Annotated in this window: 53 protein-coding genes, 1 other RNA gene and 1 pseudogene (1 of these 55 only partly in view); 27 read left to right on the forward strand and 28 right to left on the reverse strand. The window is 62.1% G+C overall.

What is annotated here, in order from left to right:
* Positions 1–233 precede the first annotated feature (233 nt).
* An RNA gene (gene ffs, locus GNZ13_RS31365) (signal recognition particle sRNA small type) lies at positions 234–332 on the reverse strand.
* A 444-nt stretch (positions 333–776) separates the two neighbouring features.
* On the opposite strand from ffs, the gene trxA reads away from it, so the two are divergent.
* Entirely contained in the window at positions 777–1,103 is a 327-nt protein-coding gene (trxA, locus tag GNZ13_RS31370) for a thioredoxin TrxA (RefSeq protein WP_054039468.1), read from the forward strand.
* 235 nt (positions 1,104–1,338) lie between these two features.
* Entirely contained in the window at positions 1,339–2,607 is a 1,269-nt protein-coding gene (gene rho, locus GNZ13_RS31375) for a transcription termination factor Rho (RefSeq protein WP_006048863.1), read from the forward strand.
* Between the two features lie 141 nt (positions 2,608–2,748).
* Here the strand turns inward: rho and GNZ13_RS31380 are convergent, their stop codons facing one another.
* Both GNZ13_RS31380 and GNZ13_RS54670 read right to left on the reverse strand, forming a co-directional pair.
* Positions 2,749–4,065: a hypothetical protein gene (locus GNZ13_RS31380; RefSeq protein ID WP_172162126.1), complete on the reverse strand. Its 1,317-nt coding sequence runs from the start codon at positions 4,063–4,065 to the stop codon at positions 2,749–2,751.
* A 63-nt stretch (positions 4,066–4,128) separates the two neighbouring features.
* A pseudogene (locus GNZ13_RS54670) lies at positions 4,129–4,503 on the reverse strand (hypothetical protein); the annotation flags it as partial.
* A gap of 364 nt (positions 4,504–4,867) precedes the next feature.
* Here GNZ13_RS54670 and GNZ13_RS31385 point away from each other — a divergent pair.
* The 6 genes from GNZ13_RS31385 to GNZ13_RS31410 all read left to right on the forward strand — a co-directional run bounded on the left by GNZ13_RS31385 (position 4,868) and on the right by GNZ13_RS31410 (position 11,754).
* On the forward strand, positions 4,868–5,389 hold the full coding sequence (locus tag GNZ13_RS31385) for a MerR family transcriptional regulator (protein ID WP_172171836.1): 522 nt from the start codon (positions 4,868–4,870) through the stop codon (positions 5,387–5,389).
* Complete coding sequence (locus tag GNZ13_RS31390; RefSeq protein WP_172171838.1) at positions 5,386–6,942, forward strand: MFS transporter; 1,557 nt, start codon at positions 5,386–5,388, stop codon at positions 6,940–6,942. The genes GNZ13_RS31385 and GNZ13_RS31390 overlap by 4 nt, the downstream gene beginning before the upstream one ends.
* A 15-nt stretch (positions 6,943–6,957) precedes the next feature.
* Complete coding sequence (locus GNZ13_RS31395) at positions 6,958–7,791, forward strand: M90 family metallopeptidase (RefSeq protein ID WP_172171840.1); 834 nt, start codon at positions 6,958–6,960, stop codon at positions 7,789–7,791.
* A gap of 264 nt (positions 7,792–8,055) precedes the next feature.
* The gene (locus tag GNZ13_RS31400; protein WP_074763880.1) at positions 8,056–8,322 is read left to right on the forward strand and encodes a type B 50S ribosomal protein L31; all 267 of its coding nucleotides are present in this window, start codon (positions 8,056–8,058) and stop codon (positions 8,320–8,322) included.
* Between the two features lie 292 nt (positions 8,323–8,614).
* Positions 8,615–10,372, forward strand: coding sequence for an ArnT family glycosyltransferase (locus GNZ13_RS31405; protein ID WP_172171842.1), 1,758 nt, complete (start codon positions 8,615–8,617; stop codon positions 10,370–10,372).
* Between the two features lie 2 nt (positions 10,373–10,374).
* Positions 10,375–11,754, forward strand: a complete 1,380-nt coding sequence (locus tag GNZ13_RS31410) for an MATE family efflux transporter (protein ID WP_172171844.1) — start codon at positions 10,375–10,377, stop codon at positions 11,752–11,754.
* Positions 11,755–11,935: 181 nt separating this feature from the next.
* Here the strand turns inward: GNZ13_RS31410 and GNZ13_RS31415 are convergent, their stop codons facing one another.
* Positions 11,936–12,346: a carboxymuconolactone decarboxylase family protein gene (locus GNZ13_RS31415; protein WP_172171846.1), complete on the reverse strand. Its 411-nt coding sequence runs from the start codon at positions 12,344–12,346 to the stop codon at positions 11,936–11,938.
* The gene (locus GNZ13_RS31420) at positions 12,298–12,807 is read right to left on the reverse strand and encodes a MerR family transcriptional regulator (protein ID WP_172171848.1); all 510 of its coding nucleotides are present in this window, start codon (positions 12,805–12,807) and stop codon (positions 12,298–12,300) included. The genes GNZ13_RS31415 and GNZ13_RS31420 overlap by 49 nt, the downstream gene beginning before the upstream one ends.
* Positions 12,808–13,109: 302 nt before the next feature.
* Here GNZ13_RS31420 and GNZ13_RS31425 point away from each other — a divergent pair, with 302 nt between their 5' ends.
* Complete coding sequence (locus tag GNZ13_RS31425; protein ID WP_172171850.1) at positions 13,110–13,703, forward strand: ComEA family DNA-binding protein; 594 nt, start codon at positions 13,110–13,112, stop codon at positions 13,701–13,703.
* A gap of 27 nt (positions 13,704–13,730) precedes the next feature.
* Entirely contained in the window at positions 13,731–14,267 is a 537-nt protein-coding gene (locus tag GNZ13_RS31430) for a YidB family protein (RefSeq protein WP_407945677.1), read from the forward strand.
* A gap of 169 nt (positions 14,268–14,436) precedes the next feature.
* Here GNZ13_RS31430 and clpB read toward each other — a convergent pair whose 3' ends face one another.
* Entirely contained in the window at positions 14,437–17,034 is a 2,598-nt protein-coding gene (gene clpB / locus GNZ13_RS31435; RefSeq protein WP_172171854.1) for an ATP-dependent chaperone ClpB, read from the reverse strand.
* 119 nt (positions 17,035–17,153) lie between these two features.
* Positions 17,154–17,651, reverse strand: coding sequence for an Rrf2 family transcriptional regulator (locus tag GNZ13_RS31440; RefSeq protein ID WP_172171856.1), 498 nt, complete (start codon positions 17,649–17,651; stop codon positions 17,154–17,156).
* A 303-nt stretch (positions 17,652–17,954) separates the two neighbouring features.
* On the opposite strand from GNZ13_RS31440, the gene GNZ13_RS31445 reads away from it, so the two are divergent.
* Positions 17,955–18,503, forward strand: coding sequence for a group III truncated hemoglobin (locus tag GNZ13_RS31445; RefSeq protein WP_172171858.1), 549 nt, complete (start codon positions 17,955–17,957; stop codon positions 18,501–18,503).
* A 26-nt stretch (positions 18,504–18,529) separates the two neighbouring features.
* Here GNZ13_RS31445 and moaE read toward each other — a convergent pair whose 3' ends face one another.
* The 6 genes from moaE to GNZ13_RS31475 all read right to left on the reverse strand — a co-directional run bounded on the left by moaE (position 18,530) and on the right by GNZ13_RS31475 (position 25,162).
* A complete protein-coding gene (moaE, locus tag GNZ13_RS31450; protein WP_172171860.1) occupies positions 18,530–19,006 on the reverse strand; it encodes a molybdopterin synthase catalytic subunit MoaE in 477 nt (158 codons plus the stop codon).
* 57 nt (positions 19,007–19,063) lie between these two features.
* Positions 19,064–19,321 (reverse strand): molybdopterin converting factor subunit 1, encoded by a 258-nt coding sequence (moaD, locus tag GNZ13_RS31455; protein WP_172171862.1) that lies wholly within the window; start codon positions 19,319–19,321, stop codon positions 19,064–19,066.
* A gap of 26 nt (positions 19,322–19,347) precedes the next feature.
* Complete coding sequence (locus GNZ13_RS31460; protein WP_172172203.1) at positions 19,348–20,580, reverse strand: molybdopterin molybdotransferase MoeA; 1,233 nt, start codon at positions 20,578–20,580, stop codon at positions 19,348–19,350.
* Between the two features lie 457 nt (positions 20,581–21,037).
* Positions 21,038–22,489, reverse strand: coding sequence for a threonine synthase (gene thrC, locus GNZ13_RS31465; protein WP_172171864.1), 1,452 nt, complete (start codon positions 22,487–22,489; stop codon positions 21,038–21,040).
* An 8-nt stretch (positions 22,490–22,497) separates the two neighbouring features.
* Positions 22,498–23,829, reverse strand: coding sequence for a homoserine dehydrogenase (locus GNZ13_RS31470; protein ID WP_172171866.1), 1,332 nt, complete (start codon positions 23,827–23,829; stop codon positions 22,498–22,500).
* An 85-nt stretch (positions 23,830–23,914) separates the two neighbouring features.
* Positions 23,915–25,162, reverse strand: a complete 1,248-nt coding sequence (locus tag GNZ13_RS31475) for a pyridoxal phosphate-dependent aminotransferase (RefSeq protein WP_328807328.1) — start codon at positions 25,160–25,162, stop codon at positions 23,915–23,917.
* A gap of 532 nt (positions 25,163–25,694) precedes the next feature.
* On the opposite strand from GNZ13_RS31475, the gene GNZ13_RS31480 reads away from it, so the two are divergent.
* From GNZ13_RS31480 to GNZ13_RS31535, 12 genes are all read left to right on the forward strand, one after another.
* Positions 25,695–26,069 carry an Mth938-like domain-containing protein gene (locus GNZ13_RS31480; RefSeq protein WP_172171870.1) on the forward strand — a complete coding sequence of 125 codons (375 nt, stop codon included), beginning with the start codon at positions 25,695–25,697 and terminating at the stop codon, positions 26,067–26,069.
* A 309-nt stretch (positions 26,070–26,378) separates the two neighbouring features.
* Positions 26,379–28,136: a glycosyltransferase family 39 protein gene (locus tag GNZ13_RS31485; RefSeq protein WP_172171872.1), complete on the forward strand. Its 1,758-nt coding sequence runs from the start codon at positions 26,379–26,381 to the stop codon at positions 28,134–28,136.
* 25 nt (positions 28,137–28,161) lie between these two features.
* The gene (locus tag GNZ13_RS31490) at positions 28,162–28,533 is read left to right on the forward strand and encodes a DMT family transporter (protein ID WP_120291601.1); all 372 of its coding nucleotides are present in this window, start codon (positions 28,162–28,164) and stop codon (positions 28,531–28,533) included.
* 255 nt (positions 28,534–28,788) lie between these two features.
* Positions 28,789–29,940, forward strand: a complete 1,152-nt coding sequence (locus tag GNZ13_RS31495; protein WP_172171874.1) for a DegT/DnrJ/EryC1/StrS family aminotransferase — start codon at positions 28,789–28,791, stop codon at positions 29,938–29,940.
* 6 nt (positions 29,941–29,946) lie between these two features.
* Positions 29,947–30,990 carry a glycosyltransferase gene (locus GNZ13_RS31500; RefSeq protein WP_172171876.1) on the forward strand — a complete coding sequence of 348 codons (1,044 nt, stop codon included), beginning with the start codon at positions 29,947–29,949 and terminating at the stop codon, positions 30,988–30,990.
* The gene (locus tag GNZ13_RS31505; RefSeq protein WP_172171878.1) at positions 30,987–31,922 is read left to right on the forward strand and encodes a formyltransferase; all 936 of its coding nucleotides are present in this window, start codon (positions 30,987–30,989) and stop codon (positions 31,920–31,922) included. Before GNZ13_RS31500 ends, GNZ13_RS31505 begins: the two co-directional genes overlap by 4 nt.
* Positions 31,919–32,983 carry a bifunctional UDP-4-keto-pentose/UDP-xylose synthase gene (locus GNZ13_RS31510; protein WP_063495989.1) on the forward strand — a complete coding sequence of 355 codons (1,065 nt, stop codon included), beginning with the start codon at positions 31,919–31,921 and terminating at the stop codon, positions 32,981–32,983. Before GNZ13_RS31505 ends, GNZ13_RS31510 begins: the two co-directional genes overlap by 4 nt.
* A 10-nt stretch (positions 32,984–32,993) precedes the next feature.
* A complete protein-coding gene (locus GNZ13_RS31515) occupies positions 32,994–33,887 on the forward strand; it encodes a polysaccharide deacetylase family protein (RefSeq protein WP_172171880.1) in 894 nt (297 codons plus the stop codon).
* Between the two features lie 148 nt (positions 33,888–34,035).
* Positions 34,036–34,497 (forward strand): peroxiredoxin, encoded by a 462-nt coding sequence (locus GNZ13_RS31520; protein ID WP_172171882.1) that lies wholly within the window; start codon positions 34,036–34,038, stop codon positions 34,495–34,497.
* Between the two features lie 346 nt (positions 34,498–34,843).
* Positions 34,844–36,718, forward strand: a complete 1,875-nt coding sequence (locus GNZ13_RS31525; RefSeq protein WP_172171884.1) for a PhoH family protein — start codon at positions 34,844–34,846, stop codon at positions 36,716–36,718.
* A gap of 205 nt (positions 36,719–36,923) precedes the next feature.
* Positions 36,924–38,165, forward strand: a complete 1,242-nt coding sequence (locus GNZ13_RS31530; RefSeq protein ID WP_172171886.1) for an NlpC/P60 family protein — start codon at positions 36,924–36,926, stop codon at positions 38,163–38,165.
* A 174-nt stretch (positions 38,166–38,339) separates the two neighbouring features.
* Positions 38,340–39,146, forward strand: a complete 807-nt coding sequence (locus tag GNZ13_RS31535) for an SDR family oxidoreductase (protein ID WP_172172205.1) — start codon at positions 38,340–38,342, stop codon at positions 39,144–39,146.
* Positions 39,147–39,227: 81 nt separating this feature from the next.
* On the opposite strand, the gene GNZ13_RS31540 is transcribed toward GNZ13_RS31535, so the two are convergent.
* From GNZ13_RS31540 to GNZ13_RS31585, 10 genes are all read right to left on the reverse strand, one after another.
* The gene (locus tag GNZ13_RS31540) at positions 39,228–40,238 is read right to left on the reverse strand and encodes an inorganic phosphate transporter (protein WP_172171888.1); all 1,011 of its coding nucleotides are present in this window, start codon (positions 40,236–40,238) and stop codon (positions 39,228–39,230) included.
* Complete coding sequence (locus tag GNZ13_RS31545) at positions 40,238–40,864, reverse strand: DUF47 domain-containing protein (RefSeq protein WP_115782833.1); 627 nt, start codon at positions 40,862–40,864, stop codon at positions 40,238–40,240. The genes GNZ13_RS31540 and GNZ13_RS31545 overlap by 1 nt, the downstream gene beginning before the upstream one ends.
* 140 nt (positions 40,865–41,004) lie before the next feature.
* Complete coding sequence (locus tag GNZ13_RS31550; RefSeq protein ID WP_063495982.1) at positions 41,005–42,390, reverse strand: replicative DNA helicase; 1,386 nt, start codon at positions 42,388–42,390, stop codon at positions 41,005–41,007.
* A gap of 147 nt (positions 42,391–42,537) precedes the next feature.
* Positions 42,538–42,990, reverse strand: coding sequence for a 50S ribosomal protein L9 (gene rplI, locus GNZ13_RS31555; protein WP_172171890.1), 453 nt, complete (start codon positions 42,988–42,990; stop codon positions 42,538–42,540).
* 27 nt (positions 42,991–43,017) lie between these two features.
* The gene (gene rpsR, locus GNZ13_RS31560; protein ID WP_012432802.1) at positions 43,018–43,293 is read right to left on the reverse strand and encodes a 30S ribosomal protein S18; all 276 of its coding nucleotides are present in this window, start codon (positions 43,291–43,293) and stop codon (positions 43,018–43,020) included.
* Between the two features lie 2 nt (positions 43,294–43,295).
* The gene (gene priB, locus GNZ13_RS31565; RefSeq protein ID WP_028196682.1) at positions 43,296–43,595 is read right to left on the reverse strand and encodes a primosomal replication protein N; all 300 of its coding nucleotides are present in this window, start codon (positions 43,593–43,595) and stop codon (positions 43,296–43,298) included.
* A gap of 50 nt (positions 43,596–43,645) precedes the next feature.
* Positions 43,646–44,020, reverse strand: a complete 375-nt coding sequence (rpsF, locus tag GNZ13_RS31570) for a 30S ribosomal protein S6 (protein WP_064269883.1) — start codon at positions 44,018–44,020, stop codon at positions 43,646–43,648.
* A 294-nt stretch (positions 44,021–44,314) separates the two neighbouring features.
* Complete coding sequence (locus GNZ13_RS31575; protein WP_172171892.1) at positions 44,315–45,250, reverse strand: anti-sigma factor family protein; 936 nt, start codon at positions 45,248–45,250, stop codon at positions 44,315–44,317.
* The gene (locus GNZ13_RS31580; RefSeq protein ID WP_172171894.1) at positions 45,240–45,968 is read right to left on the reverse strand and encodes an RNA polymerase sigma factor; all 729 of its coding nucleotides are present in this window, start codon (positions 45,966–45,968) and stop codon (positions 45,240–45,242) included. The genes GNZ13_RS31575 and GNZ13_RS31580 overlap by 11 nt, the downstream gene beginning before the upstream one ends.
* 120 nt (positions 45,969–46,088) lie before the next feature.
* Positions 46,089–47,003: a LysR family transcriptional regulator gene (locus GNZ13_RS31585; protein ID WP_172171896.1), complete on the reverse strand. Its 915-nt coding sequence runs from the start codon at positions 47,001–47,003 to the stop codon at positions 46,089–46,091.
* Positions 47,004–47,215: 212 nt separating this feature from the next.
* Here GNZ13_RS31585 and gcl point away from each other — a divergent pair, with 212 nt between their 5' ends.
* The 4 genes from gcl (at position 47,216) to GNZ13_RS31605 (ending at position 51,842) form a co-directional block, all read left to right on the forward strand.
* A complete protein-coding gene (gcl, locus tag GNZ13_RS31590) occupies positions 47,216–48,991 on the forward strand; it encodes a glyoxylate carboligase (RefSeq protein WP_172171898.1) in 1,776 nt (591 codons plus the stop codon).
* A gap of 129 nt (positions 48,992–49,120) precedes the next feature.
* Positions 49,121–49,930 (forward strand): hydroxypyruvate isomerase, encoded by an 810-nt coding sequence (hyi, locus tag GNZ13_RS31595; RefSeq protein ID WP_172171900.1) that lies wholly within the window; start codon positions 49,121–49,123, stop codon positions 49,928–49,930.
* Positions 49,931–49,987: 57 nt separating this feature from the next.
* On the forward strand, positions 49,988–50,896 hold the full coding sequence (locus tag GNZ13_RS31600; protein WP_172171902.1) for a 2-hydroxy-3-oxopropionate reductase: 909 nt from the start codon (positions 49,988–49,990) through the stop codon (positions 50,894–50,896).
* Positions 50,897–51,440: 544 nt separating this feature from the next.
* Positions 51,441–51,842 (forward strand): DUF3597 domain-containing protein, encoded by a 402-nt coding sequence (locus GNZ13_RS31605; RefSeq protein ID WP_172171904.1) that lies wholly within the window; start codon positions 51,441–51,443, stop codon positions 51,840–51,842.
* 159 nt (positions 51,843–52,001) lie between these two features.
* On the opposite strand, the gene GNZ13_RS31610 is transcribed toward GNZ13_RS31605, so the two are convergent.
* The 5 genes from GNZ13_RS31610 to cysT all read right to left on the reverse strand — a co-directional run.
* Positions 52,002–53,045, reverse strand: coding sequence for an asparaginase (locus tag GNZ13_RS31610; protein ID WP_172171906.1), 1,044 nt, complete (start codon positions 53,043–53,045; stop codon positions 52,002–52,004).
* A gap of 117 nt (positions 53,046–53,162) precedes the next feature.
* On the reverse strand, positions 53,163–54,089 hold the full coding sequence (locus tag GNZ13_RS31615; RefSeq protein WP_074284329.1) for a CysB family HTH-type transcriptional regulator: 927 nt from the start codon (positions 54,087–54,089) through the stop codon (positions 53,163–53,165).
* Positions 54,090–54,193: 104 nt separating this feature from the next.
* On the reverse strand, positions 54,194–55,252 hold the full coding sequence (locus tag GNZ13_RS31620) for a sulfate/molybdate ABC transporter ATP-binding protein (RefSeq protein ID WP_172171908.1): 1,059 nt from the start codon (positions 55,250–55,252) through the stop codon (positions 54,194–54,196).
* A complete protein-coding gene (gene cysW, locus GNZ13_RS31625) occupies positions 55,252–56,298 on the reverse strand; it encodes a sulfate ABC transporter permease subunit CysW (protein WP_172171910.1) in 1,047 nt (348 codons plus the stop codon). The genes GNZ13_RS31620 and cysW overlap by 1 nt, the downstream gene beginning before the upstream one ends.
* Positions 56,295–56,724 carry the 3' end of a sulfate ABC transporter permease subunit CysT gene (cysT, locus tag GNZ13_RS31630; RefSeq protein WP_172171912.1) on the reverse strand. The gene runs 473 nt beyond the window's last position, so only the last 430 of its 903 coding nucleotides appear in the window; its start codon lies off the right edge, out of view — the gene reads right to left on this strand; the stop codon is at positions 56,295–56,297. Before cysT ends, cysW begins: the two co-directional genes overlap by 4 nt.

Below are 56,724 nucleotides of genomic sequence, written 5' to 3' on the forward strand. Positions count from 1 at the left end.
GTATCGCTGATGAAGTAAGCAAGGTGGCCTTCAGGCAGCCAATCTTGCAGCGCATGGGGCAGCAGGAACTGCTGTTGTGGATCGTAGGGAAGATAGCTCGTCGTCATCTGCCTACAACGTTTACAACGGGCAATCGGATGACAGCGCGGCTTCTGCCGCGCAGACTCCTAGGGCACAACAGGGGATGAGGAGGTGCAGCAGATGAAAACGCGGATGAAAAACAGAAAAAGGAAGGTGACGAGCCTGACCCTCGGCACTGGTGGAAAACGGCTGTGGCTGCTTCGTTCCCGACCTGACCAGGTTGACCATCCCTCCATGCGAGGAGGCCCGTCACGAAACATTCTATCACCGCTTGGCCCGTCGCGCGACTGTTAATACGACCAAACCGACATCGACGCGCCGAATCAGGAGCTTCGCACCATATAGGCGGCACCCCGGCGGTACGCCTTCGGAGCACTTGAGTTTGCGCCGCCAGCCACCAGATAAGCTACGTCGCGGTTGTTAAAACGTAGTGGCACTTCACCGGCAGCCATTGGCCCTACTGCCCTTGATGAGTACTATCACCACCGGCAACGCATAGCGAATTAAGCTAAACTGCCGTACGGATGACCCGCAAACGCGAGCTTTCCGCACACCCCGGAAATGGTTTTTCGACTTTTTCAGGCGTGCGCCGGCAAGGCTCCGATTGCGGCAAAGCGAACGGAAGTTTCCCTAGATTTTGACGTATCGTGGCGAGCAATTCAGGCGGGCCTCGAACCGATAGAGGTATTCATACAATGAGCGAATCAATCAAGCATATTAGCGACGCATCGTTCGAGCAGGACGTCGTGAAATCCGATAAACCCGTGCTGCTCGATTTCTGGGCTGAATGGTGCGGTCCGTGCAAGATGATCGCGCCGATCCTCGACGAAGTCGCGAAGGATTACGCCGATCGCCTGCAAATCGCCAAGATCAACGTCGACGAACATCAATCGACGCCGGTCAAGTTCGGCGTGCGCGGCATCCCCACGCTGATCCTCTTCAAGAACGGCGCGGTCGCCGCGCAGAAGGTCGGCGCACTGTCGAAGTCGCAACTCACCGCGTTCCTCGACGGCAACCTGTAAAGCGGTCGCATCGGCGCCTCGAGTCCCTCGAGATCTTCAGGCGCGCTGTCTTAGGCGTGTTGTCAGCCGGCAACACGCCTGATAAGAAAGATGCCATGCCGTCGCACTGGCGGAAATTGGCGTGTGCTATGCTAGAATCCGCAAAACGTCGAAAAGACGTGTAAGTCCTTGAGCGGTTCCGCTCACTCTCCTCCCAGATTTCATTTCGTCGCACCTTCTCCTGCGGGTTCTCCGTATGCATTTATCCGAGCTTAAGACTCTGCACGTGTCCGAATTGATCGAGATGGCCAATGGCCTCGAGATCGAAAGTGCAAACCGCCTGCGCAAGCAGGAATTGATGTTTGCCATTCTAAAAAAACGAGCCAAAACGGGCGACACGATCTTCGGCGACGGCACGCTCGAAGTGCTGCCGGACGGCTTCGGCTTCCTGCGTTCGCCGGAAACCTCGTACCTCGCCAGCACGGATGATATTTACATCAGCCCGTCGCAAATCCGCCGCTTCAACCTGCACACGGGCGACACGATCGAAGGCGAAGTGCGTACGCCGAAAGACGGTGAACGCTATTTCGCGCTGGTGAAGGTGGACAAGGTCAACGGCCAGCCGCCGGAAGCCTCGAAGCACAAGATCATGTTCGAAAACCTGACGCCGCTGCACCCGAACAAGGTGCTGCTGCTCGAACGTGAAATGCGTGGCGAAGAAAACGTCACGGGCCGCATCATCGACATGATCGCGCCGATCGGTAAGGGCCAGCGCGGCCTGCTGGTTGCGTCGCCGAAGTCCGGTAAGACCGTGATGCTGCAGCACATCGCGCATGCGATTAAGCAAAACCATCCGGATGTCGTGCTGTTCGTGCTGCTGATCGACGAACGCCCGGAAGAAGTGACCGAAATGCAGCGTTCGGTGGCCGGCGAAGTGATCGCCTCCACGTTCGACGAACCGGCTGCGCGTCACGTGCAAGTCGCCGAAATGGTGATCGAGAAAGCCAAGCGCCTCGTCGAAATGAAGAACGACGTGGTGATTCTGCTCGACTCGATCACGCGTCTCGCGCGTGCGTACAACACCGTGGTGCCGGCCTCGGGCAAGGTGCTGACGGGTGGTGTCGACGCGAACGCGCTGCAACGTCCGAAGCGCTTCTTCGGCGCGGCGCGCAATATCGAGGAAGGCGGTTCGCTGACCATCATCGGCACGGCGCTGATCGAAACCGGCAGCCGCATGGACGACGTGATCTACGAAGAATTCAAGGGCACCGGCAACATGGAAGTGCACCTGGAGCGTCGCCTTGCTGAAAAGCGCGTCTATCCGTCGATCAACCTGAACAAGTCCGGCACGCGCCGTGAAGAACTGTTGATCAAGCCCGAAGTGCTGCAAAAGATCTGGGTGCTGCGCAAGTTCATTCACGACATGGACGAAGTCGAGTCGATGGAATTCCTGCTCGACAAGATTCGCCAGACGAAGAGCAACTCTGAGTTCTTCGACATGATGCGTCGTGGCGGCGGCAGCTAAGGCTCCGCACCGAAATATCCGCATCAGTTGCACCGCATAAAAAAGCCGCTCGCCAAAAACCTACCCGTACCACAAAGGTGTTGGTAAACGAGCCCGGACGACTGATTATGGCGAGCCTCTTCGGAGGCTCGCTTTTTTTCGTCAGTTCGCGGCGTTCGGGTCGAAATAGACGATGTCCTGGACTCGGACCTTGCCCTTGGCCAAACCAAGCCGCTCGGCCGGCGTCTTCCCGTCCTTGCTGGTTTTTGGCACGTAGCAATAGTTCCAGTAGACCCGGAGAATAAGCAGAAGCTTCTCGATAATCTGCGGGTTGTAGGGCGCGTAGCCGTACCACATGCGGCCGGCCGCGCTTGAGCTGCCCAGTGCTCGTTCGAGCGGACTGAGGCGTCGCCGGACCAGTTCGAGGAAGCGGTCCGCGCCATACATGGAGCCGAACAGGTACATGGCGGCCAATCGGTCTTCGGGGAGGGGCGCGTTGGGTCGAGCGGTCAGATGACACAAAGCCTTTTCGGGTTCGTTCATCGTCGGCAGCGGGTGCAACAGCCAACGGTCGCCGTATTTGCCGATTTCCTTCATCAGTGGAAACTGTTCCTTGATGAGCTGAATCTTGGCGTCGAAGTCGTTAGCGACCCCGCCCATGCGATTCACGGCGTCCAAGAAACGCTTCTGCGCCTCGTTGTAGGCCTTCAATTTCTGGCCCTTTGTGAGGTCTTTCTTTATCGAGACGAAGAAGGCGTGAGCGGTACCTGCCTGGATACGCTCACGGAAGGCTGCAAAGCACGCTGCACGGATGCCCGAGTCCTGGTCAAGGTAGAACGTGATGCTCTTGGCCCCGCCAAGCAGGCGCTTGAGCACCTGGAAGTGAGCGTAGAGGGTGTACTGGCCGTGGACCTGCATCCCCGTTTCGGGCAGCCTTAACTGACTGTTGAATTCGTCAGCGACCTCGACGTCGTCCCGGTCCGCTACGTTGGCGTACGCGGCGGCTGCGTCGTCCAGAACGGTCTCGCGCCCGATATGGCGACGCCGGCTCAGACTGGCGGCGACTGAGACTTCATAATCGCTCTTCAGCCAGAACCTCGCGTTTCGTCGGTATTCCTGCGGGTGCTTGTCGTCGTCATCCAAACGCACATCGGTCTCGACGTCTTCCGGGTTGAAGCGAGGGTCGAAGTTGATGTGGGCCCCGAATACGTAGCCGCTGCGGTTGTCGGCCGACACCACGGCGTGCAGCGGGATGCTTCGCTTGTCCTCGCGCCGGGTCCAGTTCGTGTAATAGTCCTGCCGGTCGACTGACACGGACAGGCGGCCGAGCGGAAGGCCCTCCGTAAGCCGCGCTTCGCGCTCCCCGACGAAACGCTCGCATTGCCGCGCGAGGAAATCCACCTTCGAGTACAACGTGGAGGCGCTGATATCGCGCTTCTCCATGATGCGGCGGAATGGAGCCTTGTTCACGAGTTCCATGAATATCTCACGGTTCTCGTGAGGCTTCTTCTGACGCGTTGTTGGGCCGCCGACCGCGAAGGTCCGCTGGCAAGCCTTGCATCGATATCGGGGCGAGCCATGTGCGGTCGTACCGTGCCGCTGGTAAGCCCGTGGATGGGTGCCAACCCCGATGGCGTGATTGGCGCAAGCCTCATTGGGGCATGACGGCTCCTGCTCGCCCGCAAGGTAAGCCGTCAGTCGCCGCACCTCCTCAGCGATTGCCTGATTCGACTTCAGAGGCGGCGTATCTCCGCAAATCTTGCATTGCAACCTCGGTCTGGGTGTTCCCCGCTTACTGGAGCCGCCGGTTAGCAAATAGGTGTCGTGACTGCCGGAGCCTCGACCTCGCTTGCTGGTCTCCTTGGGCAGCACGCCAAAGTTCACGCAGGCGGCGTTCTTGCAGAAATTGACCTGCATCCCGTCGACCTCGGGCGGAATGCGGGGCACGCCGGACCGAGCGGTACCCGCGACGGGCCGATTGACGCGCGCTCCGCCTGCTGGAGGCTCGGCAGGCGGGGTTTCTGAGGGCGGAGAAGGCGGCTCGCCGTCTCCCGTAGATATTTCCGGCAAAAGCAAATCCCCCGAAACGTAACGTTTACGGGGGATTCTAGGGAATCAGCCTCGGTTTACCAACACCTTTGTGGTACGGGTAGGCCAAAAACGAGCGGCTTTTTTTCATCCGTAAGGTTTCACGCGAAAAGCGCGTGCAGGCGCGGCAACATATACGTGAACGTACACGTTGCAGTAGAATGCACTCAGTCCGTCATGCCTGCCCTACCTTATGTCGAAGGACTCACCCGCCCTGCTCACCGTACGCGATGCCGCCGAACGCCTCGGCGTCACGCCGCGCACGCTGAAGTACTACGAGGAACGCGGCCTCGTCTCGCCCACCCGCAGCGAAGGCCGCTACCGGCTTTACGACGAGGAAGACCTGAAGCGCTTCGGCCGTATTCTGCGCTTGCGCTCGCTCGGCTTCTCGCTGCACAGCATCACCGAAATGCTCAAGCGCCCGCTCGAGCCGGTCGAAGGCGGCCATCGCTATTCCACCGAATCGCTGCAGCAGATTCGCGACGCCATCTCAGACCAGGTCAAAGCGCTCGATGCCCGCATCGAAACGATGCGTCGCGAACTCAAGGAAGCGCTGAAACTGCGAGCCGAACTGAGTCCCGACCTCGACTATCTCGAAAGACGTCTCGCCGGCGAGAATGCGGACGCACTGCTCGAACAGCGTCGCAACGCACTCGCCAAAGCTGAGAACGCGCCGCTCACAAAGCGCACGAAAAAGTCGAGCGAACCCACATGAGCGCGACCTCGCCCCGCGTACCGTTGTTTAGCATCGCAAAACTGCGCGGCGGTTTTTTCCCATGGGTGCTGGCCGTCGTCACCGGCCTCGACTACTTCGACAACTCGATCTTTTCGTTTTTCACCAGCTACATCGCGGGCGGCATCAACGCGTCGCCTGATGAACTGGTATGGGCGTCGAGCGCCTATGCGGTGGCTGCCGTGCTCGGCATCCTGCAGCAGCAATGGTGGGTCGAGCGTTTCGGTTACCGGCGCTACGTGGCCGGCTGCATGCTGCTCTATTCAGTTGGCGCGATCGCCGCCACATTGTGCGAGTCGTCAATCGAACTTGCGTTCGCGCGCGGCTTTCAGGGCTACTTCATCGGCCCGATGATGGGCACGTGCCGCATCCTGATTCAGATGAGCTTTACGCCGCAGCAGCGACCCGCGGCAACCCGCGCTTTTCTGGTGCTGATCGTATTGAGCAGTGCGCTTGCGCCGCTGATCGGCGGCCAACTGGTCGCGCATTTCGATTGGCGTGCGCTGTTCGCCTGCACCGCGCCGGCCGGCGTGCTGTTTGCCATCCTCGCCCTGCTCGCGCTGCCCGACACCGGCAACCGCTTGCCGGAAGAGCGCGGCGCGGCGCACTTCTGGCCTTATATGATCTTCGCGTTCGCGCAAGGCGCGCTGCAAATCGTGATGCAGCAAGTGCGGTTCCAGCTGTTCAGCGCCTCGCCGGGGCTGATTCTGCTGACGGTTGCGGGCATCGTCGCGCTCGGCTGGTTCGCGTACCAGCAATGGCACCATCCGGCGCCGCTGGTGCGCCTGCATGCGCTGCGCGAGAAGGTGTTTCAGGTCGGGCTCGTGCTGTACATGTTCTACTACTACATCTCGACCGTATTCAGCTATCTGACGTCGCGCTTTCTCGAGAGCGGCCTCGGCTATCCGGTCGAGAATACCGGGCGACTGGTCGGCGTGACGTCGCTGATTTCGGCGAGCGCGTTGTTCGTCTACCTGCGTTACGCGAAGCTCCTGCCGCGCAAGAAGTGGATCATCGTGCCGGGCTTCGCGGTGGCCGCGTTCGCCGCGGCATGGATGACACGCGTGTCGCCGGGCGTAGGCCAAGCCGCGCTGATCGTGCCCATGCTGCTGCGTGGCTTGCTGTTGCTGTTCATCGTGCTGCCGGTCGCCAATCTGACGTTTAGAATCTTCGCTATTGAAGAATTCACGCACGGCTACCGGCTGAAAAACATCGTGCGGCAACTGACGATCTCGTTCGCTACGGCCTCGGTCATCATCGTCGAACAACATCGGCAGGCGCTGCATCAAGCTCGCCTCGCGGAGTTTGTGAATCCGTACAATCCGTTGTTCCAGGATTCGCTCGCTGCGTTGACCCGCGGCTTCAGCGCCGCTGGCCGCTCGCCGTCCGAGGCGCATGCGCTGGCAATCGTGGAAATCAGCCGGACGGTCGCGCAACAGGCCAGCTTCCTGACGTCGCTGGACGGCTTCTACTTTCTGATCGGCATTGCGATATGCGGCGGCATTTTCGCCGCGTGGCAAAAACAGATCGACTAGGGGTTTCATCAGGCCATGCTCTCGAAACTCACCCAATGGTTCGGCACGCGCCGCCGCGACCGCGCGCTGCGCGACTACGCGATCGAGGACGCCCTCTGGCAGGCCACGCTCGACGGCCTGCCGTTCCTTGCCCACCTCGAGGCGCCGGATCGCGTGCGTCTGCGCGAGTTGACGAGTCTTTTCATCGCGCAAAAGAAATTTTCAACTGCGCACGAACTCGAGTTGACCGACGCCATGACCGTGGCGATCGCCGCGCAAGCGTGTTTGCCGGTGCTGAACCTGAGCCTCGACCTGTATCGCGGCTGGGTCGGCGTGATCATCTATCCAGGCGAGTTCGTGATCCGCAAGACGGTCGAGGACGAAGACGGCGTGGTGCACGAGGTCGAGCAAGACGCGAGCGGCGAGGCGTGGGAAGGCGGCCCGGTGGTGTTGTCGTGGGAAGACGCTCAGATGACCGGCGGCACGGACGCCTATAACGTCGTGATTCACGAATTCGCGCACAAGATCGACATGCTGACCGGCGAGGCGGACGGCCATCCGCCGCTCATGCGCCGCTGGCATGCACCGCTCGATTCACAGGCATGGGCCGACATTTTCGACCATGCCTACGACCACTTCTGCGCCAAAGTGGATGCGGTGCCGGATAGGCGCTGGGCACGTTTCGAGCGCGATTCGCTGATCGATCCATACGCGGCGGACCATCCATCGGAATTTTTTGCCGTTTGCAGCGAAGCGCTGTTCGTCCAGCCACAGGCCTTCGAGGCGGAGTATCCCGAGCTATACCGCTTGCTGGCGCGGTATTACCGCCAGGATCCCGCGCGGGTCGGGTTGACATTCGCTCCGGTCTAAACGGTCCGCCGGGCTGCCACGCAAGGGAATGCCGGCGCAGGGCGGCCAACCCAGCCACGCCCCTGCCCACGAGAAACAGCCGGTGCAAAGGTGGCGAAAACGCGGCAAAACACCGGCAAAAAGGTCGTAGAAAGGTCGTCAAGCGACTGATTTTCTGGCATAATCGCCGTTTTTCGACCATAGGCAAGTGGCTCGCGCCTAGATGCTGTCCGCCTTCATAGCGGCTGCACGCGGGTTGGCTACCGCCAGATTAAAGGAAAGACCATGAAAGAAGGCATTCACCCGGATTACCGCGAAGTCCTGTTCGTCGACATGTCGATCGACTTCAAGTTTGTCACGCGCTCGACCATCCTGACGCGTGAAACCGCCGAATTCAACGGCAAGACCTACCCGCTCGCCAAGATCGAAGTGTCGTCGGAATCGCATCCGTTCTACACCGGCCAACAAAAGATCATGGACACGGCAGGCCGCGTCGAGAAGTTCAACAAGAAGTTCGGCTCGCGCGCTACCGGCAAGGCAGCAGCGAAGTAATACGCGCTTCGTCGCCGGCCTTGGCCCGCAACGAAGCAGCAGCAAAAAAGGGCAGCGCAAGCTGCCCTTTTTTGTCGCCCTATTCCGGACGCCCGGATGCGAAGCGTCGCCCAGCGAATCGTCGCCCGTCGCGGCGCCATATTACGGGCATCCCACTCACGTTGCGAGCCGTTACCGGTCGTGACGCGCATCGCACGGCACGACTACAATGCCGGATGCTCCAAATTGGCCATTCCCGCCGGACATTCCGTCCGGTCCCGGCTGCACCGCTTATCCGATATCCACACACCGCATGAGACCTGTCGTTCGCCTCACTGCCTCCGCGACCAGTGCGTTGCCGCGCTGGCTGCTGCTGACCATCTGCATCGTCTACGCCTTCTTCGGCCTGTTCGGCCGGGATCCGTGGAAGAACGAGGACGCAGCCGGCTTCGGCGTCATGTGGACGATGGCCAACGGCAGCGCACACGACTGGCTGCTGCCGAATCTGGTCGGCAAGTACATGACGGAAGACGGCCCGCTCGGCTACTGGCTCGGCGCCAGCGCGATCCGCGCGCTCGCGCCGTGGGTCGACGCGAGCAATGCCTCACGCGTGTTTACCGGCCTGCTGTTTTGCGCGGCCTGTGCGTTCGTCTGGTATGCGGCCTATCTGCTCGGCCGGCGCGCCGAAGTACAGCCGTTCAAATACGCGTTCGGCGGCGAGCCGGAGCCGCGCGACTACGGCCGCACTCTCGCCGACGGCGCGCTGCTGATCCTGCTCGCCTGCTTCGGCCTCGCCGAACGCGGCCACGAAACCACGCCGCAACTGGCGCAGTTCTTTGGCATCGCCATGCTCGTCTACGGGCTCGTGCGGATGATCGACAAGCCGATCCAGGGCGCGCTGATCTGGGGCCTGGCGCTCGGCCTCGTTGCTCTCTCCAGCAGCCCGGTGCTGGTCGGCGCGCTGTTGCTCGGTACCCTGGCGATGGCGCTGATCGTGCGCGAAGCGCGTTCGCGCTGGCTGCTGCTGGCCGGTCTGCCGGTGGCGCTAGCGCTGTCGGTTGCATGGCCGATTACCGCGCTCGCCGCCTATCCCGACGACGCCGTCTGGTATCTGAACCAATGGGTGCACGTCAGCCTGTCGTCGTTCGCCGGGCCGCCTGGCTCGGTGGCCGCCTACGCGCTCAAGAATCTGCCGCTCTTCACATGGCCGGCCTGGCCCCTGGCGCTCTGGGCGTGGTTCAGCTGGTCGGGCCTGCGGCGCGCGCCGCACGTCGCGATTCCGCTTTCGGTGATCGGGCCGCTGCTCGTTCTGGTCGTGTTGCAGAGCCATCAGTCGAACCGGCTTTACATGCTGTTGCTGCCGCCGCTCGCGGTGCTGGCCGCCTTCGCGCTGCCCACGCTCAAACGCGGCGCGATCAACGCGATCGACTGGTTCGCACTGTTGAGCTTCACGATCCTCGGCAGCTTCGTCTGGCTGGTGTACATTGCTGGGCTGACCGGTTTCCCGCATCCGCTTGCGCGCAACCTCGCGCGCCTCGCTCCGGGTTTTGCGCCGCAGTTCAAGGTCCTGTCGTTCGTGTGCGCGGTCGCCGTGACGATCTGCTGGTTCGTGTTGGTGCAATGGCGCCTGGCCCGTCATCCGAAAGTGCTGTGGCGCAGTGTGGTGCTCTCGAGCGCCGGCACGACGCTGATGTGGGTGCTGCTGATGACGCTGTGGCTGCCGGTCGTCAACTACAGCCGGACCTATAAGGACGTCGCGGAGCAGATCGCAAGCCATCTGCCAGAGGACTACACCTGCATCTCGCCGGTGCGCCTCGGTAACGCGCAGATCGCGACTTTCGCCTATTTCGGCGACATGCATTTCTCCTTCAACGAGGATTGCGACGTGATCCTGCGTCAGGACACCCAGGACTTCGGCGACCCGAGCGCGATGTCGGACTTCATGTGGAAGCTGGTCTGGGAAGGCCGCCGCGTGGCCGACCGCGACGAACGCTTCCGCCTGTATGTGCGGATCGACCGTCCGAAGCCGCCGGTCGTCAAACGCCGCAACTGGCATAAGAAGCCAGACTGATCATGTTCGCCGACGTACGGAAAATCGCCGGGCTCGCATGGCCCGTGCTAATCGGCCAACTGGCGATCATCGCGTTCGGCGTGATCGACACGGCGATGGTCGGCCGCTATTCAGCCGTCGATCTCGCCGCGCTCGGCCTCGGCTCGTCGATCTATATTTCCGTCTATATCGGCCTGACCGGCATCCTGACCGCGCTGCAACCGATCACCGCGCAACTCTACGGCGCGCGCCGGTACATTGAGATCGGAGAAGAAGTGCGCCAGGCTTTGTGGCTCGCGCTCGCGTTGACCGTGATCGGCTTTCTGATTCTCTATTTTCCAGGGCCGGTACTGCAGGTGGCGCGTGTACCCGAAGCGCTGCATGAGCGCACGGTCGCCTACCTGCAGATTCTGGCGTTCGGCTTGCCGGCCGGCCTCGCCTTTCGCGTCTACAGCTCGATCACCAATGCGGTCGGTAAGCCGCGGCTCGTGATGATCCTGCAGATCGGCGCGCTGCTGCTCAAATTTCCGCTCAACACGTGGTTCATCTTTGGCGGACTCGGCGTGCCGGCGCTCGGCGGGCCGGGTTGCGCGCTTGCCAGCACCGCGATCAACTGGGGGCTGGCCGTGGTTGGGATGCTGCTGTTGACGCGCGTCTACGTGTTCAAGCCGTTCGCGATCTTTGCGCACTTCTGCTGGCCGGTCTGGCGCCGGCAGGCGGCGCAGCTGCGCCTGGGCATTCCGATGGGTCTGTCGTACCTGATCGAAGTCACTTCCTACACGTTCATGGCGCTCTTCATTGCGCGCTTCGGCACGACGACGCTCGCCGGACACCAGATCGCCGGCAACATCGGCGCGGTACTCTATATGACGCCGCTGTCGATCGGGATCGCTGCGTCGACGCTGGTCGCCCAGGCGCTCGGCGCGCATCGCCCGGAAGCGGCGCGCACGCTGTCGCGGCACGGCATCATGATGGCCATGGCGATTGCCTGCTGTTACGGCGCGATCGTGCTAGTGCTGCGGCCGTACGTGATCGAAGGCTATACACCGGATGCGCAGGTCGCGGCGGCGGCGATGCCGCTGGTGCTGATCGTCGTGTGCTATCACCTGTTCGATGCCTTGCAGATCACTACCGCGTTCGTGCTGCGCGCGTACAAGGTGGCGGTCGTGCCCACCGTTATCTATGCAGTTGCGCTGTGGGGCGTGGGGCTCGGCGGCGGGTATCTGCTCGGCTTCAATGTCTCCGGCACCACGCCGGAATGGCTGACCGGTGCGCGCGGCTTCTGGGTCGCCAATACGGCGAGCCTGGCGATCGCCGGCATCGGTTTGCTGTTGTACTGGCGTGGCGTGAGCAAGCGGTATTTGCGCGCCGAGGCGATGGTCAGGGTGGATTCGGCGGCTTGACGGGGTTTGTTGCGCTCAATCGGCTTGCTGGGCTTGCTGTGGCATGGCCCGCTTATGCTAGCTGGGTTACCATACCGTAACGCCGGCGCGCTGGTGGAGTCGCATGCAATAATTGACCGTTAGTTGCGTCTTTGCCCCTATAAAAAGCGGCTGCACCGGGCAGCCGCCCTTCTCTTTTGTCTCAAGCCGCCTGCGCTTCCCCCAACGCCTGATCACGTCGATCGAAAATCTCCCGCGCCGCGAACAGTGCGTTCAGCGCCGCCGGGAAACCCGCGTAGAGCGCCATCTGCATGAACACCTCGACGATCTCCTCGCGCGTGCAGCCGACGTTCAAGGCCGCCTCGATATGCACCTTCAACTGCGGTTGCGCGCAGCCGAGCGTCGCCAGTGATGCAATCGTCGCGATCTCGCGCGCGCGCAGATCGAGTTGCGGCCGGCTGTAAATATCGCCGAAGCCGAATTCGATCAGCAGGCGTCCGAAATCCGGCGCGATCGGTGCAAGCGCGGCGATCACCTGTTCGCCGGTCGAGCCGTCGATTTCCTTCAGTTTGTTCCAGCCTCGGGTGTAGCGATCGTTTTGTGCGTGTTCCATGGTGAGTCCTTTTCCGAATGCGTAAGCGATTGGGTGTCGTCGATCTGTCGTGTCGGAGTGCTCGTGGCGGGCTGCCGCTCGGCGGGTTGCCGCCCAGCCGCTTCGTAATAGGCGATTTTGTCGATGATCGCGCCGAGATTGCTTTGCAACTCAGCGATCCGCGCCAAAACCGCGTCCCGATGCGCCACCAGCATGTCGCGGCGCTCGCCCACCGTAGGTTTACCTTCTGCCCGCAGCGCCGCGAACGCCTGCATCCCGGCGATCGGCATGCCGGTCGCCTTCAGACGCATCACGAACTGCAGCCAGTCGAGATCGGCCGGCGAATACAGGCGATGCCCCGCCTGCGTGCGCCCGACCGCTCGAATCAGGCCGGCCTGTTCGTAGTAGCGCAGCGTGTGGGTGGAGACGCCGATCGTTCCGGCGACCTCGCCGATGGTGAGTGCTTTTGACATTTTCGACATGACGGAACTCAGGTTAGGACTTCGAGTGCACTCTAAGTCAAGTGGAAGACGCTGTCATTTGTTCGCGCTGTCATTATTTATAGTGGGCCACGTTGATCGATAAACTCATAACCGCTTAATCGCCAGGCAAAAGCTTCAAATATTGTCCCGCCTGATTTACTTGTCATGAATCGATCGGTATAAATCGTCGGCGTTTGTAAATAAGGGCGCGCAATTTGTTCTATGCTTAAGCGCAGCGCCTGCTGACAGGCTGCGTCGTCCGTTCCCGGCTAACTTTTTTTGCCCTCGATGGAGTGCTTGCCATGCTGAAGAAGCTTTTGATGATTTGCGTTGCTTTGGCTTTATCGCTGTCAGCCGGATTTGCGGCGGCCGTCGAAGTGAATTCCGCCGATCAGGCGGCGCTCGAATCGGTAAAGGGTATCGGCCCGGTGCATGCGAAAGCAATCATCGACGAACGCACCAAGAACGGCCCGTTTAAGGATGCCGAGGATCTCGCTACTCGCGTCAAAGGCCTCGGCACCAAATCGGTGACCAATCTCGAAGCGGCAGGTTTGACCGTCAACGGCTCGTCCACGCCGCCGGCCGGCGCCAAGGCAGCCACGAAGTCCACCAGCACCACGAGCACCAAGGCGGCACCGGCGGCGGCACCTACAGCGACTACCGCCGCCGCAACAACGGCACCAGCGGCACCAGCTGCGCCTGCCGCGGCATCCGGCACCCAGGCATCGAAGTCGAAGAAGAAGAGCAAGACCGCGGCGTCCGACGCGGCTGCCGCTTCGGCGCCGGCTACGGCGGCTGCAGCAAGCGCGCCAGCTGACGCCTCCAGCACCAAGGCCTCGAAGAAAACGGCTAAGAAGAGCAAGGCTGCGTCGGCTGCCGCAACCTCCGGCGCGTAACATTGTGGCTTGAGCATCGGCAGCGCGATGGCGTGTATAAGCCGCTCCGCTACCGCCCGCCTCGCCTCCCCAGCGCCGCGCAACCGCGCGGCGTTTTCACCCGCCGACCCGTCAAGCACGTGTCGGCATTCAAGAGAGTCCATCATGAGCCTACTCGACACTATCGGTTCCCTGGTTGGCAAATCGCCCGAGGGCGGTGGCCAGCAAGCCCTCGTTTCAGCCGCACTGGAGTTCGTCAATAACCAGCCGGGCGGCCTGAACGGCCTGATTAGCAGCTTCAAGGAAAAGGGCCTCGGCGACGTCGTTTCGTCGTGGGTCGGTAACGGTGAGAACCAGGCGATCGCACCCGATGCGCTACATAGTGTGCTCGGCTCGGATGCTGTCGCCAGCCTCGCAGCGAAAGCCGGCGTGCAGCCGGACCAGGTCACGGGCCTCCTGTCGCAGATCCTGCCGCACGTCGTCAATGCGGCCACGCCCAATGGTGAAGTGCCCGCCGAGGGCCAGGTGAACGCGAGCAGCGTGCTCGGCAGTCTGTCGTCGCTGTTCGGCAAGGGCAACGCGTAACGCCGAATGTATCGGCCGCCGCCGCACTGATTCGAGCGCGCGGCGGCAAATAAAAAGGGCAACGAATCAAGATTCGTTGCCCTTTTTTCATTCGTCCGTCAGGGGCGGCTCAACCACCGCCGCCCTGTTGGAGCTGCGATACGCACCGCAGGGGTTACTAGAACACCACTTAGTGCACGACGCGGTCGAATACCAGCTTGCCGTCTTCCACCTCGACCGGAATCACATCCTTCGGACCGAACTTGCCGGCCAGGATCAGCTTGGCGACCGGGTTCTCGATCTCCTGCTGGATCGCGCGCTTCAACGGCCGCGCCCCGAACAGCGGATCGTAGCCGACCTTGCCCACGTGCTCGAGCGCCGCGTCCGACACCTCCAGCAGCATGTCGAGCTTGGCAAGCCGTTCATGCAGACGATGCAGCTGAATTCGCGCGATCGACTGAATGTTCGAACGGTCGAGCGCATGGAACACCACGACGTCGTCGATCCGGTTCAGGAACTCGGGCCGGAAGTGCAGCTTCACTTCTTCCCAGACCGCGTCCTTCACCGCTTCCTGCGGCTCGCCGACCATCGCCTGGATCACTTGTGAACCGAGGTTCGACGTCATCACGATCACCGTGTTCTTGAAGTCCACGGTACGCCCCTGGCCGTCAGTCATGCGGCCGTCGTCGAGCACCTGCAGCAGGACGTTGAACACGTCAGGATGCGCCTTCTCGATTTCGTCGAGCAGGATCACGCTGTACGGCTTGCGGCGTACGGCTTCGGTCAGGTAACCGCCTTCTTCGTAACCGACGTAGCCCGGCGGCGCGCCGATCAAACGCGCGACGCTATGCTTCTCCATGAATTCGCTCATGTCGATACGGATCAGATGATCTTCCGAATCGAACAGGAACGACGCCAGCGCCTTGCACAACTCCGTCTTACCTACGCCGGTCGGCCCGAGGAACAGGAACGAGCCATACGGCCGGTTCGGATCCGCCAGACCCGCGCGCGAACGGCGGATCGCATCGGCCACCGCGGTGATTGCTTCGTCCTGACCGACCACGCGGTCGTGCAGTTTCTCTTCGATCTGCAGCAGCTTTTCGCGCTCACCTTGCATCATGCGCGACACCGGGATGCCGGTGGAACGCGAGACGACTTCTGCGATTTCCTCTGCGCCCACCTGCGTGCGCAACAGACGCGGCCGGGTCGGGTTGTTCTGCTCTTTCGCCTCGGCCTGGGTCACTTCCTTCAACTGCGCTTCGAGACCCGGCAGCTTGCCGTACTGCAACTCGGCGACCTTCTCGAGCTTGCCTTCACGCTGCAAGCGCGTGATTTCCGCGCGCGTTTTCTCGATGTCTTCCTTCAACTGTGCGCTGCCCTGCACCGCCGCTTTTTCCGCGGTCCAGATTTCTTCGAGGTCCGAATATTCGCGATCCAGGCGCTCGATTTCTTCTTCGATCAGTTGCAGACGCTTTTGCGACGCTTCGTCCTTTTCTTTCTTGACGGCTTCGCGTTCGATCTTCAACTGGATCAAACGACGGTCGAGCCGATCCATCTCTTCCGGCTTCGAGTCGATTTCCATCTTGATCTTCGAAGCGGCCTCGTCGATCAGATCGATTGCCTTGTCCGGCAGGAAACGATCCGTGATATAGCGATGCGACAATTCGGCTGCGGCGACGATCGCCGGGTCGGTGATATCGACGCCGTGATGCAGTTCGTACTTCTCCTGCAAACCGCGCAGGATCGCGATGGTTGCCTCGACCGACGGCTCGTCGACCAGCACCTTCTGGAAGCGGCGTTCGAGCGCGGCGTCCTTTTCGATGTACTTGCGATATTCGTCGAGTGTGGTGGCGCCGACGCAATGCAGTTCGCCGCGCGAGAGCGCCGGTTTGAGCATATTGCCCGCGTCCATCGCACCTTCGGCCTTGCCGGCGCCGACCATCGTATGAATTTCGTCGATGAAGACGATGGTCTGGCCTTCGTCCTTCGCGATGTCGTTCAGTACGGCCTTCAGGCGTTCTTCAAACTCGCCGCGGTATTTGGCACCGGCCAGCAACGCCGCCATGTCCAAGGACAGCACGCGCTTGCCCTTGAGCGTTTCCGGCACTTCGCCGTTGACGATACGCTGCGCGAGGCCTTCGACGATCGCGGTCTTGCCAACGCCCGGTTCGCCGATCAGCACCGGATTGTTCTTGGTGCGGCGCTGCAGGATCTGGATCGAACGGCGGATTTCGTCGTCCCGGCCTATCACGGGGTCGAGCTTGCCCGCCCGCGCACGCTCGGTCAGATCGACGGTGTACTTTTTCAGCGCTTCGCGCTGGCTTTCGGCGTCCTGGCTATGCACTTGCGAACCGCCGCGCACCGCCGCGATTGCGCTTTCCAGCGACTTGCGCGACAGACCGTGCTGACGCGCGAGACGGCCGGCCTCGCCTTTATCGTCGGCGACCGCGAGCAGGAACATCTCGCTCGCGATGAACGTGTCGTTGAGCTTCTGTGCTTCCTTATCAGCCTGGTTCAGCAAGCCGGTCAGTTCGCGGCCGATCTGCACGTTGCCGTCGGTGCCCTGCACTTGTGGCAGGCGCGTGATGGCATCGTTCAGCGCAGTTTGCAGCGCCTGGACATGCACGCCGGCACGCGAGAGCAGCGAACGCGCCGAACCATCCTGCTGGGCGACGAGCGCCGACAGGACGTGAACCGGTTCGATGTATTGATTGTCATGACCGACGGCGAGACTCTGCGCGTCGGCTAGTGCTTCCTGGAATTTAGTGGTTAGTTTGTCGATTCTCATCAAGAGACCTCCAATTTCGATTACCACCAAATTGAGGCGTTTTACGCAGGTTTCAAGCGCTTTTTTGCAACTAGTAACAACTATTTAACAATTGACGCGCGAGAACTTGCTGCCCGCTCTCAGGGGAGCGGCGCAGCACTGTCGGCAGGCGCGACCGGCACGATCGGGATGACAGCACCTAAGCCAAGCAGCGCAGCCAGCGGACCGTGCGGCTCTGCAACCTCGCCAATGGTGTAGCGGTCGAGCTCGGCGAAGAACGCGTTGCGCGCCGCCTCGAGCGCGCCGCGCAGACGGCAGTGCGGTGTAATGACACAGGCCCGGCGTTCACCTTGCGGGTCTGGGAAGCACCCCACCAGCGCAAAGTCGCTTTCCGTGGCCCGTACGATCTCGCCCACGGTCAACGCGCGGGTTTGTTCGGCGAGCCGCAGGCCGCCGTTGCGCCCGCGCACGGTCTCGACCCAGCCGAGTTCGCCGAGTTGCTGTACCACCTTCATCAAATGGTTCTTGGAGATTCCGTACGCGTCCGAGATGTCCTGGATGGTCGATAAGCCTTCGCGACGGACAGCAAGGTACAGCAGGACGCGCACTGAGTAATCCGTATAGTCGGTCAGTCTCATAAGTGCAGGTGTCACGATGAGCGCAAGTCGCGATCCGGGGATAACCGCGTCGATGCAAGGGTTGCCGGGGGCCGTCGCTTCGCCATAAGATGCAGGCGTTACGCATGTTTTATTATTCTGCGCTGACAGTCGGTGTTTGTCTTTCGGCAGTAATGGTAACGTGTCCCGCATAGGCCATTTATGCGAAAAGCGGGGCATTCGTGGCCTACTTCCTTTCGTCGGGACACAGTTTGAGGTCATTCCTGACGGTCTGTGGCGCCGCGTGGCGATTCACCATGAATAACTGCATTATCTGGAATTTGCATGAATCCGTCTTTTCCTGCCGCACCGGTTGTCGAGCGCGCCGCCGAGCCTACTGAGGCGAATATTCGCGAGCTCGTCTACGGCTTTTACGACCGCGTGCGCGCCGATCCGCTGCTTGGCCCCGTGTTCGACGCAACGCTTGCGGGCCGTTGGGACGACCATTTGCCCAAGATGTGCACGTTCTGGGGCAGTCTTGTGCTCGGCGCGAAGCAATACCGCGGCAACGTGCAGCAGGCGCACCAGCCGCTCGAGGGTGTCGAGCCGCAGCATTTCAGCCGCTGGCTGTATCTGTTTCTGGATGCGGTGGAGTCGCGCTATCAGCCGCCGGCGGCGGTTCGCTTCATGGAACCGGCGCTGCGTATCGCGCAGAGTCTGCAGTTGAGTCGCTTCGGCTGGGATTACAAGATTCCGGAGGAACAGCAGGCGTTGCTGGAACGCGTCGCGCCGAAGCGGCATCCGCGCGACGGTGAGCATGCCGGGCTTGCCTCGACGCGGCCGCCTGGTGAGCCGTTTCCGGCGCGGATCATCGGGAAATCGAAAGACGATTGACGCGGGCGCTTGAGAAGCTTGTGCCCCTAATCCGCTTCCTGGTTACCCGATTCAATGCCCCATCGGGCCAGCGCGGCGTCGTCGGCGACGCGGGCGTCGACCCAGCGCTCGCCTTCTTCGGTCTTCTCTTTCTTCCAGAACGGCGCCTGGGTCTTCAGGTAGTCCATCACGAACTCACACGACGCGAAAGCGTCGCCCCGATGCGCGGCGGTGGTCGCCACCAGCACGATCTGGTCGAGCGGATAAAGCTTGCCGACCCGATGCACGATCAGCACCTCGATCCCCGGCCAACGCTCGCGCGCGCTCACGACGATCGCTTCCAGCGACTTCTCCGTCATGCCCGGATAGTGTTCGAGTTCCATTGTTTCGACCGCGCTGCCGTCGTTCAGATCGCGCACGGTGCCGACAAAACAGGCTACCGCGCCGATCTTCGGATTGCGCGCGCGTAACGCGGCGACCTCGGCGGTGAGGTCGAAGTCTTCCGTCTGGACGCGAACGGGCATCTCTGGCTCCTGTGCGGCTTAGCGCGTTTGGCGTGATTGAGCGACGATCCGCGCGGCTCAGCCGCCGGTGACGGGCGGAAAGAACGCGACTTCACAATCTTCGGTGATGCGCGTGCCGGCATCGGTCATCACGTGGTTGCAGGCCATACGCAGCGCGCGGCCTTCGGCGAGTGTGTCGGCCCAAATGCCGCCGCGCACGCGCAACCAGGCACGCACGTCGCCGACGGTCGCGATACCGTCGGGCAGATCGACCGTTTCGTCGGCTGTTTCGAGCGCTTCGCGCACGCTTGCAAAATATCGGAGTTGAATCTTCATTGGGAAGCCGCCGGCTGTTGCCGGCCTCAGTTCAGCAATTCGGAAAAGGGGATGAAACGCACGGTCTCGCCGACGCTGATTGCATGGTTCGGCGGATTGTCGATCAGGCCGTCGCCCCATACGGTCGATGTCAGTACAGCCGAGCTCTGATTCGGAAACAGATCGAGGCCGCCGGCCGCATTGATGCGCGCGCGCAGGAATTCGTTGCGACGGTCGGCCTTGTTCTGCGTGAAATCGGCGCGCAGCGACAGCGCGCGCGGCGCCACTGTCTGCATGCCGGCCAGACGCAGGACGAACGGACGCACGAACAGTAGAAATGTCACGAAGCTGGAGACAGGGTTGCCCGGCAGGCCGATGAAGAAGGTTTCGTCTGACGTAGCCGCATCGGTCTGCTGCGCGGCCCGGCGCACGGCGCCGAACGCGAGCGGCTTGCCCGGTTTCATCGCGATCTGCCACATCGACAGGCGCCCTTCCGCCTCGACTGCCGGTTTGACGTGATCTTCCTCGCCTACCGACACGCCGCCGCAGGTGAGGATCAGATCGTGCGCTTGCGCGGCTTCGCGCAGCGTTGCGCGGGTGGCGTCGAGTTTATCGGGGACGATGCCGTAGTCGGTGACGTCGCAACCTAGTTTTTCCAGCAGCCCGCGCAGCGTGAAACGGTTCGAGTTGTAGATCGCGCCGGGTTTTAGCGGCTCGCCAGGCATGGTCAGTTCGTCGCCGGTGAAGAACACGGCGATTTTTACGCGGCGGCGCACCTGGAGTTCTGCGCAGCCGACCGAGGCGGCGAGTCCCAGTGCTTGCGGCGTCAGGCGCGTGCCGGCTGGGAGGATGATCGAGCCGTTGCGAATGTCCGCGCCTTGGGCCGTGATCCATTCGCCTGGGGCCGGGCTGTGGAGGATGGTGACTTCGTTGCCGGCGGCTTCGGTTTGCTCCTGCATCACGATGGCGTCGGCGCCTGGCGGCACTGTTGCGCCCGTGAAGATGCGGGCTGCTGTGCCTGGTTTTAACGGCTCGGGCGCGTGGCCGGCTGGAATGCGTTGCGAGACCGGCAGGCGGCGGTTGTCATCCGTTGTTAGATCTTCGGTGCGGATCGCGTAGCCGTCCATTGAACTGGTGTTCATGGGGGGGACGTCGAGCGGCGAAATGACGTCTGCCGAGAGCACGCGGTTGAGCGCGTCTAACGTGGGGATAGACTCCGTGCCGGTGATCGGGCTCGCTGCGCTGAGCAGGGTCGCCAATGCTTCGGCGGTGGAGAGCATCGGAGCGCGGGGCGTTGGGGTGGACATCTTCTGGTCTCGAAGCCGCGGGTTTAAAAGAATATTGTAGCGGTCGATTGCGGTGGCCGGTGGCGGCCGGGAGTTATGGTGGTTTTTTTGACTTTGGCGGTGGGATTTTTCTGTGTGCCTGGGGCGTTGGCCTTTCCTTGATTTGTTATTGATCTATTAGCGTCGCCCCTGTGCGGGGCAGGCACTTACTTTCTTTGCCGCCGCAAAGAAAGATAAGCAAAGAAAGCGGCTTCACACCGCTAATTCTTAAGCGGGTCCCCTGGCTTGGAGGAGGCAGTGGTGCATCTGGAATCTGTGCTCTCGCACATTCAGCCTTGGTGACAAAGCCGTCATACTTCCGGCGGCGCTGCGCGCGCCGTAGCGGTACTTCCTAAAACCAAGGGCACCCATCGTATCGAGCGCGACAGAGTCGCGCTCGATGCTCTCGGTGTTACTCGCTCGTGTTCGCGACAATGAAGTCCTTCACGCACCGCACATCCGCCGGCAGCACTTCGAATCGCTGCGGCAGCGATTCCAGACCCGAAAACGCGGCTGGGCGCTCCGGTTCGCGCAGCAGCGCCTCCCGGATCGTCTCGCCGAACTTGATCGGCTGCGCCGTCTCCAACACGATCATCGGAATGCCCGCTTGCAAATGCTCGCGTGCCACCTTCAGGCCGTCTGCCGTGTGCGTGTCGATCATCGTGTCGTAACGCTCGAAGACGTCCCGGATCGCATCCACGCGGTCCTCGTGGCTGCTGCTGCCCGATACAAAACCGAATTCCTTCACGCGTGCAAAATCACCGCTCGCGGCGAGGTCGAAACCGCCCTTCTCTTCAACGTCGCGGAACAGTTGCAGCACGCGTGCCGGGTCACGGCCCAGCAGGTCGAACACGAAACGCTCGAAGTTCGAGGCCTTCGAAATGTCCATGCTCGGGCTGCTGGTGTGGTATGTCTCAGCCGCCTTGCGTACACGGTAAATACCCGTGCGGAAGAATTCGTCCAGCACGTCGTTTTCGTTCGTGGCAACTACCAGCTTCTCGATCGGCAGGCCCATCATGCGCGCGATGTGGCCCGCACACACGTTGCCGAAATTGCCCGACGGTACCGTGAACGAGACGCGCTCGTCGTTCGACTTTGTCGCGGCAAAGTAGCCTTTGAAGTAGTACACGACCTGCGCCACGACGCGCGCCCAGTTGATCGAGTTGACCGTGCCGATCTTGTACTTCGCCTTGAACGCGTGGTCGTTCGAGACCGCCTTCACGATGTCCTGAGCATCGTCGAACACGCCCTCGACCGCGATGTTGAAAATATTCGGGTCCTGCAGGCTGTACATCTGCGCAGTCTGGAACGCGCTCATCTTCTTGTGCGGCGAGAGCATGAACACGCTAATGCCCTTTTTGCCGCGCATCGCGTATTCAGCGGCGCTGCCGGTGTCGCCCGAGGTTGCGCCCAGAATGTTCAGCGTCTCGCCGTGTCTGGCCAGCGCGTATTCGAACAGGTTGCCGATCAACTGCATCGCCATGTCCTTGAACGCGAGCGTCGGACCGTTCGACAGTTCCAGCAGCGACAGCGGCGCGCCGTTCTCGACGCCCAGCGTCTTCAACGGTGTGATCTGCGCAGCGCTTTCGTCGTCGCGCACATTGCAGTACGTCTCGGCCGTGTAGGTCTTGCGTGTCAGCGCGCGCAGATCTTCGGCGGGAATGTCGTCGCTGAATTTCGACAGGATCTCGAAGGCGAGGTCCGCGTACGGCAGCGTGCGCCAGCGCGTCAGCTCGTCAGCCGTGACGCGCGGATAGTCGGCCGGCAGGTACAGGCCGCCATCTTTGGCGAGACCGCCCAGCAGAATCTCGGAAAACGTATGGCGCTCGCCGGCTCCGGCGCCGCGCGTAGAGAGATAGTTCATAGTTCGGCCTAGTTCAGCGCTTCCATGCGCAGCTTCGTGACTTGCGAGACAACGGTCTTCAGCGCTTCGATCGTCTTGATCGCCGCGTTGACGTTCTTTTCAACCGTTTCGTGCGTAATCAGGATGATGTCGGTTTCGCCCTTGCCATTCGCGTCGACCTGCTCCGATTCCTTCTGCAGCAGCGCGTCGATCGAGATGCCGGTATCCGCCAGAATGCGCGTGATGTCGGCCAGCACGCCCGTCACGTCAGCCACGCGCAAACGCAGGTAGTAGCCGCTCGTCACTTCGTCGATCGGCAGGATCGGCGTGCTCGACAAGCTGTCCGGCTGGAACGCCAGATGCGGCACGCGATGCTCCGGGTCCGCCGTATGCAGACGTGTCACGTCGACCAGGTCGGCCACCACCGCGGAAGCCGTCGGCTCCGCGCCCGCGCCCTTACCGTAGTACAGCGTCGTGCCGACTGCATCGCCATGCACGACGACCGCGTTCATCGCGCCTTCCACGTTCGCCAGCAGTCGCTTCTCGGGAATCAGCGTGGGATGCACGCGCAGTTCGATGCCCTTGTCCGTGCGGCGCGCAATGCCGAGCAGCTTGATGCGATAGCCGAGTTCCTCGGCGTATTTGATGTCGATTGCAGCCAGCTTGCTGATGCCTTCGACGTACGCCTTGTCGAATTGCACCGGCACGCCAAACGCGATCGCGCTCATGATCGTTGCCTTGTGGGCGGCGTCCACGCCTTCGATGTCGAAGGTCGGATCGGCTTCGGCGTAACCCAGTTCCTGCGCGGCTTTCAATGCAGTCGCGAAATCGAGCCCACGGTCGCGCATCTCCGAGAGGATGTAGTTCGTCGTGCCGTTGATGATCCCGGCGATGTACTGGATGCGATTGGCCGTGAGCCCTTCGCGCAGCGCCTTGATGATCGGAATGCCGCCCGCCACCGCCGCTTCGAACGACACCATCACGCCGTTGGCGCGCGCCGCTTCGAAAATCTCCGTGCCGTGCACCGCGAGCAGCGCCTTGTTGGCGGTGACCACATGCTTGCGGTTGTTGATCGCGCGCAGGACGAGATCGCGTGCCACGCCCGTGCCGCCGATCATTTCCGCCACGATATCGATCGACAGATCGTCGACCACCGCGTTGAAGTCATCGGTCAGCGCCACGGTGCCGGCTTCACTGCCGAGCGCCGCGGTCGCCTTGGCGGGATTTCGCACGGCAATGCGCACAATCTCAATGCCGCGGCCCGCGCGGCGTTTGATTTCTTCCTGATTGCGGCGCAGTACCGTGAAGGTGCCGCTGCCTACCGTGCCGAAGCCCAGCAGTCCAACTTTGATCGGTTCCATGCAGCGTGTGTTTTCGAGTAAGTGATTAAAAGGAAACTGAGGAAACTGGGGCCGGCAGCGGCGCGCGCCGGGCGCGCCGTCCATCTCAAGCCGTGTGGCGTTTGCGGTAGCCGTCGAGGAAGCGCGCGATCCGGTTGATCGAATCCGCGAGGTCGTCCACGTTCGGCAGGAACACGACGCGGAAATGATCCGGCGTCTTCCAGTTGAAACCGGTGCCCTGAACCAGCAGCACGCGCTCTTCCAGCAAAAGGTCGAGGATGAACTGCTGGTCGTCGTGGATCGGATAAATCTTCGGATCGAGGCGCGGGAACATGTACAGCGCCGCCTCAGGCTTCACGCAGCTCACGCCGGGGATGGCCGTCAACATGTCATACGCGAGTTCGCGCTGTTTGTACAGGCGCCCGCTTGGCACGATCAGATCGTTGATGCTCTGATAGCCGCCGAGCGCGGTCTGGATCGCGTACTGGCCAGGCACGTTCGGGCACAGCCGCATCGAGGCCAGAATGCCGAGCCCTTCGAAATAATCTTTGCCATTGCGGCGGTTCTCGCCGGTCAGGCCCGAGATGAACATCCAGCCGGCGCGGTAGCCGCACGAGCGGTAGCTCTTCGAGAGGCTGTTAAACGTGACGGTGAGCACATCTTCGGAGAGCGCGGCCATCGACGTGTGCTTCTTGCCGTCGTAGACAATCTTGTCGTAGACCTCGTCGGCGAAGATCACGAGGCCGTGCTGGCGGGCGATCTCGATCAGGCCGAGCAGCAGTTCGTCCGAGTACAGCGCGCCGGTGGGGTTGTTCGGATTGATGACGACGAGCGCGCGCGTATTCGGCGTGATTTTCGCGCGAATGTCGTCCAGATCGGGCATCCAGCTGTTCGATTCATCGCAGATGTAATGCACTGGCGTACCGCCCGACAGGCTGACGCCGGCGGTCCACAGCGGGTAGTCCGGCGCGGGCAGCAACACTTCGTCGCCGTCGTTCAAGAGGCCCTGCAGCGCCATCACGATCAGCTCGGAGGCGCCATTGCCGATGTAGATGTCGTCCAGTTCGACGCCATGCACGCCCTTTTGCTGGGTGTAATGCATGATCGCCTTGCGCGCGGCGAACACACCTTTGGAATCCGAGTAGCCGGACGAGCCCGGCAGATTCAGGATCATGTCCTGGATGATTTCGTCCGGCGCGTCGAAGCCGAACGGCGCGAGATTGCCGATGTTCAGCTTGATGATGCGGTGGCCCTCTTCTTCGAGCCGCTTTGCATGTTCGAGGACGGGCCCGCGAATGTCGTAGCAGACGTTCAACAACTTGTTGGATTTGAGAATCGGTTTCACGGCGGGCACTTCATCCTGTTGATGGGCTTGGGCGAACAAGCGGGGGCGTAAAAAACGGGACCCAAGCAAGTCCGCCGATACGGGGAATTATGACGCGGCATGCCCGCCAGACACGGATCGGGCCGCCAGACGCGGATTGGGCCTGTTTCCCGGGCTGGTTAGGCACGCGTCCGGCGGATTGCGCCGGTGCAGCAGCCGAACAGACCAAAAGCCGACCAAAAGCAGGCAAAAAACAGTCGAAAAACCGACGAAATGCGGGCAGAACCAAGGCAGGTAGCCGGTGGGCCGCGCCCGTGCCCTCAGCGCGGCTTATGACAGCACATGAGGTGGCACTTGAGCGAGGAGCGCCGCAAGGCGGCTAAAAAGTTATAATTTAGCGGATTTTGGCCGACTTCCGCAATGCACCAACCGCAACGGCGAGCCTTTTCGGCCGCTTCTGTGCCATTCGCGTGTCCCACTCGCGTCAAACCGCCCTGCTCCCGTTCTGCCCGGTCAGGCCGCCAACACGCATGATGTCTCACGACGACTTCGGAAAACGAATTTGAAATTACATCAGGATTCCAGCGGCGCCCTCAACACCGTCACCGGTTACGGCGCCGACTATGTCGAAATCAATCTGGTGCGCCATGCCGGCAGCATTCTGCTGCTGCCGGAAGCACCTGTCATCCCTTGGCCCGTCTCATCTTTCGACGACCTGAGCGCCGAACACTTCGCCATGCTGGTGGACTCGGCGCCCGAGGTGGTCGTGTTCGGCAGCGGCGAACGGCTGCGCTTCCCGCATCCGCGCCTGACCGCCGCCCTCACCGCCAAACGCATCGGCGTCGAAACGATGGACTTCAAAGCCGCCTGCCGCACCTACAACATTCTGATGGCCGAGGGCCGCAAGGTCGCGGCCGCGTTGCTGATCGAAGCGTAACGGAGCCGCATGGGTGCGGCGCTGGTGCCGTGCAGGCGCAAGCCGTTGCCGCATGTGATATCTGCGGCAGCCGCGTCGTCGAACTGACCGCACACCTTGGCCGCGTCACAGTCCATAACGTACACTGCGCGCCATCGGTGCCATGCCGGCGCCCTGTGCAGTGTCATCTTGTGCCCTGCACCCGGGGCACTAGGGGCCAGCCCCGGGTGGCCAAGCCCCGGATGGCCGGCCCCCTCGAAGCACCAACCGTCATTTCCGAACAACAACGCAACGCTGCCCTACGCGGCGTCGCCAAAAAGGTTGAAATCCATGAACGATACGCCGACGAGGCTACCGCTCAATCGCACCACGATCCTGCTGCTGGTGCTGGCCCTCGCCGTGATCTGGTTCGTGCCGCTCGGCTGGCGCCATCTGCTGCCGAGCGACGAAGGCCGCTACGCCGAAATGGCGCGCGAAATGTTCGTCACCGGCGACTGGATCACACCGCGCTACAACGGCTACAAGTATTTCGAGAAGCCGCCGCTGCAAACCTGGGCAAACGCGCTCACGTTCGCGTGGTTCGGCATCGGCGAATGGCAGGCGCGGCTTTACACCGCGCTGACGGGCTTTGCCGGCGTGCTGCTAATCGGCTTCACCGGCGCGCGCGTGTTCAACGCGGCGACCGGCGTGTTCACGGCGATCGTGCTGGCCACGTCGCCGTACTGGAACCTGATGGGCCACTTCAACACGCTCGACATGGGCCTGTCGTTCTGGATGGAGCTGACGCTCTGCGCGCTGCTGCTGGCGCAGCGCCCCAACCTGCCGACGGCCAACGTGCGGGCATGGATGTGGCTGTGCTGGGGGGCGATGGCGCTGGCGGTGCTGTCCAAGGGCCTTGTCGGCATTATCCTGCCGGGTGCGGTGCTGGTGCTGTACACCCTGGCCGCACGCGACTGGGCCGTGTGGAAGCGTCTGCATCTGATCGGCGGCCTGATCGTGTTCTTCGCGATCGTCACGCCGTGGTTCGTGCTGGTGCAGCAGCGCAACCCGGAATTCCTGAACTTCTTCTTCATCGTTCAACAGTTCAAGCGCTATCTGACGCCTGAACAGAACCGCCCGGGGCCGTTCTATTACTTCGTGCCGGTGCTGCTGGTCGGTTTCCTGCCGTGGTTGTCGGTGACCCTCCAGAGCGTGCGCCACGCGTGGCGCCTGCCGCGCCAGCCGAACGGCTTTGCGCCGGTCACGTTGATGCTGGTGTGGACCGCGTTCATCTTCCTGTTCTTCAGCGCGTCGCACTCGAAGCTCCTGTCCTACACGCTGCCGATCGCCCCGCCGATCGCCCTGATCATCGGCATGTACCTGCCGCTCGTCACACGTGAGCAGTTGCGACGCCATCTGGCCGGTTATGCGCTGTTTCTCGTCGTGGCCGCGTTCGCCGCGCTGTTCATGTCGCGCTTCGGCAGCGCGCGCAACCCGACTGAGCTGTACGTCGAATACCGCGTCTGGGTGCTGGCGGCACTCGGCGTCGCATTCGTGCTCACGCTGGTCGCGCTGTGGCTGAACCGCCGCAGCTGCGCCGGCACCCTCGGCGCCGTCGCGAGCTTTGGCGCGGCGTGGCTACTGCTCGGCACGATTGCCGGCACAGGTCACGACGTGTTCGGCCGCCTGAGCTCCGGCGCGCCGCTCGCACCCGCGATCAAGGCCGAGATCGCCAGGTTGCCGGCCGATACGCCGTTCTATTCGGTCGGCGTGCTCGACCACACGCTGCCGTTCTACGTCGACCACACGATGATTATGGTCGAACATCCTGACGAGCTGGCATTCGGCGTGTCCGTCGAACCGCAGAAATGGGTGCCGTCGATCGACGCGTGGATCGAGCTCTGGAAGGCCGAGCGCTACGCGCTCGCGCTGATCCCGCCGCCGACTTACGACAGGCTGCTCAAAGAGGGGCTGCCGATGCAGGTGATCGCGCGCGACCCGCGCCGGGTGGTGGTGATGAAGCCCGTGTCGGTGCCCGCATCCGACGCAGCGGCACCGGGCGCACCGGCGCAGAACGCCGCCGCGCCAGTGGAAAAACCACAACAATGACCCCATCTCAGGAACTGACCGTTCGATGAACCCGATTTCCCTCTTTTGTATCCTCGCCGGCGTCACGTTGAACGCCGGCGCGCAGTTGCTGCTCAAAGCCGGAACGAATGCCGTTGGACACTTCGAATTCACCCGTGCGAACATCCTGCCCATCGCCTTTCGGCTGGCGACGCAGCCGCCGATCATCGGCGGGCTGGCCTGCTACGTGATCAGCGTGGGCGTTTGGGTGGTCGGACTCTCGCGGGTGGACGTGTCGATTGCCTATCCGATGTTGTCGCTCGGATACGTCGTCAACGCGTTCGCGGCGTGGTATCTATTCGGCGAAGTGATGTCAGTACAGAAGCTGGTGGGGATCGGCGTCATCCTGATCGGCGTCGTCGTCCTGGCGCGCAGCTAGGCTGCCATGCCCCCGGCCGCGCTGTGCCGGGCACGATTTATTACCGTTTATTGCCGGCGCTGATGCGAGTCCTGCGAAAATGCCGGCTGCAAAAGATACAGTAAGGATGCGGTAAGCCGGGCACCGTTGCCGGATAAGTACAACGTAAGCTTGGCGGTTGCGCCCTTTTTTAGTCGTAGCCTTGGGTTTGCGCGTAGTTTGTGATCTACTTCGCGCCCTTCGGGTTGCGCCCCTTTCAATCGAGCGAAGCATTCAATGAGCCAGTCAACAGTCCCGTTTTTGCCGTTTGTCAAACCTGAAATCGATGAAGAAACGATTCAGGGCGTCGCCGACGTGCTCCGCTCCGGTTGGATCACGACCGGCCCGCAGAACCAGAAGTTCGAAGCGGCGTTGTCCGAGTTCTGCGGCGGGCGCCCGGTGCGCACGTTCAATTCCGGCACCGCGACGCTCGAAATCGGGCTGCGTATCGCCGGTGTGGGCGAAGGCGACGAAGTCATCACCACGCCCGCCTCGTGGGTCGCGACCAGCAATGTGGTCTATGAAGTTGGCGCAACGCCGGTGTTCGTCGACATCGATCCGGTGACCCGCAACATCGACCTGGACCTGCTGGAAAAGGCCATCACGCCGCGCACCAAGGCGATCATTCCGGTGTATCTGTCGGGTCTGCCGGTCGACATGGATCGCCTCTACGAAATCGCCCGCGCCCACAAGCTGCGCGTAATCGAAGACGCCGCGCAGGCGTTTGGCTCGACGTGGAAAGGCGAGCGCATCGGCAGGCTTGGCGATATGGTCTCGTTCAGCTTCCACGCGAACAAGAATCTGACCTCGATCGAAGGCGGCGCGCTGGTGCTGAACAACGAGGAAGAAGCGATCCTCGCGCAGAAGTACCGCCTGCAAGGCATCACCCGCACCGGCTTCGACGGCATGGACTGCGACGTGCTGGGCGGCAAGTACAACCTGACGGACGTCGCCGCGCGCGTCGGCCTCGGTCAGTTGCCGCATCTGGAGCGTTTCCTTGCCCAGCGCAAAAAGCTCGTGCGCGCCTATTTCGCGGGACTCGAAGGCGGCGCGGCGGTCAAGCTGGGCATCGGCCTGCCGTTCGCCGATTTCGAAAACAGCAACTGGCACATGTTCCAGATCACGCTGCCGCTCGAAAAACTGTCGATCGACCGCGCCGGCTTCATGGGCCAGTTGAAGGAACGCGGCATCGGTTCGGGCGTGCACTATCCGGCGATCCACCTGTTCTCGCTGTACCGTGCGCGCGGCTTCAAGGAAGGGATGTTCCCGCACGCGGAGCGCTTCGGCGCCACCACCGTCACGCTGCCGCTGTTCACGCTGATGAACGAAGGCGACGTGGAGCGGGTCTGCCGCGCGGTCAATGAAATTTGCGAACAATACGGAAAATAAGCGGAAATGATTTATTCGGAACATCGCGCCGTCGCACCGGAAGTGTCGATCATCATCCCGGTGTACAACGAGGAAGCCGGGCTGGCCGCGCTGTTTGCGCGCCTCTACCCGGCGCTCGACGCGCTCGGCACCGGCTATGAAGTGATCTTCATCAACGACGGCAGCCGCGACAAATCCGCCGCCCTGCTCGCCGAGCAGTTCCGCGCGCGGCCCGACACGACCCGTGTGATCCTGCTGAACGGCAACTACGGCCAGCACATGGCGATTCTGGCGGGCTTCGAGCAATCGCGCGGCGAGATCGTCATCACGCTCGACGCCGACCTGCAGAATCCGCCGGAAGAAATCGGCAAGCTGGTCAACAAGATGCGTGAAGGTTACGACTACGTCGGCACGATCCGTTTGCAGCGCCAGGACAGCTTGTGGCGCCGCAAGGCGTCGCGCGCGATGAACCGTCTGCGCGAGCGCATCACCCGCATCAAGATGACCGACCAGGGCTGCATGCTGCGCGCGTACAGCCGGCACATCATCGACACGATCAATCGCTGCGGTGAGATCAACACCTTCATTCCGGCGCTCGCGTACACCTTCGCGCAGAATCCGGTCGAGATTGAAGTCGCCCACGAAGAGCGTTTTGCCGGCGAATCAAAGTACTCGCTTTACAGCCTGATCCGTTTGAATTTCGACCTGGTCACCGGCTTCTCGGTCGTGCCACTACAATGGCTGTCGTTCATCGGCGTGATCCTGTCGCTCGGGTCCGCGGCGCTGTTCGTGCTGCTGCTGATTCGCCGCTTCATCATCGGCGCGGAAGTGCAAGGTGTGTTCACGCTGTTCGCTATCACCTTCTTCCTGCTCGGCGTGATCATCTTCGCGTTGGGGCTGCTCGGTGAATACATCGGCCGGATTTACCAGCAGGTGCGCGCGCGTCCGCGTTATCTGGTGCAGACTATTCTCGAGCAGCGCGACGGCACCACCGTGGCCGAAGCACCGCGTCAAGCGGTCGTGCAGGCCGTACAAGCCGCGCCGCTGGTCGATCAGGGCCCGAATCCATGAAGCCGCGCGCCGTCGTATTCGCGTATCACAACGTCGGCGTGCGCTGCCTGCAGGTGCTGCTCGCGCGCGGCGTCGACGTGGCGCTGGTCGTCACACATGAGGACAGCCCGACCGAAAACATCTGGTTCGGCAGCGTCGCCTCGGTTGCGGCCGAGCACGGCATTCCGGTCGTCACGCCGGCCGATCCGAAAAGCCCGGAACTGCGTTCCGCCGTCAGCGCCGCGCGCCCGGACTTCATCTTCTCGTTTTACTACCGCCACATGTTGCCGGTCGACCTGCTGGCGCTCGCCGCACGGGGCGCTTACAACATGCACGGCTCGCTTCTGCCGAAGTACCGTGGCCGCGTGCCGACCAACTGGGCGGTGATCCACGGCGAAACCGAAACCGGCGCGACGCTCCACGAAATGGCCGCCAAGCCCGATGCGGGCGCGATCATTGCGCAAACGCCGGTGCCGATCCTGCCCGACGACACCGCCGCGCAAGTGTTCGACAAGGTCACGGTGGCCGCCGAACAAACCCTGTGGCGCGTGCTGCCGGCCTTGCTGGCGGGCGAAGCGCCGCACCTGCCGAACGATCTGTCGCACGGCAGCTATTACGGCGGGCGCAAGCCTGAAGACGGCCGGATCGACTGGACGCAATCCGCGCAGCAGGTCTACAACCTGATCCGCGCGGTCGCGCCGCCCTATCCCGGCGCGTTTACCGATATCGCAGGCCACCGTTTCATCATCACCCGTGCGCGTCTGGCTGCGCCCGGCGCGCTTCGCTCGGATTTGCCGCCGGGCCTGCACGTAAGCGATAATGCCGTTTTTGCGATATGCGGCGACGGCCGCTCGGTCGCCATCCACGAATTGCGGCATCAGCATGACGGCAACGAAACCGTTGTCGCGCCGGCCGAATTCGCCCAGCTCATCCAAACTCCCCGTCATTCATGAAAACCGAAGGTTTCGCTAAAAAAGTCCTGATTCTGGGTGTGAACGGCTTCATCGGCCATCACCTGTCCAAACGCATTCTCGAAACGACCGATTGGGAAGTCTTCGGGATGGACATGCAGACCGAACGTCTGGGTGACCTCGTCAATCATGAGCGGATGCACTTCTTCGAAGGCGACATCACGATCAACAAGGAGTGGGTCGAGTATCACATCAAGAAGTGCGATGTGATCCTGCCGCTGGTCGCGATCGCCACGCCCGCCACGTACGTGAAGCAGCCGCTGCGTGTGTTCGAACTCGACTTCGAAGCGAACCTGCCGATCGTGCGTTCGGCCGTCAAGTACGGCAAGCACCTCGTGTTCCCGTCGACCTCCGAGGTCTACGGCATGTGCACGGACGAGCAGTTCGATCCGGAAGAATCGCAACTGTCGTACGGCCCGATCAACAAGCCGCGCTGGATCTACGCATGCTCCAAGCAGCTGATGGACCGGGTGATCTGGGGTTACGGCATGGAAGGCCTGAACTTCACGCTGTTCCGTCCGTTCAACTGGATCGGCCCGGGCCTCGATTCGATCTATACGCCGAAGGAAGGCAGCTCGCGCGTGGTCACGCAGTTCCTCGGCCATATCGTGCGCGGTGAGAACATCAGCCTGGTGGACGGCGGCGCACAAAAGCGCGCGTTCACGGATATCGACGACGGCATCGGCGCGCTGATGAAGATCATCGAAAACAAGGACGGTGTCGCCACAGGCAAGATCTACAACATCGGCAACCCGACCAACAACTTCTCGGTGCGCGAGCTCGCGCACAAGATGCTGACGCTGGCCGCCGAATTCCCGGAATACGCCGAGCTCGCGAAGAAAGTGCAACTGGTCGAAACGTCCTCGGGCGCGTACTACGGTGCGGGCTATCAGGACGTGCAGAACCGCGTGCCGAAGATCGACAACACGATGCAGGAACTCGGCTGGGCGCCGAAATCGACCTTCGACGAAGCGCTGCGCAAGATTTTCGAAGCTTATCGCGGCCACGTCGCCGAAGCTCGCGCGCTCGTCGAACAACAATAAGGCCTGATCCTTGGCTCGTATCGTCCTGAAGATCGACGTCGACACGCTGCGCGGCACCCGCGAAGGCGTGCCGAATCTCGCGCGTATCTTCGACCGCTTCAAGGCGCGCGCCACTTTCCTCTTCAGCCTCGGGCCCGACCACACCGGTTGGGCAATGCGCCGCGTGTTGCGGCCGGGGTTTCTGAAGAAGGTGTCGCGCACGTCGGTGGTCGAACATTACGGCATCAAGCAATTGATGTACGGGGTGCTGCTGCCGGGGCCGGACATCGGCATGAAAACCGCGTCCGAAATGCGCGCGATTCATGAAGCCGGTTTCGAATGCGGCATTCACACGTGGGACCACGTTTACTGGCAGGACAACGTGCGTTCGCAAGACCGCGAGTGGACCGAGAAGCAGATGCAGAAGAGCTTCAACCGCTTCGTCGCGATCTTCGGCACGCCGCCCGTCACGCACGGTGCGGCGGGCTGGCAGATGAACGGTCATGCGTTCGAGCAAATCGACGCGTGGGGCATGCGCTACGCGTCCGACGGGCGCGGCCACTCGCCGTATCTGCCGGTAGTCGGCGGCAGGCAGTTGTCGCACGTGCAGATGCCCACCACGCTGCCCACGCTCGACGAAGTGCTCGGCGTGGATGGTGTCGACGAGCACAACGTCGCCGCATGGATGTTGAAGCACACCGAACACAATCCGCACGATCAGGTGTTCACGCTGCACGCGGAACTCGAAGGACAAAAGCTCGCGCCGATTTTCGGACAGCTGCTGGAGGGCTGGCGCGCGCAAGGCCACACCTTCGCGACCATGGGTGATTACTACGCCACGCTAGACCGAAGCACGCTGCCATCGTACCCTGTTACGTGGGGCGAAATTCCAGGCCGCTCCGGCGAGTTGATTGTCCAGCCCTGACTGGCCAAGCCACAGCCGGCCGTGACGGCCCGACCGCCGCGCGAGCGACCATCACGCGCCAGTCGCCCTCCCCAGAAGCCTCGATGCCAGGCTGACGCCGCAGCAAGTGCAAGTACTGCGACGTCGGCCACAACAACCGGAGAACCTCGTGCCCATCGCAGTCGACCAACCCGTCCCCGACTTTACCGCCCCCGCTACCGGTGGCGAGATCACGCTGTCCAAGCTGCGGGGCAAGAAGATGGTGCTGTATTTCTATCCGAAGGACAACACGCCGGGCTGCACGACCGAAGGTCTTCAATTCCGCGATCTGTATCCGAAGTTCAAAAAGGCCGGCGCGGAAATTCTTGGCGTGTCGCGCGACAGCCTGCGCTCCCATGACAATTTCAAGGCAAAGCTCGAACTGCCGTTTCCGTTGATCTCGGACCCCGAAGAAACCTTGTGTACGCTCTTCGGCGTCATGAAATTGAAGAAAATGTATGGCAAAGAAGTACGTGGGATCGAACGCTCCACGTTCCTGATCGACGCCGAAGGCGTGCTGCGCCAGGAGTGGCGCGGCGTGAAAGTGCCAGGGCACGTCGACGACATTCTGGAGGCTGTACAAGCGCTTTGAGGCGCGTTATATTGGGTTCCAATGAGTGCCTGTCCACCCCACACTTTTCGCAGCTGCGCCGGACTTGACGGCCGTTTTGTCGGTTCCGTCGAAGTCGTGAGGCGCAACGCGATTACCGAAGGCGAGCCGCTTGCCCCGTACGCCGGGGCGGCGGCTTTTTTAATTGCGCGCGGCCGTTCGTTCACTCGGCCACGCGCTTCCGTTAAGGAGCCGATCGAAGACCAGGCGAACCGGCATCTCTAGACCGAATGCGCGCCTCCGGGCGCAAACTGCGTGCACACCCACTGGCACCGGCAGAATGCGACAGGCGGCGCACGAAATGTGCCCGATTAATTCGAGGGAAACCATGCCTTTGCCTACCCCCCCCAGCAAGCTCGGCAATCTCCTGCCGCCGGACGAATACAAGGCCAAAGCCGCCACGCCGGCGCGCTCCGCCGCGAAGAAACAGGCAGTTGACGGGGAATCCGCAGAGTCGGCCGATTACGGCCGCGCGAACGTCGCCACGCCAATGGCGCACGCCGCCAATGCCGCAACCACTTTGCGGCCCGTGCCGGCATCGCCGGCTTCCTCTATTGCGCCTGCATCCGCTGAGCAAGCCGCACCGGCGCGCAGCAACCGCAAATCGAAGCAGACCGCAGCATTGCTGCAACCGGTTCCCGCTGCCCGTCCGCAAGCCGAGCCGGCGACTCAACCCACACCCGCTGCTAAATCGCAGCCGGTCGTCGCGCGCGCGCCAAGCGCGAAAGACCCGGCCGCAACCACGCCCGCAGCCGTGGCACCCAGCCGTGGCACCAGCAAGAAGCGCGGCACGTCCAGCGGCCCGCTCGAAGTCCAGAAGCTTTTCGTGCTCGACACGAACGTGCTGATGCACGATCCAAGCTGCCTGTTCCGTTTCGAGGAACACGACGTCTATCTGCCGATGATGACGTTGGAAGAACTCGACAACCATAAGAAGGGCATGTCGGAAGTCGCGCGTAACGCTCGCCAGGTGAGCCGCACGCTGGACGCGTTGGTGGCGAACGCCGGCAACATGTCGGACGGCATTTCGCTTGCACGCCTCGGCAGCCGTGAGGCGTCCGGGCGCCTGTACTTCCAGACCAAGCTCACCGCCATCGAGCCGGTCGAAGGCCTGCCGGAAGGCAAGGCCGACAATCAGATTCTCGGCGTGGTGCGCGCATTGCAGCGCGACCGGATGGATCGCCAGGTCGTGCTGGTGTCGAAAGACATCAATATGCGCATCAAGGCGCATGCGCTCGGTCTGCCCGCGGAAGATTACTTCAACGACCAGGTGCTCGAAGACAGCGATCTGCTGTACTCGGGCATCCGCGCGCTGCCGCAGGATTTCTGGACCAAGCACGCGAAGGGCATGGAGAGCTGGCAGGACACCAAAACCGGCACCACGTATTACCGCGTGACGGGTCCGCTGTGCGCCTCGATGCTGGTGAACGAGTTCGTCTATCTGGAGCCGCAGAACGGCGAGCCGGCGTTTCACGCGCTGGTGCGCGAGCTGAACGGCAAGACGGCGTTGCTGCAAACCTTGCGCGACTACGGCCACCACAAGAACAACGTGTGGGGCATCACGGCGCGCAATCGCGAGCAGAACTTCGCGCTAAACCTGTTGATGAATCCGGAGATTGACTTCGTCACGCTGCTGGGTCAGGCCGGTACCGGCAAGACGCTAGTCGCGCTCGCGGCGGGCTTGGCCCAGGTGCTCGACGACAAGCGCTACAACGAGATCATTGTGACGCGCGCAACAGTGCCGGTCGGTGAAGACATCGGCTTCCTGCCGGGTACGGAAGAGGAAAAAATGCAGCCGTGGATGGGTGCATTCGACGACAACCTCGAAGTCCTGCAGAAAACCGACGACGCCGCCGGCGAATGGGGTCGCGCCGCGACGCAGGAACTGATCCGCTCGCGCCTGAAGGTCAAGAGCATGAACTTCATGCGCGGCCGCACGTTCGTAGACAAGTATCTGATCATCGACGAGGCGCAAAATCTGACGCCGAAGCAGATGAAGACGCTGGTCACGCGCGCCGGTCCGGGTACGAAGATCATCTGCCTGGGCAACATCGCGCAGATCGATACGCCTTACCTGACGGAAGGCAGCTCGGGTCTGACGTACGTGGTCGACCGCTTCAAGGGCTGGGCGCACAGCGGGCACGTGACGCTGGCGCGCGGCGAGCGTTCGCGCCTCGCGGATTACGCATCGGAAATTCTTTAAGTTTCAACGCTTTAGTTTTGCCACGAAGCCGCGTCTGGATCACTCCGGACGCGGCTTTTTCATTGGCCGCGCGTTCCGTTCCAGCCACACTTAGCGCGCAAACTTCAAGTAAGTTATCAAGAATTCTTGCCTGAGCCAGGTTCGGCGGGCTACCATCCCGAAATCGTCCGCCATTAAACGAGCGTTTACCGCTCACTTCGTCTTCATGCGCCGACTCGCCTTCTCGCTGCTGACCGTTTTGCTGCTCGCCGCTTGCGCCGGCGCGCCGCAAACGACGTCGCGCGAGCCGGGTTCATCGGTCGTGGTCACGAACGGCGCTTATCATGCGCCGCCGCCGGGCTTCCCGAATTTCGTCGACCACAGCATCGGCCGTGAGGAAATCTCCATCCAGGCGATGAGTCTGGTCGGCGTTCCATACCGCTGGGGTGGTAATACGCCCGATAGCGGCTTCGATTGCAGCGGATTAGTTCGCTACGTGGTATCACGCGCCGCTTCCGTGAATCTGCCGCGCACTACTGCGGATATGAGTGGCCGCGGCGAAACCATCGAACCGGATGAGATCGCACCGGGCGATCTGATTTTCTTCAACACCACCGGGCGTGCGCATTCGCACGTCGGCATTTATGTGGGCAAGCTGCGCTTTGTCAACGCGCCGTCGACGGGCGGCACCGTGCGGCTCGATTATTTGACCAATCCTTATTGGGCCAAGCGCTTCGACGGCATTCGTCGCGTCGCCGCGCCGGCTGCGACGCCGGCGCCGTTCGATACACCGAACTATCAAGCTGCGGCGCCGCAACCCGAACGCGTTGCACCGGTGGCTCAGACAGCGCCGGGTTATGCGGGCGCCGCGGTGGCGTCGCAAACTTCGGGCTATGCGGCGAACTCTGCGGCGACGCGGCCTTCGGGTTATGCGGCAGTCCCTGTCGCGTCGCAAGCTTCGGGCTATGCCGCGAACCCGGTGGCTCCGCAACAAGCGGCTCGTGTCGCGGCGACCATTCGTGCGCCGCTGACTGCGAGCGGCCAGCCTACGGTAGCCACGGCTGCGGCGCCGGCGCCACAAGCTGATCCGTTCGAACCGCCGCCGCCCGGCATGAGCGCCGCGCAGATGCAGGCGCGCGCGGCGGGCGCTGTGTCTCCGCCTTTGCCAGCCACTCAAGCGAGTGCGTACGACGCCGCCGTGGGCGCTACGAATCAGCAGACGGCGGCTGCGCGCGCTGAGTCGCCAACGGCTGCCGCCCGCACGCCGGATCCGATCGACGCCGCTGCCGATTCATTCGAGCCGCCCCCACCCGCTTCAGTCGCCGCGCGCCAGGCCCAGCAGGCTCAGCAAGCCGATGGGAACGCAGGCGTGCAGATCATGCGTGCCTCGACGGCGTCGCGTGGCATCCCTGCCCCCACGCAAACCACCGACGACCCGATCGCACGCTTCGCCAACGGCAATTTCTAACGGCGCGGGCCGTAGCCGTAGCCGTAGCCAGTGGCCATGGCTCGTGGCTCGTGGCCCTGCCGCCCAAGATTAGTCGCGCGGTGGCGCCGCACTCCGCACCGCGAGCCAGTCCATCCCCGCAGCGCTGCCGATCTGCTATCGTCATCGATATTCTTCCGACAGCGGGTGGTGATGATGGATCTCGGGCTGAATGACAAGGTGGTGTTGATCACGGGCGGCAGCAAAGGGATCGGGTTCGCCTGCGCACGGGCGTTCGCCCTCGAGGGTGCGAAGGTGGCGATCGTTTCGCGCGACCCTGCCAATCTCGCGCGCGCTTACGAACAGTTAAAGCAGGAAGGCCTGCACGTGCATCGGACCCGCGCCGACCTGCACGAACCGCACAGTGCAGCGGACATCGTCGAGGAAGTCACCACCGCGGTCGGCCCGATCGACGTGCTGATCAACAGCGCCGGCGCAGCCCGCCGCTATGACCCGGAAACGCTGGACGCCGATGCGTTCCGCGCGACCATGGAAGCAAAGTATTTCCCCTACATCTACCCGCAGCAGGAAGTGCTGCGGCGCATGGCCGATCGCGTGAAGGCCGGTGACGGCGCCGCGCCCGGTACGATCGTCAACATCATCGGCATGGGCGGCAAGATCGCGAGCGATATCCATATCGCCGGTGGCGCCGCGAATGCCGCGCTGATGCTCGCCACCGTCGGCCTCGCCCACTACTACGCGCGCTACGGCATCCGCATCAACGCGATCAATCCGGGTTCGACACTGACCGAGCGCGTCGAGGAAGCGGTCAAACTGGAAGCGTCGCAGCAAGGCATCGAAAGCGCGGACGCGTTGGCGCGCGGGCAGGCCAAAGTGCCGCTCGGACGCTATGCAAAACCGGAGGAAATCGCTGACGTCGCGCTGTTTCTGGCGAGCCGCCGCGCGAGCTATGTGACGGGCGCAATCGTCCCAATGGATGGCGGTAGCACGCCGCTGATCTGAGCGGCGCGCTTTATTGACAGCTTTAGCTGCTTTACAGCGCGGACAGCCTGCCGGTTTGACAGCCTCGCCGTCCGCGCGCGCTTACAGGAAGCGGTGGCCGAGCCACCAGGCAGCCGCGGAGAGCGCCGCGGAGGCCGGAATCGTAAGAACCCACGCCCAGACGATGTTGCCGGCCACGCCCCAGCGCACCGCGCTCAACTTCTGCGTCGCGCCGACGCCGACGATCGCGCCGGTGATCGTATGCGTAGTGGACACTGGAATCCCCATCCACGACGCCGTAAATAGCGTGATCGCACCGCCTGCCTCCGCGCAGAAGCCACCAACCGGCTTCAGCTTGGTGATCTTCTGGCCCATCGTGCGGACGATCCGCCAGCCGCCGAACAACGTGCCGATACCCATCGACAGATAGCAGCCGCCGATCACCCACAGCGGCGGCGCGTCCGCGATGGAAGACGCATAGCCGGTTGCGATCAGCAACATCCAGATAATGCCGATGGTTTTCTGCGCGTCATTGCCGCCATGGCCGAGGCTGTAGAGTCCCGCAGAGATCAGCTGCAAGCGCCGGAAGCGCCGGTCGACCTTACTGGGCGGGGTACGAAAGTAGATCCACGACACCGCCAGCATGAAGAACGAGCCGAGCACGAAACCGAGCAGCGGCGAGATGAAAATGAAGGCCACCGTCTTCATCAATCCGTCCATATTGAGCGAACCCCAGCCCGACTTGGCCAGCGCCGCGCCCACCAGTCCGCCGATCAGCGCATGCGACGAGCTGGACGGAATACCGTAATGCCACGTGATGATGTTCCAGCCGATCGCCCCGACCAGCGCGCCGAAAATGACGTAGTGGTCGACGATATGCGGATCGATCGTGCCTTTGCCGACCGTCTGCGCCACTTTCAAGTGGAACACGAAATACGCGATAACGTTGAACGCAGCCGCGAAGGCCACGGCCTGCTGCGGCTTCAGCACGCCGGTCGACACGACCGTGGCGATCGAATTCGCGGCGTCGTGGAAGCCGTTCATGAAGTCAAAAATCAGGGCGACGGCGACCAGGCCGGCGACGACCCAGATAGCAAGTTGTATCGATTGCATTATGCGTTTTCCAGCACGATGCCTTCGATGATGTTCGCCACGTCCTCACACTTGTCGGTGATCGTTTCGAGCAGTTCGTAAATTGCCTTCAGCTTGATCAGCGTCTTGACGTTGTCTTCTTCGCGGAAAAGTTTCGACATGGCCGAGCGCAGCACGCGGTCGGCTTCCGATTCCAGACGGTCGATTTCCTCGCACGCCTTCAGGATCTGGCTCGCCTGCTTCATGTCCGACAGCAGACTGACGGCGAACTGCACGCGCTCGGAAGTGGCTGTGCAAATGTGCGCCAGCTGGCTCGCTTCGGAGGTCACCGCCTGCACGTCGTACAGCGAGATAGCGGTGGCGACGTCCTCCATCAGATCGAGGATGTCGTCCATCGTGGTGATCAGCTTGTGGATCTCGTCGCGGTCGAGCGGCGTGATGAAGGTCTTGTGCAGCAGGTCGATGGCTTCGTGCGTAAGCTTGTCGGCGGCCTTTTCGGCCTTTTGCACGTTTTGCTTGTGGGTCTCGGCGTCCTGCAGATTATCGATCAGCAGCTCGAGTTCACGACTTGCCGAGACGATGCACGTTGCGTGCGCATTGAATATTTCAAAGAACTTGCCCTCGGTGGGCATGAAACGACCGAACATTGGGATCCCGGAAATTGGTCACATTATGGCTGACATAAAACCGCCACATTGTACCGTTCCAAGATCGATGTCGCACTTTTGAAAGCGTCGTTACAACGGTCCCAGCAGTTATCTCAGCGGTTATCTCCGCAGCTGTGTCTCTACTCGCTGTAGAAATTCTGCGCGCCGGCAAAATTATCGAACTTCGTGAATTGGCCGTGGAACGTGAGCCGAACAGGGCCGATCGGACCATTCCGCTGCTTACCGATGATAATTTCCGCCGTGCCCTTGTCCGGACTGTCCGGGTTGTACACCTCATCGCGATAGATGAACAGAATGACGTCCGCGTCCTGTTCGATAGCGCCGGATTCACGCAAGTCAGACATGATCGGCCGCTTGTTCGGGCGCTGTTCGAGACCGCGGTTCAACTGCGACAACGCAATCACCGGTACATCGAGTTCTTTGGCGAGACTCTTCAGCGAACGCGAGATTTCCGAGATTTCGGTCGCGCGATTTTCACCCGACGACGAACCGCTCATCAGCTGCAAATAGTCGATGATGATCAGGCCGAGCTTGCCGCACTGGCGTGACAGCCGACGCGCACGCGAGCGCAATTCCATCGGGTTCAAGCCGCCGGTTTCGTCGATGAAAATCTGCGCCTCGCTCATTTTCTGCACAGCGTGCGTGAGCTTCGGCCAATCCTCGTCGGTCAGACGCCCGGTCCGCATGCGGTGCTGGTCGAGCCGGCCGACCGAGCCCAGCATACGCATGGTGAGCTGCGAGCCCGGCATTTCCATAGAGAACACGGCGACCGGCAGGCCGTACTCGACCGCCACATATTCACCGACGTTCATCGAAAACGCCGTTTTACCCATCGACGGGCGGCCCGCCACGATGATCAGCTCGCCGCCATGCATACCGGAAGTCATGCGGTCCAGGTCGACGAAGCCAGTCGGCGTGCCGGTCACGTCGCTCGGATTGGCGGTGTGATACAGCGTATCGATCCGCTCGACCACCTCGGTCAAGAGAGGCCCGATTTCCAGGAAGCCCTGCGTGCCACGCGCGCCGTCTTCAGCGATCGAAAACACCTTCGATTCGGCCTCGTCCAGCAACTGGCGGACTTCCTTACCCTGCGGGTTGAAAGCGTCGGCGGAAATTTCGTCGGCCACGGACACGAGGCGGCGCAGTACCGCACGATCGCGCACGATTTCCGCGTAGCGGCGGATATTGGCCGCGCTCGGCGTGTTCTGCGCCAGCGCGTTCAGGTACGCGAGACCACCGACCTCCTCCGCCTTGCCCGAGGTGCCGAGCGCCTCATACACGGTAATCACGTCGGCCGGACGCGTCGCCGCGATCAGCTTGCCGATGTGTTCGAAAATGATGCGGTGGTCGTATCGGTAAAAATCGCTCTGCGACAGGAAGTCGGCGATGCGGTCCCATGCCGCGTTGTCGAGCAGCAGGCCGCCCAGCACCGACTGCTCGGCTTCGATCGAATGCGGCGGGACTTTCAGCGACTCGATTTGGGGATCTTTGGACGGTGCGTTCATGGAGAGGAATTATCGGGGTAAATGCGCGCGGATGGAAATCAAAAACCGATACTTCGATGCATCGAAAACGGGCAATAAAAAAGGCAGGGGCCGGTCACCCGGCCCCTGCCTTTTGCCAGCAACGTCCTGGCAGATGCTACCTGATACTTAGACGTGTTCGCCGATCACAGCCACCGTCACATCGACGAGAACGTCGGTGTGCAGCGAGATCTGAACAGCGTGCTCGCCAACCAGCTTCAGCGGGCCTTCCGGCAGACGCACTTGCGCCTTTTCCACTGCGAAGCCTTGCTTGACCAATGCGTCAGCGATGTCGGCGTTCGTCACCGAGCCGAACAGACGGCCGTCGACGCCAGCCTTCTGATTGATCTGAACCGTCGAGCCTGCCAGCTTTTCGCCTTGAGCTTGAGCGATAGCCAGCTTTTCAGCGGCGATCTTTTCGAGTTCAGCGCGACGAACTTCGAATTCAGCCAGGGCTTCCTTCGTTGCACGGCGAGCTTGCTTGTTCGGGATCAGGAAGTTACGTGCGTAACCGTCCTTCACCTTGACGATATCGCCCAGGTTGCCCAGGTTGACGACTTTTTCCAGAAGAATAATTTGCATTCGGATACTCCTTATCGCGTCGTCAGGTTAGGCCTTGTGCTGGTCGGTGTACGGCACCAGCGCGAGGAAACGTGCGCGCTTGATTGCCGTATCCAGCTGGCGTTGATAGTGCGACTTCGTACCCGTGAGACGCGCCGGCGTGATCTTGCCGTTTTCGCCGATGAAGTCCTTCAGCGTTTCGAGGTCCTTGTAGTCGATGTGATCGACGTTAGCGGCCGTGAAACGGCAGAACTTCTTGCGCTTGAAGAGCGGATTTTGTTGCTGACGACGCTTGTCGAATTTCTTACCAGTCGGGCGGGGCATGTTCAGTCCTTTCCAATGTCCTGCAATTCTGTGATGTGAAATACCAGAGTTCTTGCGTTGCGGTGCTTTTTCGCCAGAAAGCCTGTGAAGAGCGTTTCTACGCCCATCTGACAGCCTTCCAGCTTACCGCTCGCCTCGCCTGCGGCTACCGCCTGCATGGTCAGTTCGACTTGCCGGGCAATGCCAGCTTCGACGACTTCCGTGCGGTGGTGCAACGTGCAGCCTGCGATCGGAACGCCGGCGGGGGTATACCGCACCGGTTCGCGTTCGACGACGCTGGCCGTAAGTTGCAGCCGGTTCATGAAGCCTTTGACGAGAACGACGCTTGATCTGGTAGCTTAAATAGTGTGTCTTAAGCCTGCGCTTCGGACGGTTGCGTAGCAGCCGACTTCTTGGCTTCTTCGCGCTGCACTTCCTTCATCATCGGCGACGGGGCCGTTTCGGCCTTCTTCATCTTGACGATCAGGTGACGCAGAACAGCGTCGTTGAACTTGAATGCGTGTTCCAGCTCGTCGAGCGTGGTTTGATCGCATTCGATGTTCATGCAGACGTAGTGAGCCTTCGCGAGTTTCTCGATCATGTAGGCCAGTTGGCGACGGCCCCAGTCTTCGATACGGTGGATCTGGCCACCGTGCGACGTGATCGTGCTCTTGTAACGCTCGATCATGGCGGGCACTTGCTCGCTCTGATCGGGATGCACGATAAAGACGATTTCATAATGACGCATACACACTCCTTGTGGATTAAAGCCACCCGGGCGTCGGAACCGGTGTGGCAAGTGAGAAGCCAAAGAGTCTAACCCGATTAGGGCCGGGTTGCAAGATATCCCGTTAATCGGGAGCGCGAATCGGGTGTGTTTTCAAGGGTTTAGGGGCTAACGGGCGGTGGCGGCCGACGCGGCGGGCTGCGGTAACCAGAAAGGCGACCGAAACCGGCGGGCAACGCCCCGAACGCGCCGGAGGCCGCCGTGTGTCTCCTTCCGCGCGATCTGGGCCGCTAAAAGCGCTTATCACAGCTGCTTCTAGCCGCCCTCGGTCCGCCCGCTGCCGCCTTGCAGGCGTGCCTTCAGCGCCGTTTCCAGCCCAGTCAACGCATCGGGCGCGGCGTCCGTGATCGCCCACCAGGTCATGCCTTCCGCGTTCCAGTGCGAGATCGAATAGCCTTCGCGGGCAAGTGCGGCGGGGGTCGCGCCGTCCGTGCTGCGGCCCGTTCCGCCGGAGCCGGCCTCCGGAAACACGTACACGTCGATCACGTGCTTGCGGTAGCGGTACACCAGCACGGCCACCCGCTGATGCGCGAGGTAATCCAGCCGCCCGCCCTCCAGCGCGAAGCCGCTCGCCGCCAGGTCTTCGACCGGCGGCGAATAATCGAGCCGGCCGTTGAACCACGGCTTGACCGTGTGCTTGTCCGTTGAAATCACGTCGATGTCGCGCCCCGACACCTGCGCGCGCACGTGGCTCTCGACCAGTTCGTCGGCAAACGGCGCGAACTCCGCCGGGCGCCGCAGGCTCAGCGTGACGCCCGCGGCCACGGCGCACAGCGCGACGACCAGTGCGGCCAGCCAGCCTTGCGCAATCAGTCTGTTCGAGCCGACAGCAACGCCCGGGCCGCCAAAGCCGCCGTGCGGACCATGCCGGCCGTTCAGCCAACTATCGATCCACGCGAGCCAGCGCCACTGCCGTGGCGGCGGTTTAACGGCCGCGCCGGCCGCAGGCTGCGCAGCGGCGACGACATCGTCCGTTCCAGGCAGTCCCGCGACGATACGGGCCCGCAGCGACTGCGGCGCGCGGTGATAAGGCGCCACGCGCAGCGATTCGCTCAACGCATGCAGGTTTTCGCTTTCGCGCCGGCAGGCGTCGCAGCTCTCGATGTGCTGCTGCACGCGCTGAGCGTCCGGCGCGGGCAATTCGTGGTCGGCGTTCGCATCGAGGAGCGGCCGCGCTTCGTTACAGTCCATCTGGCGTCTCCTGAGCTAAGCCGGCGGCACTTGCGCCGGGGTTGTTGGACGGACGGCCGTTGGAGGCCGCCCGAAGTGGTGTGACGGAAGCCGTGGATGGCGTGCACGCCCCCGGCATCGTGGCGCGCGGCGGACCGCCCCCTCCTTGCTTCGCCGTCAGCAGCGCGGCCAGCTTGCGCCTGCCCCGCGCAAGCCGCGACATCACCGTGCCGATCGGAATATCGGCCACCATCGCGATCTCTCGATAACCCATTTCTTCAAGCTCCCGCAAGATCAGCACCTCGCGGTACTCGACCGGCAACTGCGCGAGCGCATCGTGCACGAGCTTCGTATCCTCGTTGCGGATCAGAAGCGTCTGCGGATCCTCGCCGCCCGCGCTCCAGCCCTCGAAAGTCGCGTCGTCCATGGTGTCGTCGAACTCGACCACCTCGTGCGACGACGCGCGCCGCCGCCACTCCGTGTACCAGGTGCGGCGCACGATCGCGAGCAGCCACGGCCGCGCCGAGTCGCCACGGAAGGTATCGAAGAAACGGAACGCGCGCATGAACGCTTCCTGCACCACGTCGTCGGCATCGTTGGCGTTGCCGCACAACCAGCGCGCAAGGTTGTACGCGGCGTCGAGGTGCGGCAGCGCCAGCTGCTGAAAACGGCGGCTCCGTGCTGCATCGGCTTCGGCGTCGACGTGCGCGCGGGCGGCGTCTGAATCGGTTTGGACCACCTGGGCCCTCCAGGGCATTGCGGCTAGGCTGTGTGACTCATTTTCACTCGCTCATCACGCATAACCGGTCACATGCCGAGTTTATTCCCGCCTTCACCTTGAATCCGAATATTTAAGCCGCTAATAAGTCGGGCGATTCCAGTAATCCTCGCTGGCATACACCTCTTTCAGATAGTCGATGAAGTAGCGCACCTTGGCCGGCACGTAACGCTGCTGTGGATAGACCGCCAGAATGTCGTAGTCAGGCAGCGCGAATTCATCCAGAACGGTTTCCAGCTCGCCGCGCGCCAGTTGCTGCTGGATTTCCCACGTGGAGCGCCAGCCGAGCCCGAGCCCTTCGGATACCCAACGATGCAGCAACTCGCCGTCGTTGCAGTCGAGCGTGCCGCCCACCCGCACCGTCGCCAGCTTGCCGTTGCGGCGGAAGTACCAGCCGCGGTTCTGCCCGCCCTGCAGGTTGAACGCCAGGCAATTGTGCTGTGGCAGATCTTCGAGCGTTTTCGGCTTGCCGTATTTGCGGAAATATTCCGGCGTGCCGCAGACCACGCGACGGTTCGTTGCCAGCTTCACCGCAACGAAATTCGGATCGACCGCGCCGCCGATCCGGATCGACAGGTCATAACCCTCGCGCACCAGATCCACGACCCGATCGGTCAGGTTGAACGACACCTGCAATTCCGGCTTGTCGGCGAGAAAAGCCGGCGCAAGCGGTGCGACGTGCTTCCGCCCGAACGCGGCCGGCGCCGACACGATCAGATGGCCGTTCACCGCGCGCCGTCCGGCGCTCAGTTCGTTTTCCGCCTGGTCCCATTCAGTGAGCAGGCCGCGGCAGCGCTCGAGAAACGCCGCGCCGTCTTCGCTGACCACGAGGCGTCGCGTCGAGCGGTACATCAGCTTCACGCCGAGACGCTTTTCCAGCGCGTCGATGCGGCGCCCCAGAATCACCGGCGACACGCCCTCTTCCAGCGCGGCCGCCGCGAGACTGCCCGCGTCGGCGACGCGCACGAAAGTTTCGATTTGTTTGAAGCGGTCCATATTTGTCTCCGGTCCCATGCATCGCTGCGACTCGTCTCGCGCCCCGAGGCCAACGTATTCCATACTTTTTGTTTCGAAATAAGCGACCCGGACTGATCTTATCAAACCTTTAGGTGAAGCCTACAGTTCGGACAACACCTTTTGGTTTGCACATCCATCAGCGAATTCGTTACCCCACCTATTCGCCCACCTCAGACATTCAGGAGACATTCATGGCCAAGATGAGAGCCGTCGACGCAGCCGTGCTGGTGCTCGAAAAAGAAGGCATCAACACCGCATTCGGCGTTCCGGGCGCAGCAATCAACCCGTTCTACTCGGCCATGCGCAAGGCAGGCAGCATCAGCCACGTGCTGGCGCGTCACGTCGAAGGCGCGTCGCACATGGCGGAAGGCTATACGCGCGCCCAGCCGGGCAACATTGGCGTGTGTATCGGCACCTCGGGCCCTGCCGGCACCGACATGATCACCGGTTTGTACTCCGCTCAGGCCGACTCGATTCCTATTCTGGCTATCACGGGCCAGGCGCCACGTGCGCGTCTGTACAAGGAAGACTTCCAGGCCGTCGATATCGAATCGATCGCCAAGCCGGTCACCAAGTGGGCTGTCACCGTGCGTGAGCCGGCGCTGGTCCCGCGCGTGTTCCAGCAGGCATTCCACCTGATGCGCTCGGGCCGTCCGGGTCCGGTGCTGGTCGACCTGCCGATCGACGTGCAACTCGCCGAAATCGAATTCGACATCGACACGTACGAGCCGCTGCCGGTCTACAAGCCGAAAGCGACCCGCAAACAGATCGAAGCCGCGTTGAAGCTTTTGAATGACGCTGAAAAGCCGTTGATCGTCTCGGGTGGCGGCGTGCTGAACGCAGCCGCTGAAGACCTGCTGGTCGAATTCGCCGAAACCGTCGGCGTGCCGGTGATCCCGACGTTGATGTCGTGGGGCGCGATTCCCGACGACCATCCGCTGATGGCCGGCATGGTCGGCTTGCAAACCTCGCACCGCTACGGCAACGCGACGATGCTCGCCTCCGACTTCGTGCTCGGCATCGGCAACCGTTGGGCGAATCGTCACACGGGCAGCGTCGAGGTTTATACCAAGGGCCGTAAGTTCGTGCATGTGGACATCGAGCCGACGCAGATCGGCCGCGTGTTCGGACCGGACCTCGGCATCGTGTCGGACGCGAAAGCCGCGCTCGAACTGTTCGTTGAAGTGGCGAAGGAATGGAAGGCCGCCGGCAAGCTGAAGGATCGCAGCGCATGGGTCGCCGATTGCCAGCAACGCAAGAAGACGATGCTGCGCAAGACGCACTTCGACAACGTGCCGATGAAGCCGCAGCGCGTGTACGAAGAGATGAACCAGGTGTTCGGCCGCGATACGTGCTACGTGAGCACGATCGGTTTGTCGCAGATCGCCGGTGCGCAATTCCTGCACGTCTACAAGGCACGCAACTGGATCAACTGCGGCCAGGCAGGCCCGCTCGGCTGGACGATTCCGGCAGCGCTGGGTGTGCGCGCAGCAGATCCGCAACGTCCGATCGTCGCACTCTCGGGCGACTACGACTTCCAGTTCATGATCGAAGAACTGGCAGCCGGCGCGCAATTCAAGCTGCCGTACGTGCACGTTGTTGTGAACAACTCGTACCTCGGTTTGATCCGCCAGGCACAGCGCGCGTTCGATATGGACTTCTGCGTGCAACTCGGCTTCGAGAACATCAACTCGCCGGAAACGAACGGCTACGGCGTGGACCACGTCGCGGTTGCTGAAGGCCTGGGTTGCAAGGCGATCCGCGTGTTCAAACCGGAAGAACTGAAGCCGGCGCTGTTGAAAGCGCAATCGATGCTCTCCGAGTTCAACGTGCCGGTGATCGTCGAAGTGATCCTCGAACGTGTGACCAACATTTCGATGGGCACCGAGATCGACGCGATCAACGAGTTCGAAGAACTGGCTGAGAAGCGCGAAGACGCGCCGACGGCAATCAGCATGCTCGACTGAGCTTTCTGACGCTTTGAAGCGCGCGTTGATTCGCGCGCTGACTGATAAGCATCACATGAGCGCGGCTCGGCATCCCCGAGCCGCCTCATGAAGTTATTCCACTGACCGACCAGCGAGACAAAAAGCACCATGCCGAAATTTGCAGCGAATCTCACCATGCTGTTCAACGAAGTCCCGTTCCTCGACCGCTTTGCGGCAGCAGCGGACGCGGGCTTCAACGCCGTCGAATTCCTGTTTCCGTATCCGTATCAGATCGCTGAATTGAGCGAGCGTCTGCAGCAGAACCGCCTCAAGCTCGTGTTGCATAACTTGCCCGCGGGCAACTGGGAAGCCGGTGAGCGCGGCATCGCTTGCCTGCCGGATCGTGTGGGCGAGTTTCAGGAAGGTGTCGGCCGCGCGATCGAATACGCGACGGCTTTGAAGGTGCCGCAACTGAACTGCCTCGTCGGTATTCCGACGGCGGGCGTCGACGCGGACAAGGCGCGCTCGACGATCGTCGACAACCTGCGCTTCGCCGCGGGCGAACTGAAGAAGGCCGGCATCAAGCTGCTGGTCGAGCCGTGCAATTCGTACGACATCCCCGGCTTCGCGCTGAACCGTTCGGGCGAAGGCCTGGACGTGATTCGCGCGGTGGGTTCGGACAATCTGTTCCTGCAATACGACATCTATCACATGCAACGGATGGAAGGCGAACTCGCGGCAACGATCAAAAAGAACCTGCCGCAGATCGCGCACATCCAGCTCGCCGACAACCCCGGCCGCAACGAACCGGGCACCGGCGAAATCAACTACCCGTTCCTGTTCGACCTGCTCGATTCGCTCGGCTACGAAGGCTACGTCGGTTGCGAATACAAACCGCGCACGACCACCGCCGCCGGCCTCGGCTGGGTGCAGAGCGTGGCCGGGCAAACCCGCGGCGCAGCCCACGCCGCTGCCTGATCGACTCATTGATCGGCTTAGGCATATCACCCCAAACAACACTGGAGATTTAGACACATGGCAAAGATCGGTTTCATCGGCCTCGGCATCATGGGCGCGCACATGGCGCGCAACCTCATCAAGGGCGGTCACACGCTGTTCGTGAATGGCGCGTACCCGGTGCCGGAAGATCTGAGCAAGACGACCACCGTAGTCGCCAATTCGACCGCTGTCGCGCAGGCCGCCGACATCGTCATCATCATGGTGCCGGACACGCCTGACGTCGCCAACGTGCTGTTCGCCGACGACGGCGTCGCCGCCGGCCTCACAGAGGGCAAGCTGGTGATCGACATGAGCTCGATCTCGCCGCTCGACACGCAAGCCTTCGCGAAGAAGATCAACGCCCTCGGCGCCGACTACCTCGATGCGCCGGTGTCCGGCGGCGAAGTCGGCGCGCGTGAAGCGTCGCTGACGATCATGGTCGGCGGTCCTGAAAAAGCGTTCGCGCTGGCCAAGCCGCTGTTCGAACTGATGGGCAAGAACATCTCGCTGATCGGTGACAACGGCGCGGGTCAAACCTGCAAGGTCGCGAACCAGATCATCGTCGCGCTGAACATCGAAGCGGTGGCTGAAGCGCTGCTGTTCGCTTCGCGCTCGGGTGCCGATCCGGAGCGTGTGCGCAAGGCTTTGATGGGCGGCTTCGCTTCGTCGCGCATTCTCGAAGTGCATGGCGAACGCATGACCAAGCGTACGTTCGATCCGGGCTTCCGCATCGAACTGCACCAGAAGGATCTGAACCTCGCACTGGACGGCGCACGCAAGTTGGGCATCGCCCTGCCGCATACGGCGAGCGCGCAACAACTGTTCAGCGTGTGCGCAGCCAACGGCGGCAAGGCATGGGATCACTCCGCGATGGTGCGCGCACTGGAAATCATGGCGAACTACGAAGTCGCGCAAGCGCCGGGTAGCGAAGCCAAGGCAGCTTGAAGCAAACACAGATTGCCGTGATCGTTGCATCTGCAACGTCCTGGCAATCACAGGTGGGGCGCCCGGACCGTCGTGCAGCATGGTCGGCGGAACGGGCAAATCGTGCCGCTCTGGGCTGAGAGCGGCAAGTGGGGTCCGCAGCGGCACCCGGCGACGCCGGGGAAGCCTTGGTCGGTCAGACGTCGTCGTCGGGTGTCCGGCTGTCGGATTTCAAATTTATGCGTTTTCCGCCAATCTCTCGCAGCGGCTGCATCATGCACGCCGCCTGCCAGCGCCTCTCTTTGCAGGTCTCCTCGCACGTGTGCTCGCAAGTCCGCTTGCATTTGCTTGCAACTCCGCGCCCGCAGCACGACCTTTTTTGACACATCCCTCCGCGCTTTTCTCCTACACTCGTTGAGTCTGGTTGCTGGCGTATCAGCGTTCACGTGCGGCTTGCCGATCATCGCAGTGCATGTGCTCTGTTTCATTCGCCCGATTCGCAACCAGAGTTCAACCCGTGAGCGGAATGTGCTTGCGCCGGTAACCCATCTGCAAAGGATTCAGAATGAGCATCTTTGGTGACATCGTAAACAAGCTCTTCGGCAAAGCGAAGCCCGACCAGCCTGCGCCTGCGGTTGAGCCGACACCGGATCCGGCAGCGGCACAAGCTGCTGCACCGGAGGCTACACCGGCGCCCGCGCCGCTGGCCGACGTCGACGTCGCTGCCGTCATGGACCAGTTCGTGAGTGAGAGCGGGCAAACGTTGAACTGGCGCACGTCGATCGTCGACACGCTGAAAGCGCTCGGCGTCGACAGCAGCCTTGAGCATCGCAAGCAGCTCGCTCAGGAACTAAAGTACAGCGGCGACACGAACGATTCGGCGAGCATGAACATCTGGCTGCACAAACAGGTGATGCAAGCGCTGGCGGCGAACGGCGGGAAGTTGCCTCCGGATCTGGCGGCCTAACTGCTTGCCGGCGTTGCCTGTTTCCGCCGATAGCGATAAACCTTAAGCTGAAACGACAACGCGGCGCTCGGGTCGATGACCTGGGCGCCGCGTTGTCACTTAAGCTTCATGTGCGGGACACGGTTCTGACTTTGAACCGGGCCGCCCGCGCTAAATCAATCAGTACGTATCGAAAGTCTTCTGCAACGCAACCGGTCCTGTACCGCCCGCGGCCAATGCGAGCATCAGCAGAACTCGCGCCTTGTACGGATTCAGCGAGCCCGCGCTAATGAAACCGAGCGCATCGTCCGCGGCTGCTCCATTGCGCATGACGTGTCCCGATCCCACGCGCGACGAACGCACCACCGCCACGCCTTGCGAGGCCGCATAGGCCAATGCCTGTTGCAGGGAAGCGTGGATCGAGCCGTTGCCCGTGCCCGCCACCACGATGCCGCGCACGCCGGCTGCCACCAATGCATCCACGGTGATCCGCGAGACGCCTGCATAGCTCACGACGACCTCCACATGCGGCCAATTCGCGCCGATCACGAATTCGGCCGCGAGCGTATGCGGGCGCACCACGCTGCGCTGGAATTCGACTCGACCATCCTGCACCCAGCCGAGCGCACCAATCTCGGGAGACTGGAAGGCATCGACGGCATACGTGCTCGTCTTGACCACGTCGCGCGCGCTATGAATTTTGTTGTTGAAAGCCACCAGCACGCCCTGCCCGCGCGAGCCCGCGTTCGCCGCAACCGTCACCGCGTTCAGCAGATTCAACGGACCATCGGCGGACAGCGCCGATGCCGGGCGCATTGCCGCAGTCAGCACGACCGGCTTATCCGATTTGATCGTCAGATGCAGCAGATAGGCGGTTTCTTCGAGTGTATCGGTGCCGTGCGTGACAACCACGCCGTCGACGTCATCTTCGGCTAGCAGCGTGTTGATGCGTTGCGCGAGCGTGGTCCATAGCGGCATCGCCATGTCTTTACTGTCGACGCTGGCAATCTGTTCGGGCGCGATCCGCGCGACCGTGGACAAAGCCGGCACCACGGCCAGCAATTGATCGACGCCGACCACACCCGCCTGGTAGCCGGACGTGTTGGTGGCGTCCGCGGCCGCCCCGGCGATCGTGCCGCCGGTTGCCAGCACGGCGATGCGCGGCAGTTGGGGCGATGCGCCTTCGTCGGAAGGCGTCGCGGAAGAGGAAGTCAAAGTATTCATGGCGGCGATTGTAAGCGATGCGCGGCGCGCCGCCATCCGCTAAAAAACGCATTGCCGTTCGATTTCTGCCCGGTTATGGGGAAGCGGCGCGGACCGTCGTGGCCCGCCCCGCTTCCATCAAACCGCCTCGCGCAGTTGTGCGGCGATTTCCGCTTCGTTCAACTGCGGCGCGAACATTTCGATCAGCCGGTACGCATACGCGCGCAGGAACGCGCCCTTGCGCAAGCCAACCCGCGTCGTGCTCGCCTCGAACAGATGCTGCGTATCCAGCGCGACCAGTTCCGTGTCGCGCTTCGGATCGTAGGCCATGGCCGCGACCACGCCGATGCCCATGCCGAGTTCGACGTAAGTCTTGATCACGTCGGCATCGATTGCGGTCAACACGACGTCGGGCAACGCACCCGCTTTCGCGAACGCCTGGTCGATGTGCGAGCGGCCCGTGAAGTCCTGGTCGTACGTGACTATCGGGAATTCGGCGATCTCATCGAGCGTCAGGTTCTCGCGTCCCACCAGCGGATGCCCCTTCGGCACGACCACGATGTGATGCCACGAATAGCACGGAAACGTGACGATATCGGGAAAGCGGTCGAGCGCCTCGGTCGAAATGCCGATGTCCGCTTCGCCATTGATGATCATCTGCGCGATCTGTTGCGGGCTGCCCTGGCGCAACGCGAGATGCACCTTCGGGAACACCTCGGTGAATTGCCGAATCACCTTCGGCAGCGCGTAACGCGCCTGCGTGTGAGTCGTCGCCACGACGAGGTGGCCGCTGTCCTGATCGGCGTACTGGCGCGCGACGCGGCGCAGATTCTCCGCATCGAGCAACATCCGCTCGATCAGCTGATGCACTGCCTTACCCGGCTCGGTGAGGCCCGTCAGACGCTTGCCGCGTCGAATGAAAATATCGACACCGAGCTCGTCTTCCAGATCCTTGATCTGTTTCGATACGCCCGACTGCGACGTGTACAACACGTTCGCCACCTCAGTCAGATTCATGTTCTGACGCACGGCCTCGCGCACAAAGCGCAATTGCTGAAAGTTCATCTGTATGTCTCCGGTTGAGCCAGAGTTGAGTTATTAGAGTTTGATTGAAACGCCGAATGTTGTTGCCCTGCTTGTGTCGTTTGTGGCGTCGTTTGTCGTATCGCTCATTGCGCAGGAAATACGCGCAACGCGCGCGGCACGGCCGTCACACCATCGCCGATCGCCAGTTGCAGATCGCGCCACGATTCGCGATCGAGTTCCGCCTCGAGCACATTGCCCTCACGGCCCGCCAGTTCCACACGCACCGAGCCGCCGAGCGTCACCACGCGCCGCACGTCGACCACAATGCCTTCGCGGTGGCCAGACGCTTGCGGGTACAACTGCAGATCGTGTGGCCGCACATACGCGAACGCCGGCCCGCTGAAATCGGCCTTGATCGCGACCGGCAGCGCTGCGCCGTCGACCACGAAGCCGCTCGCATCCACGTTGCCATGCAGACGGTTCGCCGCGCCGAGGAACTCGTAAACGAACGAGGTTTGCGGATGATCGTACACGTCCTGCGGACTGCCCACCTGCTCCACATGCCCGCGATTCAACACGACGATCCGGTCGGCCACTTCAAGCGCTTCTTCCTGATCGTGCGTGACGAAGATCGTCGAGATATGCAGATCGTCATGCAAACGACGCAGCCAGCTGCGCAACTCCTTGCGCACCTTCGCGTCCAGCGCGCCGAACGGCTCGTCGAGCAGCAACACCTTCGGTTCGACAGCCAGCGCGCGCGCCAAAGCAATCCGCTGCCGTTGACCGCCCGACAATTCCGACGGATACCTTTGCGCGAGCCAGTCGAGTTGCACGAGCTTCAGCAGTTCATGCACCTTCTCGCGAATCACCGCTTCCGAAGGCCGCTCCTTACGGGGCTTCACACGCAAGCCGAACGCGACGTTCTCGAACACCGTCATATGACGGAACAGTGCGTAATGCTGGAACACAAAACCGACTTCGCGTTCCCGCGCGCCGACCGTCGCGACGTCCTGGCCCTGCAGCACGACCTGGCCACCGTCCGCGTATTCGAGGCCGGCGATCACACGCAGCAAGGTGGTTTTGCCACACCCCGACGGCCCGAGCAGCGCAACCAGTTCACCCGGCGGAAAGTCGAGCGAAACGTTATCGAGCGCGACGAAATCGCCGAAGCGCTTTTGCAGGTTACGAACGGTGATACCCATTACAGCTCTCCTTGCTTGAGCGGGTGCTTGACTGCATTCTTCGACACATGCGTTGCTTTGACAGACTGTGAAGCCATTTGTGGAGCGGGACGTGAAGCGGACGTCGGCGTGAGAGGCCCTGCATACGCAGGCACGTCGCGCGCGGCAGACAGTTCCGCCGACATGTGGCGCTCGGCGAGCAACTTCAGACCGAGCGTCACGAGTGCCAATAAGGCCAGCACCGACGCTACGGCGAACGCCGCCGAGAAGTTGTATTCGTTATAGAGAATTTCGACGTGCAGCGGCATCGTGTCGGTCTGGCCGCGAATGTGGCCGGACACCACCGACACCGCGCCGAACTCGCCCATCGCCCGCGCGTTACACAGAATCACGCCGTACAGCAGGCCCCATTTGACGTTCGGCAGCGTGACGCGCCGAAAGATCTGCCAGCCCGACGCGCCGAGCACGTGCGCGGCTTCTTCTTCGTCATTGCCTTGCGCCTGCATCAGCGGAATCAGTTCACGCGCGACGAACGGGAACGTAACGAAGATCGTCGCCAGCACGATGCCCGGCACCGCGAAGATGATCTGCACGTTGTGGTCCTGCAGCCACGGGCCGAACCAGCCCTGCGCGCCGAACATCAGCACGTAGATCAAACCGGAAATCACCGGCGAAACCGAGAACGGCAGATCGATCAACGTGGTCAGCAATGCCTTGCCGCGAAAATCGAACTTGGCGATACACCATGACGCAGCGAGACCGAATACGAGATTCAGCGGCACTGCGATCGCAGCCGTAATCACAGTGAGCTTGATTGCCGACAAAGCGTCCGGATCGGCCAGCGACTCCAGATAGAAGCCGATACCCTTGCTCAAGGCCTGATAGAACACGGCGACGAGCGGCACGACCAGGAACAGCGCGAGAAACAGCAACGCGACGCCGGTCAGAATCCAGCGCACGACGGGCGGCTCGGTGACCGGATCGGGCCGGCGCGCGACATTGAGCGGCGCGCGCGGCGCTACGGCAACTGCAGCGGCATCCACACCATTCAGGGAGTTGCGGCTCATTGCACACCTCCGCCGACACCGATCGCCGCCACGCTCGCCACGGCAGGCGCCGGGCCTGCGCCGCCACGGCCCGTCCGGCGCTGCAGATACCACTGCAGCGTATTGATCAACAACAGCATCAGGAACGACACCACCAGCATCACGACCGCGATGGCAGTGGCTCCGGCGTAATCGTATTGTTCGAGCTTGGTAATGATCAGCAGCGACGTGATTTCTGATTTCATCGGCACGTTACCGGCGATGAAAATCACCGAGCCGTATTCGCCGAGCGCCCGAGCGAACGCCAGCGCGAAGCCTGTCAGCAAGGCTGGGAACACGGCCGGCAGCACCACGCGGCGAAACGTCAGCCAGCGCGACGCGCCGAGGCAGGCAGCGGCTTCTTCCTGCTCGCGTTCGAACTCTTCGAGCACCGGCTGCACGGTCCGC

The organism is Paraburkholderia elongata (assembly GCF_013177735.1).
Lineage (GTDB): Bacteria > Pseudomonadota > Gammaproteobacteria > Burkholderiales > Burkholderiaceae > Paraburkholderia > Paraburkholderia elongata.

Excerpts from the sequence above, each read along its gene's own strand:
- GNZ13_RS31615 (WP_074284329.1), bottom strand. The coding sequence starts at position 54,089 with ATGAACTTTCAGCAATTGCGCTTTGTGCGCGAGGCCGTGCGTCAGAAC.
- GNZ13_RS31490 (WP_120291601.1), top strand. The coding sequence starts at position 28,162 with ATGAACCCGATTTCCCTCTTTTGTATCCTCGCCGGCGTCACGTTGAAC.
- GNZ13_RS31460 (WP_172172203.1), bottom strand. The coding sequence starts at position 20,580 with ATGCTCTCCACCGCCGAAGCATTGGCGACCCTGCTCAGCGCAGCGAGC.
- GNZ13_RS31430 (WP_407945677.1), top strand. The coding sequence starts at position 13,731 with ATGGCGTGTATAAGCCGCTCCGCTACCGCCCGCCTCGCCTCCCCAGCG.
- GNZ13_RS31390 (WP_172171838.1), top strand. The coding sequence starts at position 5,386 with ATGAGCGCGACCTCGCCCCGCGTACCGTTGTTTAGCATCGCAAAACTG.
- GNZ13_RS31610 (WP_172171906.1), bottom strand. The coding sequence starts at position 53,045 with ATGAATACTTTGACTTCCTCTTCCGCGACGCCTTCCGACGAAGGCGCA.
- GNZ13_RS31415 (WP_172171846.1), bottom strand. The coding sequence starts at position 12,346 with ATGGAACACGCACAAAACGATCGCTACACCCGAGGCTGGAACAAACTG.
- GNZ13_RS31585 (WP_172171896.1), bottom strand. The coding sequence starts at position 47,003 with ATGGACCGCTTCAAACAAATCGAAACTTTCGTGCGCGTCGCCGACGCG.
- cysW (WP_172171910.1), bottom strand. The coding sequence starts at position 56,298 with ATGAGCCGCAACTCCCTGAATGGTGTGGATGCCGCTGCAGTTGCCGTA.
- GNZ13_RS31395 (WP_172171840.1), top strand. The coding sequence starts at position 6,958 with ATGCTCTCGAAACTCACCCAATGGTTCGGCACGCGCCGCCGCGACCGC.
- GNZ13_RS31470 (WP_172171866.1), bottom strand. The coding sequence starts at position 23,829 with ATGGAACCGATCAAAGTTGGACTGCTGGGCTTCGGCACGGTAGGCAGC.
- clpB (WP_172171854.1), bottom strand. The coding sequence starts at position 17,034 with ATGAGAATCGACAAACTAACCACTAAATTCCAGGAAGCACTAGCCGAC.
- GNZ13_RS31385 (WP_172171836.1), top strand. The coding sequence starts at position 4,868 with ATGTCGAAGGACTCACCCGCCCTGCTCACCGTACGCGATGCCGCCGAA.
- GNZ13_RS31440 (WP_172171856.1), bottom strand. The coding sequence starts at position 17,651 with ATGAGACTGACCGACTATACGGATTACTCAGTGCGCGTCCTGCTGTAC.
- GNZ13_RS31510 (WP_063495989.1), top strand. The coding sequence starts at position 31,919 with ATGAAAACCGAAGGTTTCGCTAAAAAAGTCCTGATTCTGGGTGTGAAC.
- GNZ13_RS31530 (WP_172171886.1), top strand. The coding sequence starts at position 36,924 with ATGCGCCGACTCGCCTTCTCGCTGCTGACCGTTTTGCTGCTCGCCGCT.
- GNZ13_RS31500 (WP_172171876.1), top strand. The coding sequence starts at position 29,947 with ATGATTTATTCGGAACATCGCGCCGTCGCACCGGAAGTGTCGATCATC.
- GNZ13_RS31600 (WP_172171902.1), top strand. The coding sequence starts at position 49,988 with ATGGCAAAGATCGGTTTCATCGGCCTCGGCATCATGGGCGCGCACATG.
- GNZ13_RS31505 (WP_172171878.1), top strand. The coding sequence starts at position 30,987 with ATGAAGCCGCGCGCCGTCGTATTCGCGTATCACAACGTCGGCGTGCGC.
- GNZ13_RS31540 (WP_172171888.1), bottom strand. The coding sequence starts at position 40,238 with ATGCAATCGATACAACTTGCTATCTGGGTCGTCGCCGGCCTGGTCGCC.
- GNZ13_RS31400 (WP_074763880.1), top strand. The coding sequence starts at position 8,056 with ATGAAAGAAGGCATTCACCCGGATTACCGCGAAGTCCTGTTCGTCGAC.
- GNZ13_RS31380 (WP_172162126.1), bottom strand. The coding sequence starts at position 4,065 with ATGGAACTCGTGAACAAGGCTCCATTCCGCCGCATCATGGAGAAGCGC.
- GNZ13_RS31405 (WP_172171842.1), top strand. The coding sequence starts at position 8,615 with ATGAGACCTGTCGTTCGCCTCACTGCCTCCGCGACCAGTGCGTTGCCG.
- GNZ13_RS31445 (WP_172171858.1), top strand. The coding sequence starts at position 17,955 with ATGAATCCGTCTTTTCCTGCCGCACCGGTTGTCGAGCGCGCCGCCGAG.
- GNZ13_RS31525 (WP_172171884.1), top strand. The coding sequence starts at position 34,844 with ATGCCTTTGCCTACCCCCCCCAGCAAGCTCGGCAATCTCCTGCCGCCG.
- GNZ13_RS31620 (WP_172171908.1), bottom strand. The coding sequence starts at position 55,252 with ATGGGTATCACCGTTCGTAACCTGCAAAAGCGCTTCGGCGATTTCGTC.
- GNZ13_RS31575 (WP_172171892.1), bottom strand. The coding sequence starts at position 45,250 with ATGGACTGTAACGAAGCGCGGCCGCTCCTCGATGCGAACGCCGACCAC.
- GNZ13_RS31535 (WP_172172205.1), top strand. The coding sequence starts at position 38,340 with ATGGATCTCGGGCTGAATGACAAGGTGGTGTTGATCACGGGCGGCAGC.
- GNZ13_RS31420 (WP_172171848.1), bottom strand. The coding sequence starts at position 12,807 with ATGTCGAAAATGTCAAAAGCACTCACCATCGGCGAGGTCGCCGGAACG.
- thrC (WP_172171864.1), bottom strand. The coding sequence starts at position 22,489 with ATGAACTATCTCTCTACGCGCGGCGCCGGAGCCGGCGAGCGCCATACG.
- gcl (WP_172171898.1), top strand. The coding sequence starts at position 47,216 with ATGGCCAAGATGAGAGCCGTCGACGCAGCCGTGCTGGTGCTCGAAAAA.
- moaE (WP_172171860.1), bottom strand. The coding sequence starts at position 19,006 with ATGCCCGTTCGCGTCCAGACGGAAGACTTCGACCTCACCGCCGAGGTC.
- GNZ13_RS31605 (WP_172171904.1), top strand. The coding sequence starts at position 51,441 with ATGAGCATCTTTGGTGACATCGTAAACAAGCTCTTCGGCAAAGCGAAG.
- rpsR (WP_012432802.1), bottom strand. The coding sequence starts at position 43,293 with ATGCCCCGCCCGACTGGTAAGAAATTCGACAAGCGTCGTCAGCAACAA.
- GNZ13_RS31425 (WP_172171850.1), top strand. The coding sequence starts at position 13,110 with ATGCTGAAGAAGCTTTTGATGATTTGCGTTGCTTTGGCTTTATCGCTG.
- trxA (WP_054039468.1), top strand. The coding sequence starts at position 777 with ATGAGCGAATCAATCAAGCATATTAGCGACGCATCGTTCGAGCAGGAC.
- GNZ13_RS31545 (WP_115782833.1), bottom strand. The coding sequence starts at position 40,864 with ATGTTCGGTCGTTTCATGCCCACCGAGGGCAAGTTCTTTGAAATATTC.
- priB (WP_028196682.1), bottom strand. The coding sequence starts at position 43,595 with ATGAACCGGCTGCAACTTACGGCCAGCGTCGTCGAACGCGAACCGGTG.
- rplI (WP_172171890.1), bottom strand. The coding sequence starts at position 42,990 with ATGCAAATTATTCTTCTGGAAAAAGTCGTCAACCTGGGCAACCTGGGC.
- GNZ13_RS31485 (WP_172171872.1), top strand. The coding sequence starts at position 26,379 with ATGAACGATACGCCGACGAGGCTACCGCTCAATCGCACCACGATCCTG.
- GNZ13_RS31495 (WP_172171874.1), top strand. The coding sequence starts at position 28,789 with ATGAGCCAGTCAACAGTCCCGTTTTTGCCGTTTGTCAAACCTGAAATC.
- GNZ13_RS31550 (WP_063495982.1), bottom strand. The coding sequence starts at position 42,390 with ATGAACGCACCGTCCAAAGATCCCCAAATCGAGTCGCTGAAAGTCCCG.
- rho (WP_006048863.1), top strand. The coding sequence starts at position 1,339 with ATGCATTTATCCGAGCTTAAGACTCTGCACGTGTCCGAATTGATCGAG.
- rpsF (WP_064269883.1), bottom strand. The coding sequence starts at position 44,020 with ATGCGTCATTATGAAATCGTCTTTATCGTGCATCCCGATCAGAGCGAG.
- GNZ13_RS31410 (WP_172171844.1), top strand. The coding sequence starts at position 10,375 with ATGTTCGCCGACGTACGGAAAATCGCCGGGCTCGCATGGCCCGTGCTA.
- hyi (WP_172171900.1), top strand. The coding sequence starts at position 49,121 with ATGCCGAAATTTGCAGCGAATCTCACCATGCTGTTCAACGAAGTCCCG.
- moaD (WP_172171862.1), bottom strand. The coding sequence starts at position 19,321 with ATGAAGATTCAACTCCGATATTTTGCAAGCGTGCGCGAAGCGCTCGAA.